35 protein-coding genes (1 of these 35 running past the window's edge) are annotated in these 57,671 nt (G+C 45.0%); 4 read left to right on the forward strand and 31 right to left on the reverse strand.

Going from position 1 to position 57,671, the window contains the following annotated elements; genetic code table 11:
• Window positions 1-18 precede the first annotated feature (18 nt).
• From fbp to B050_RS0120230, 6 genes are all read right to left on the reverse strand, one after another.
• On the reverse strand, window positions 19-1,032 hold the full coding sequence (fbp, locus tag B050_RS0120190; RefSeq protein ID WP_018475773.1) for a class 1 fructose-bisphosphatase: 1,014 nt from the start codon (window positions 1,030-1,032) through the stop codon (window positions 19-21).
• 5 nt (window positions 1,033-1,037) lie between these two features.
• A complete protein-coding gene (gene ppdK, locus B050_RS0120195; protein WP_018475774.1) occupies window positions 1,038-3,686 on the reverse strand; it encodes a pyruvate, phosphate dikinase in 2,649 nt (882 codons plus the stop codon).
• Window positions 3,679-4,506: a pyruvate, water dikinase regulatory protein gene (locus B050_RS0120200; RefSeq protein ID WP_018475775.1), complete on the reverse strand. Its 828-nt coding sequence runs from the start codon at window positions 4,504-4,506 to the stop codon at window positions 3,679-3,681. Before B050_RS0120200 ends, ppdK begins: the two co-directional genes overlap by 8 nt.
• Window positions 4,507-4,969: 463 nt before the next feature.
• Window positions 4,970-6,754: an alpha-L-fucosidase gene (locus tag B050_RS0120210; RefSeq protein WP_018475777.1), complete on the reverse strand. Its 1,785-nt coding sequence runs from the start codon at window positions 6,752-6,754 to the stop codon at window positions 4,970-4,972.
• Between the two features lie 152 nt (window positions 6,755-6,906).
• Window positions 6,907-7,458, reverse strand: coding sequence for an RNA polymerase sigma-70 factor (locus tag B050_RS22735; protein ID WP_018475778.1), 552 nt, complete (start codon window positions 7,456-7,458; stop codon window positions 6,907-6,909).
• Window positions 7,459-8,612: 1,154 nt separating this feature from the next.
• The gene (locus tag B050_RS0120230) at window positions 8,613-9,173 is read right to left on the reverse strand and encodes a helix-turn-helix domain-containing protein (protein WP_018475781.1); all 561 of its coding nucleotides are present in this window, start codon (window positions 9,171-9,173) and stop codon (window positions 8,613-8,615) included.
• 424 nt (window positions 9,174-9,597) lie between these two features.
• On the opposite strand from B050_RS0120230, the gene B050_RS0120235 reads away from it, so the two are divergent.
• Both B050_RS0120235 and B050_RS0120240 read left to right on the forward strand, forming a co-directional pair.
• Window positions 9,598-9,816 (forward strand): hypothetical protein, encoded by a 219-nt coding sequence (locus B050_RS0120235; protein ID WP_018475782.1) that lies wholly within the window; start codon window positions 9,598-9,600, stop codon window positions 9,814-9,816.
• A 175-nt stretch (window positions 9,817-9,991) separates the two neighbouring features.
• Complete coding sequence (locus B050_RS0120240) at window positions 9,992-10,900, forward strand: SAM-dependent methyltransferase (RefSeq protein WP_018475783.1); 909 nt, start codon at window positions 9,992-9,994, stop codon at window positions 10,898-10,900.
• A 64-nt stretch (window positions 10,901-10,964) separates the two neighbouring features.
• On the opposite strand, the gene B050_RS22740 is transcribed toward B050_RS0120240, so the two are convergent.
• The 13 genes from B050_RS22740 to B050_RS0120310 form a co-directional block, all read right to left on the reverse strand.
• Complete coding sequence (locus B050_RS22740) at window positions 10,965-11,957, reverse strand: GTP pyrophosphokinase (RefSeq protein WP_157492920.1); 993 nt, start codon at window positions 11,955-11,957, stop codon at window positions 10,965-10,967.
• 146 nt (window positions 11,958-12,103) lie between these two features.
• Window positions 12,104-12,382, reverse strand: coding sequence for a hypothetical protein (locus B050_RS0120250; RefSeq protein WP_018475785.1), 279 nt, complete (start codon window positions 12,380-12,382; stop codon window positions 12,104-12,106).
• Between the two features lie 948 nt (window positions 12,383-13,330).
• The gene (locus B050_RS0120255) at window positions 13,331-15,097 is read right to left on the reverse strand and encodes an ATP-dependent nuclease (protein WP_018475786.1); all 1,767 of its coding nucleotides are present in this window, start codon (window positions 15,095-15,097) and stop codon (window positions 13,331-13,333) included.
• Entirely contained in the window at window positions 15,098-16,177 is a 1,080-nt protein-coding gene (locus B050_RS0120260; protein WP_018475787.1) for an HpaII family restriction endonuclease, read from the reverse strand.
• On the reverse strand, window positions 16,161-17,441 hold the full coding sequence (locus tag B050_RS0120265; RefSeq protein ID WP_018475788.1) for a DNA cytosine methyltransferase: 1,281 nt from the start codon (window positions 17,439-17,441) through the stop codon (window positions 16,161-16,163). Before B050_RS0120265 ends, B050_RS0120260 begins: the two co-directional genes overlap by 17 nt.
• Window positions 17,442-18,425: 984 nt before the next feature.
• Entirely contained in the window at window positions 18,426-18,590 is a 165-nt protein-coding gene (locus B050_RS23520; RefSeq protein WP_018475790.1) for a hypothetical protein, read from the reverse strand.
• Window positions 18,587-19,366: a hypothetical protein gene (locus tag B050_RS0120280; protein WP_026236047.1), complete on the reverse strand. Its 780-nt coding sequence runs from the start codon at window positions 19,364-19,366 to the stop codon at window positions 18,587-18,589. Before B050_RS0120280 ends, B050_RS23520 begins: the two co-directional genes overlap by 4 nt.
• A gap of 282 nt (window positions 19,367-19,648) precedes the next feature.
• The gene (locus B050_RS0120285) at window positions 19,649-21,559 is read right to left on the reverse strand and encodes an FAD-dependent oxidoreductase (RefSeq protein ID WP_083923312.1); all 1,911 of its coding nucleotides are present in this window, start codon (window positions 21,557-21,559) and stop codon (window positions 19,649-19,651) included.
• 6 nt (window positions 21,560-21,565) lie between these two features.
• Window positions 21,566-22,624: a hypothetical protein gene (locus B050_RS0120290; RefSeq protein WP_018475793.1), complete on the reverse strand. Its 1,059-nt coding sequence runs from the start codon at window positions 22,622-22,624 to the stop codon at window positions 21,566-21,568.
• Between the two features lie 70 nt (window positions 22,625-22,694).
• The gene (locus tag B050_RS0120295; protein ID WP_026236049.1) at window positions 22,695-24,383 is read right to left on the reverse strand and encodes a RagB/SusD family nutrient uptake outer membrane protein; all 1,689 of its coding nucleotides are present in this window, start codon (window positions 24,381-24,383) and stop codon (window positions 22,695-22,697) included.
• Window positions 24,384-24,392: 9 nt separating this feature from the next.
• Window positions 24,393-27,761, reverse strand: coding sequence for a SusC/RagA family TonB-linked outer membrane protein (locus B050_RS0120300; RefSeq protein ID WP_157492922.1), 3,369 nt, complete (start codon window positions 27,759-27,761; stop codon window positions 24,393-24,395).
• 162 nt (window positions 27,762-27,923) lie between these two features.
• Window positions 27,924-28,958 carry a FecR family protein gene (locus tag B050_RS23005; RefSeq protein ID WP_018475796.1) on the reverse strand — a complete coding sequence of 345 codons (1,035 nt, stop codon included), beginning with the start codon at window positions 28,956-28,958 and terminating at the stop codon, window positions 27,924-27,926.
• Window positions 28,959-29,403: 445 nt separating this feature from the next.
• The gene (locus B050_RS0120310; protein ID WP_229802476.1) at window positions 29,404-30,006 is read right to left on the reverse strand and encodes an RNA polymerase sigma factor; all 603 of its coding nucleotides are present in this window, start codon (window positions 30,004-30,006) and stop codon (window positions 29,404-29,406) included.
• Between the two features lie 580 nt (window positions 30,007-30,586).
• Between B050_RS0120310 and B050_RS0120315 the strand changes: the two genes are divergently transcribed.
• Window positions 30,587-33,829 carry a S41 family peptidase gene (locus tag B050_RS0120315; protein ID WP_018475798.1) on the forward strand — a complete coding sequence of 1,081 codons (3,243 nt, stop codon included), beginning with the start codon at window positions 30,587-30,589 and terminating at the stop codon, window positions 33,827-33,829.
• 366 nt (window positions 33,830-34,195) lie between these two features.
• Here the strand turns inward: B050_RS0120315 and B050_RS0120330 are convergent, their stop codons facing one another.
• The 5 genes from B050_RS0120330 to B050_RS0120350 form a co-directional block, all read right to left on the reverse strand.
• Complete coding sequence (locus tag B050_RS0120330) at window positions 34,196-35,602, reverse strand: DUF1593 domain-containing protein (protein WP_018475801.1); 1,407 nt, start codon at window positions 35,600-35,602, stop codon at window positions 34,196-34,198.
• Between the two features lie 95 nt (window positions 35,603-35,697).
• Complete coding sequence (locus B050_RS0120335; protein WP_018475802.1) at window positions 35,698-37,647, reverse strand: sialate O-acetylesterase; 1,950 nt, start codon at window positions 37,645-37,647, stop codon at window positions 35,698-35,700.
• Between the two features lie 214 nt (window positions 37,648-37,861).
• Window positions 37,862-38,710: an alpha/beta hydrolase gene (locus B050_RS0120340; protein WP_018475803.1), complete on the reverse strand. Its 849-nt coding sequence runs from the start codon at window positions 38,708-38,710 to the stop codon at window positions 37,862-37,864.
• Between the two features lie 190 nt (window positions 38,711-38,900).
• Window positions 38,901-40,004 carry a glycoside hydrolase family 43 protein gene (locus B050_RS0120345; protein ID WP_018475804.1) on the reverse strand — a complete coding sequence of 368 codons (1,104 nt, stop codon included), beginning with the start codon at window positions 40,002-40,004 and terminating at the stop codon, window positions 38,901-38,903.
• Between the two features lie 105 nt (window positions 40,005-40,109).
• Complete coding sequence (locus B050_RS0120350; protein ID WP_018475805.1) at window positions 40,110-41,240, reverse strand: endo-1,4-beta-xylanase; 1,131 nt, start codon at window positions 41,238-41,240, stop codon at window positions 40,110-40,112.
• Between the two features lie 510 nt (window positions 41,241-41,750).
• Here B050_RS0120350 and B050_RS0120355 point away from each other — a divergent pair.
• Window positions 41,751-43,646: a 7TM diverse intracellular signaling domain-containing protein gene (locus tag B050_RS0120355; RefSeq protein WP_018475806.1), complete on the forward strand. Its 1,896-nt coding sequence runs from the start codon at window positions 41,751-41,753 to the stop codon at window positions 43,644-43,646.
• A 294-nt stretch (window positions 43,647-43,940) separates the two neighbouring features.
• Here B050_RS0120355 and B050_RS0120360 read toward each other — a convergent pair whose 3' ends face one another.
• The 7 genes from B050_RS0120360 to B050_RS0120390 form a co-directional block, all read right to left on the reverse strand.
• The gene (locus B050_RS0120360; RefSeq protein ID WP_018475807.1) at window positions 43,941-45,647 is read right to left on the reverse strand and encodes a glycoside hydrolase family 43 protein; all 1,707 of its coding nucleotides are present in this window, start codon (window positions 45,645-45,647) and stop codon (window positions 43,941-43,943) included.
• Between the two features lie 305 nt (window positions 45,648-45,952).
• A complete protein-coding gene (locus B050_RS0120365; protein WP_018475808.1) occupies window positions 45,953-48,094 on the reverse strand; it encodes an endo-1,4-beta-xylanase in 2,142 nt (713 codons plus the stop codon).
• Between the two features lie 21 nt (window positions 48,095-48,115).
• Window positions 48,116-49,144 carry a DUF5627 domain-containing protein gene (locus tag B050_RS0120370; RefSeq protein ID WP_018475809.1) on the reverse strand — a complete coding sequence of 343 codons (1,029 nt, stop codon included), beginning with the start codon at window positions 49,142-49,144 and terminating at the stop codon, window positions 48,116-48,118.
• A gap of 53 nt (window positions 49,145-49,197) precedes the next feature.
• Window positions 49,198-50,976, reverse strand: a complete 1,779-nt coding sequence (locus B050_RS0120375) for a RagB/SusD family nutrient uptake outer membrane protein (RefSeq protein ID WP_018475810.1) — start codon at window positions 50,974-50,976, stop codon at window positions 49,198-49,200.
• Between the two features lie 14 nt (window positions 50,977-50,990).
• Window positions 50,991-54,008, reverse strand: a complete 3,018-nt coding sequence (locus B050_RS0120380; protein WP_026236050.1) for a SusC/RagA family TonB-linked outer membrane protein — start codon at window positions 54,006-54,008, stop codon at window positions 50,991-50,993.
• A gap of 45 nt (window positions 54,009-54,053) precedes the next feature.
• Window positions 54,054-55,979 carry a RagB/SusD family nutrient uptake outer membrane protein gene (locus B050_RS0120385; RefSeq protein WP_018475812.1) on the reverse strand — a complete coding sequence of 642 codons (1,926 nt, stop codon included), beginning with the start codon at window positions 55,977-55,979 and terminating at the stop codon, window positions 54,054-54,056.
• On the reverse strand, window positions 55,966-57,671 hold the 3' portion of the coding sequence (locus tag B050_RS0120390) for a SusC/RagA family TonB-linked outer membrane protein (RefSeq protein ID WP_229802475.1). Its footprint extends 1,639 nt past the window's final position; the window shows 1,706 of its 3,345 coding nt (coding positions 1,640-3,345); its start codon lies off the right edge, out of view; its stop codon occupies window positions 55,966-55,968. The genes B050_RS0120385 and B050_RS0120390 overlap by 14 nt, the downstream gene beginning before the upstream one ends.

Here is a 57,671-nt window from a genome sequence, read left to right on the forward strand (position 1 = left end):
TTTTTAATCCCAAAAAGATCAGGTAGAGAACCCTAGAAGATCCTTTATCATATTGGAGGAGCCCGTAAAGAAGGGGACGCGCTGATGGTGCCATTCCGGCTGGATTCGTAGGATGGGTTGCGAGCCATCAATGGAGCTCCCGGATGCTTGCTCAGCAATCATCGCAAGAGCATTACACTCATACAAAAGACGGAGTTTTCCATCTTGATACTGCTCGCTGGAGGGATACAGATAGATCCCTCCTTTGAGCAAATTCCTATGAAAATCACACACCAATGAACCCACATATCGGGTATTCAAATTATCCTTTTTGCAGGAGGACAAATAGGTCTTCACCTGATCAGGAAAGGATTCCCGTTGGTTTTCATTAATCGAATAATAATCCCCACTTTCTGGCTGAGTGATCTTGGGATGAGAGAGAAAATACTCCCCAAGGGAAGGTTCATAAGTAAAGCCATTTACCCCGTCCCCAGTGGTATAGACCAGCATGGTGGATGCACCATAAAGAATATAGCCAGCGGCCACCTGGGCAGTGCCTGCCTGGAGAAAATCCTCCATGGTAAAGGCCTCGCCTGGCTTAGAAATCCGCCGGTAAACCGAGAAAATCGTTCCCACAGAAATATTCACATCTATATTAGAGGATCCATCCAAAGGGTCAATAATAACAATATATTTGGCCTCCGGATGTCCCGTATCAATGATCCCCTCACGCTCCTCAGAGAGAATGGCACATACCTGCTCCCCTTTGATCAGGGCGCTGGTAAACCTGACATCGGCGATGACATCCAGCATCCGCTGCTTTTCTCCATGAAAATTCTCCTCCTCCGTCATTCCATCTATGCCGCTGAGGCCCGCTCTATTGATCTCCCGACTGATGATCTTTGAGGCCAAAACGATATCCCTGAGCAACTGGCTCAATTCTCCCTTCGCTGTTGGATGCTCGGTCTGGCGCTGCCCAATAAAGCGGTCAATGGTGGTCCCCACCGGATAGGAAAAGGACTGGATGCTGGCATTTGACTTATGAACGAACATCCGATTTATTCTTTGGTAAACACTGCATTGGCTTGACTTTCCGCTTGGAGGGCTCCGGCTTGCCCTGCTGCAAAGCGGGCTTTGGGAATCCTAAAAGGGGAACAGGAAGCATAGTCCAGGCCAAGGGTATTTATGAATCTCAGCGACTCAGTATCTCCCGCCTGTTCTCCGCAGATCCCGATTTTTAAACTAGCATTTCCCTGCTTTCCTTTTTCTATGGCCATGCGCATCAGCGCTCCCACACCCTCCTGATCTAATTTCTGGAAAGGGTCATAGTCCAAAATCCCTTTTTCTCTGTACCTCCTAATGAATACCCCTGCATCATCCCGACTAAAGCCCATGGTCATCTGTGTCAGATCATTGGTACCAAAGGAGAAATAATCGGCATATTCTGCAATCTTATCTGCCACCACGCAGGCACGGGGCACTTCTATCATGGTGCCGATTTTCACATGCCCCAATTCCTGATCTGGATCCAGCTCCGCCACGAGTCGTTCTACCAGAGTTCTGAGCTTTGCCAGCTCCAGTTCATTGCCCACCAGGGGAATCATGATCTCCGGTGTTGGCACAAATCCCTCTTCTCTTTTAGCTTCCAAAGCGGCATTTATGATGGCTTTGGTTTGCATCTCGTAGATTTCCGGATAAGTCAAACCCAGCCGGCAGCCTCTCAATCCCATCATTGGGTTGACCTCATGAAGATCCTCCACCACTTTTTCTATTTGCTCAAAGGCCATACCTAAGGCTTTAGCCATTTCCTGGATTTCTTCTTTGCCCTTAGGCAAAAACTCATGCAATGGAGGGTCGAGCAGCCTGATATTCACGGGATAGGTTTCCATTATTTTGAATATGGCCTTGAAATCATCCTTCTGATAAGGATACAGCTTCTCTAGCGCGATCTTGCGTCCTTTCTCGGTGTCGGCCATGATCATCTCTCGCATATCAGTGATCCTATTGCCCTCAAAAAACATATGCTCCGTACGGCAAAGACCAATGCCTTTAGCTCCAAAACCCTTGGCTCTACTGGCATCAAACGGAGTATCTGCATTGGCCATAATGGTCAGCTTACTGAACTCATCGGACCAAGCCATCAGCTGGATAAAATCCTCGCTGATGCTGGAGGAAGTGGTTTCCATCTGTCCCAAATACACCTTCCCCGTTCTTCCATCCAGGGAAATAAAATCCCCTTCTTTCAGTTCGAGGTCGCCGATTCTCATTATTCGATTTTCTTCCTCTATCTCCAAGTCTATGCATCCAGAGATGCAGCATTTGCCCATTCCTCTAGCGACCACGGCGGCATGGCTGGTCATCCCGCCTCTGGCGGTCAGGACGCCATTGGAGGAGATCATTCCGCTGATATCTTCGGGGGAGGTTTCCATTCGGACCAGGATCACCTGCTTGCCTTCCTCCCGGGCTTTTTCGGCTGATTTCGCATCAAAAAACAATTGTCCTGTGGCCGCACCAGGGCTCGCAGGAAGGCCAATGGTCAGCTCCTTGGCGGCCGCCAGCTTTTCCTTATCAAACTCCGGATGCAATAATTGATCAATTTGATTGGCATCAAAATTCTTGATCGCATCGACCTTTTTGATTATGCCGGCATTCACAAAGTCCACGGCAATCTTCACCGCTGCCGCAGCCGATCGCTTTCCATTACGGGTTTGCAAAAGGTAAAACTTGCCATTTTCGATCGTAAACTCTATGTCCTGCATATCTGAATAGTGGTTTTCGAGCAATTGGGCAGAGTCCACCAGCTCATCATATACCGCAGGATTCTGCTCTTGAAGGCTTTGGATAGGCTTAGGCGTACGAATCCCTGCCACCACATCTTCCCCCTGAGCATTCATAAGGTATTCGCCATACAGGACATTTTCACCTGTGGAAGGGTTACGAGTGAAGAGCACCCCTGTGCCGGAAGCATCACTTAGGTTCCCAAAGACCATCATCTGCACATTTACTGCGGTGCCGAGCTTATCAGAAATGCTATTGATCCGGCGATATATTTTTGCTCTTTCATTATTCCAAGACCTGAATACCGCCTCGATGGCCGCATACATTTGTTCCTTTGGCGACTGCTCAAATTGTCTTCCTGTCTCCCTTAACACCAGCCTTTTATACTCCTGAATGATGGCGTGTAAATGATCCACAGACAGCTCCTGATCCGACTGGAGCCCATCTCTTTCTTTGGTGTCCACCAATATGGATTCGAAATGATACATGGGGATCTCCAATACCACATTGCTATACATCTGGATAAAACGTCTATAACAGTCCAGCGAAAACCGCATGGACCCTGTACGCTCGCCCAGGTCTTTGACATTTTCGTCATTCAGGCCAAGGTTTAAGATCGTATCCATCATGCCTGGCATGGAGATGACCGAGCCAGACCGTACAGATACGAGCAGGCAGGGAGAGCCGCCAAATGACTTCTCCACCTGTAGCTCCAGCTGGCTGACAGCCTCATCGATCTGGCTTCTTATCGCAGAGTTGATGGCATTATCGTCCTTGAAGTATTGATTGCAAGCCTCAGTGGTGATGGTGAATCCCGCAGGAACAGAGAGCCCAATATTCGTCATCTCCGCCAGGTTTGCGCCCTTCCCGCCCAGGGTTTTCTTCATGGACTTATTGCCTTCGGCAAAATTGTAAACGTACTTATTCATAACTTCTTATGGTTTGGTTAGTGGTTAGTTTCATGATGATTTCGGCAGTTTCCTCCACCGCCTTATTGGATACGTCAATGATGGGACAGCCGAGTTTCTTCATCAGACTATCGGCAAGCTCCAGCTCTTCGAGTATCTGATGCATATCAGCATAGGCCGAGTCCCCAGCCACGCCCATATTCGTATTGCGCTCAGTCCTTATTTGACTTAGCCGATCGGGGTGAATGGTGAGGCCTATTATTTTTTTGGGAGAAATCTTGAATATATGCGCAGGAATGCTGTGGACAGAAACCAGCGGAATATTGACCACCAGGTAGTTGTGGTAGGCCAGGTAAATACTCAGGGGCGTCTTGGAGGTCCTGGACACTCCGATCAATACTATATCAGCCTTCTGGAGGGAAGCCAGACTCCTGCCATCATCATTATTGATGGCAAATTCGATGGCATTTATCTTCTCAAAATACTTCTCGTCCAGCTGCCAGGAATAACTCGGCTGGTACACCGGAGGCATTTTTAGCACATTCCCCAGGGCCTTCACCATGGGAGCCAATACATCGAGAAACTGCACTCTGTATTTCAGGCCATTCATAATAAAAGCATCCCTGACCTCTATCAGAGAGGTGTTGAACACCACGATGGAGGGCTGATTGTCTTTGGCTTCAAGCACCGTCTCCAGGGCTTTGGCAGCACTCATCACATTGGGGATCTTCACTACCTCATACTCTCGCTCAGTAAACCGTGAAGCCGCTAATTTTACAAGTGACTCCAAGCCCAAAAAGCTCATAGAATCGGAAGCGATATATATGGTGTACTTCGACATTCATAAGAAATTTATAACCCTTTTCCTTTATTAAATATCGTATTAAAAAAATAGAATATCTACTTATAATTTTCCATTTTCACATAAATTATTTGCTTTTCACCAGACCTATCCTTGCCATATTGCAAACAAACAACCAGTCCCCGTCAATATTTCACCAATATCCAAAAACCAATGAAAATTTTGTTTGTTTAAAAACACCATAAATCTATCGCTCTCATTATCAATACCTGAGGATTCTGGCTCCTATAGTAGTTGATATCTTTATTTGGTTTAGCGAAGATCTCGCTAAAACAGCTTTTCAGGATCTTTGTACAAAATGATTCCCCTAGGCCTTGCACTTTTGAGGAGCTTTGATTGGTATTATTTACCAATCATGCCTTCCGTCTTTATGACTAAATGTTCAGGCTAAAATTAGTACCTCACCCCTATCGCATTAGTTGGAAAATCAAATCAAAATAAATCATTCTAATTTATCAAAGGGAGTCAATCTCATTTCCTTAAGGCTAGCAGATTCTCTGTCCCCATCGATTAGGGATACGGTGAGCGTATGCTTTCCTGCCTGGTCAAATTTCAATAAGCCCATTTCAAAATAAGCATATACCTCGGAGGAGTTTTGCTGATTTTGGACCAAATCACCTTCTTCATTCTCAATACGCCATACCAATCTGCCAGTTCCGGCATAGTTGAGATCCACCTGGTAATACCCGGGCTTCATCAGGTCCACTTCCCAGCTCACCTTTGCTTGATCCTTCCATTCATGAGCCTGCGTGATATGCTTCCATTCACCAAACTTCTCCATCCATCTTTTTTCCTCGATGGCACAGTTTTCAGCTTTTGCAAAATCCACTAATAACTCAGTAGCATACACAGGATCCACGAAAGAACCCTGCTTCACGGCTAGTTCACCATCCAGAACCAGCTCCACCACCGAGATCATAGCCTCAGGACGGGTAGCCGGCAGCTTAATTCTTGCCCAACTGCCATTTGAGCTAGTTTCTAATCTCAGCAGCTCCCCTTCCACCCATAAGCCAGCCGAATGAATGGTATTCTGCATTCCCGGCAGATAAATCTCTCCGTCCTCCGGCCAATCATAAATGCATAAGTTCAGTTTGCCCTCATTCACCGTAACATCTCCCCAAGGTAGGGCACGGCCCCAAGGAGAAGGATCTGCGGCATAGATTACTTGTGGATATCTGCTGATCCATTCCCCACCAGCCCGCAGGGAAAGCTGTGCTTCCTCGGGGATGGTACCATCCGGCTTAGGACCCACATTCAGCATATATGTCCCTCCTCTAGCCACCGTGGAGATGGTGGACTTCAGTATTCTTTTGGCACTTTTCCAGTTTTCATCGTACCAGGCATAGCCCCAGGAATCGTTGGTAACATCCACCGTCTCCCACAGACCACCCACATTCTGCACCGGGATATTCATGTCCCCAAGTGAGAGGTAATCCCCAAGATTATGCCCTGCACGCCCAGAAATCATAGCATTGGGTTGATTTTCACGCACGACAGCCACCAGTTCTTCCACATACTTCTTCTCCATACTTCCCGGGGTATCAAACCACACCATGGCAATCTCCCCATATTGACTGGTGATTTCCTTGACTTGTGGAAGGCACTTTTCTCTGAAATAATAATCAAATCCTACTTCTTTACCTTCACTATTGACTTTGGGGCCGCCATTTCCTCCAGGGAAAGTCCAATCCTGATTATGGGAATAATAAAAGCCAAAGCCCAAGCCCAAGTCATTACAGGCCTGCGCAAGTTCTTTCATGGGATCCCGGCCAAAAGGGCTAGCCTTTACGATATTAAAATCATTGACCTTGGAATCGTACATTGCAAAGCCATCATGATGCTTGCTCGTCACCACAATATACTTCATGCCTGCGTCCTTGGCCAGCTGGGCGATGGCCATAGCGTCAAAATTTACGGGATCAAAATTCCCAGCCTCCGCCATATACTCCTTAGCGGGTATATTGGCTCGACGAGGGTTCATGATCCACTCACTAATGCCATAATAGGTCCGCCCCTTCCACTCATTTCCAATTTCGGAATAAAGCCCCCAATGGATGAACATGGAATAATTACTATCATCAAATAGCTCGGCTCTCTGTCCTATATCACTCCGTTTGATCATCTTTTGGTCCCCCCACATTTCTTCCATCCCTTCGGATTTTTGGGCCATTAGAAGCGTAGAACTGAGCAGGAATAATAATAGAATGATGCTGATGTGAAGTTTCATAGGGTTATTGATTAATTGATTAATAGAAATAGTGATTTTCTCAAAATCTGTGTTGTAGGCTTCGCAATAGATGGATCTCAAGCGATTATCTTCCTGCGATCCATCTATTCATAGGACACTCAAGTCTGTACAAAGGGTGACAATAAGCCGATTTATAAGAGGAAATTAAGGTTTAAGGATTCTTGCAGAGAAATACGGAGCTTTCCTTTGGCGCGAAGTAGCTGTGTCTTTACGGTATTCTCAGAGACTTCCAGCTCCTGAGCGATATCACGAATGGACTTTTCGCTTAGGTATTTGAGTCTAAAGATCTCCGCCATCTTTGGCGGCAGAGCCTGGATGGTGGCTTCTATCTGACTGAGAATCTCCGAATCACCAAAATCCACATTGGAGTCATTGAGGCAGGCTTCCAGGTATAAAAGGTTATGCTTATCTCTGATCTTAAGGTTTCGAATATAATTCAAACACCTGTTTTTCACTGCCTTATAGAGATAGGATTTGAGAGAACTGTCTATGGTCAGAAACTCTGCTTTTTCCCATACATGTAAAAAAATGTTTTGGACGATGTCCTCACAGACTTTTTCGTCAAAGACAATGCCCTCCGCAAATCGGATTAAGCCAGAATAGTAGTCATGAAATACCGCTTCAAAAACAGCCTTATTTCGGTTTTGAATCTCTCTTAACAGTATTTTATCTTCGATATTCATACAGGAGAATGACAATAATTCTTACTAATTATATTTCTTAATACAGCAGAGTTGGAGCAAGCGACTTAGGAAAAACGTAGGCCTAAGGAATTCAAAATTTGAAATTCACTATGGTAAACTAACCAGAAATATCTCTAGTCCAAACTTTTGAAGCTAGATTTTGGCCTTTCAGGAAATACATCTAAAAAATTCTTCATTAGCAACCAATATATGTACTAAATTACTGCAATAATTAACATTTTAAAATAAATTAATCCCAATCCATTTATGAGAATTCCACTGACTTCCCTACTACTTTCCATGCATTCCACCTCCACAAAGAGGCTGGAAATATAAATAAAATGGAGATTCACGGTGCCAATGTTTAGGCCAAAAAACCCTACCTATCCCTGCCTGATATTCTTACCGCCACAAGTGGTTAATCGATAAATGATAAGAAAGGGGTTAAGGGAGAATAAGGGATTGAGAAAAAATGCTGAGGTGGACTAAGAAAATCAATCAAAAGCGACTCCAGCGTTTTCAGCAAGGCGCTAATTGCAATTCTATAGGGGCATAAAAAAAACTCAGCCCAATCAAATTACCTTAACCTGAAATTAGCGAGAGAAAAAGCTAAATCCACTGGGTAATTTAAAATGGGCCAAGTCCTGATAGATTCGTATTGGAAATAAATAGCGAGTCTCAAAAAGGCAGTAATCAACAGCCAAATCCACTAAATACAGGCTGGTAAAACGTATTTGCTGCCTTTAGAATCACAGCTACAAAAAACCGTGAAGTATAAATCCCCTTAAATGGCTAGTTCCATTCAGTAGGGGTTCTAATCACGATCATTTTTTTCTTTTCTCTTGGCTTCCTTTGCAGCCCGTTTTTCTTTAAGGTTCTTTGCCGGCAGCTTCTTATCTGACTTGGCTTTTCCATCCTTTTCCTTAGACATTTTTTCTGACTTTAGTAGGTAAATTTATTATAAAGAAATCTACCTAAATCCCCCCGCCCATCACTTACATCAATATTATTAAACTTACACAATTCACAGGTCAAGGGCTTGGCATTTTTTCCCGCGACCAGGGAGAAATGTCCTTACGCTATAGCAATAGGATGGTTTATGAGCGGATTCTGTTTATATGGATCCTAGGTGCTGAAAATTCGAATTTTGGTGATTAGATATTTTCAAGATTTTCATCCCTTTTGCGTTTCAGTTTTTTATAAAATGAAGGCGTCAATCCTGTCACCTTCTTAAACTGATTGGACAAATGGGCGGCGCTGCTATAGTGGAGTTTATAGGATATTTCCGACAGCGTCAGCTCATCATAAAGCAGAAGTTCCTTAATACGTTCCACCTTATGGAGGATAATATACTGCTGGATAGTAATCCCTTTTACCTCCGAAAAAGTGTTGGCCAAATAGGTATAATCATAGCCCAGCTTTTCGCTTATATACTCCGAGTAATTGGTCTTAGGCAGCTCCTCCTGATAGTGAATCATCTCAATGATGAGATTTTTAATTTTTTCGATGAGAATACTCTTTTTATCTTCCAGCAGCTCCAGCCCTGACTTCTGCAGGTTCTGTCCCAAAAGTAATCGATCTTCATTGCTTATTTCCTGCAAGATATCCACATACCCCAATTCAACCCCATAATGCTGAATCCCCATTTTATTCAGTTCTTCCGTCACCACCATCTTACACCTTAGGCTGACCATATATTTTATATATAGCTTCATATTTTTAGTAAATGCATTCTTTATTAAACCCTAAATCAATCGACAAATACACCATCCAATTCCACTACTTTTTAGTGGAGGGACTTTCTCAAAACGCCAATCATTGAATCTCGCCAGCTCCTTACCCGCAAAGCTCTTCCTCGGTTTAGGCTCTCATTTGGCTGAAATCCACTCCTAAAACCATTGAATATAGAAGCTAAACCCGCTGAGCGGAGGAGTATCCATCGGATGGATCGCTTTTATTTTTAGCGGAATAAATCTCATCTGGCAGTATTCTGACACTCTTATACAAGGTAGGCTAAAAATCAATGCCAGCTACAGAAAGCCGAAAAACTATATGGGATATATGTAACTATTTATCAAGTATTTGCAATATTGTTCTATCTATTTTTTTTAACCTTTATACCTATTCACAAAAAATGAAATGATCAAAGACTTTAAGCAAAACAGTTATAATCCTGGCGATTTGGTGTATGCAAGTGCCAATCCCACCTTAAAACTAATAATCAGGAGGTATATAGATACCATATATTATTGCAAAACACCTGATTTTCCAGACCGAAAGGAGTTGGTGTATTTCGAAAGGGAATTTGTCCCTAATCCTGAACTTATCGAGAAGAATAACAAGAACCGAACAGTATAAATTCCGCTAACCATTTTTCGGAGCTAAAGGTAAGATACCGGTTAAAAAACTTACTCCTAATGAGGGCCTGCTTAGAATCGCTAATTTAACGTTTGAATCAAATACAAATGGATTTTAAGCAAGCCCTTTTATTTCTTACACATAATAAATAATACCAAAAACCCATTTTTCTGTTATGGCAAATGCAAAAGACCTCAATTTCACCTATTCTACCATAGATGAAATTTTTCGATTGAGTTTAGGTGAAACTGGCGATTACAGTGGCGCCAAATATGATGGAGATTTTTCCATGAGTCTAGAAGAAGCCCAGGCTGCCAAACATAAATTCATCGCCGACAGCCTAAACATCCGAAAGGGATCTAAAGTCCTCGACATGTGCTGCGGCTGGGGTCCATTCTCAAGGTATATCACCGATGAGCGTGGAGCCATAAGTACGGGACTGACCCTCTCCTCCGCTCAGGCTGCCGCCTGCCAGCGAAATGGTCTCAACGTCTTGGTAAAAGATTGCAAAACCGTCCTCCCTGAAGATTATGGTAAATTCGACGCAATCGTCTGCATCGGAGGACTGGAGCACTTCTGCTCTGTGGAGGAATGGAAAAATGGCAATCAAGAAACAATCTATCAGAATTTTTTCCAGTCTATTGCTGACCTATTGGAGCCAGGAGGCAGGGCTTATATCCAAACGATGGTTTTTAGCAAAAATATGATTGACTATGAACTTCTGGATCTCAAAGCACCCAAAGGATCCGCAGAAAATGTCATGGCCTTAATGGTGGCGCAGTTTCCCGGATCTTGGCTTCCCTATGGAGATGAGATGGTCATTCGGAATGCCAGCCCTTATTTTAAGCTCATCTCAAAAAGTAGCGGAAGGCTGGATTATATCGAGACGATCAGCCAGTGGCGCCAGCGATTCAGGAAGTTCCATCCTAAAAAATACTGGCTATACCTCCGATTATTTTTATCGAATATCAATGACAAAGATTTTAAATATCAGATCGAGGTATTTAAGACCAGCCCCAATAAAATCTGTTTTGAAAAAGAGATTATGGATCATTTTCGGCTAGTTTTTGAAAAGACACCTTAAAATAAACCTTTTACCAAGGCTCTAAAAAGGCCCTTTCCTCCTAACGGGAAGGGCTAAAAGTGCCTTATGGCCGAAGGCCTGTTTCCAGCAGTTGGATAATCTCCAGCTGATCGGCACTGAGTATCTTCTCAAAGTCCCCCACCTGTGATAGGTGTAGGCAAAACTTGATGGCCATATATGGGCTAAAACTTAGCATGGTAAGCTTTTCTAATTGCTGTACTTTGATCAGGTTTTTATCCAAAGCCTCAAACAGCTCTCCTTCGGTAAAATCATCTTTCATCTCTAAGATCTCCTGGACGAAACTATCGACTTCTTCCTCCACAAAATTATACTCAGGAAAATGCTTCAGGGCCACGAACAAAAACCTAAAGACATCCAAGGCTTGGGCGGTTTCTATCTTCCCTCCCTTCTTCAGCCTCTTGTTGATCTTTAGTTCTTCCTGAATGATCCCCTTCTGAATACTCAAAAATTCATCATCGGCAATTTCAAATAAGGCTGAGAGCCGATTGATTCTGCGTTTTAGATGCTGAGGAATGCTTTTCTTATATTTGATTTTATGATCCAAAATACTCCAGGCATCCTGAATCACCGTACGCACCTGTAGCTCTATCGTAACACCCTTAAAAATATCTGCCCCTGGCACCTCTTTAAGACCATTTTTTAGCAATAGCTGCAGATGGAGACTTTTATAACCAAACTTATCATCGGTCTTTTCTAATTGCCCCGTCTTATCAGATATATCCGTTTCTTTGAAGAACTTCTTAAGGTTTCGGCGGATTTCATACACCTCGTCCGAATAAAAACAGACCGCCCTTATTCCTATGATATCGGTGATATATTCCTGAATTCCATTGTCTATTTCCTGAGGCTCAATCATCGGAAGGTACTTCCTCCTAAACTTGGCAAGGCACTCCTCATAACTTTTCACCCTGCCCCGGACCATCTCCACTTTGGGAATGCCAGAGATAAGCTCACAAAAAAATTGGCGGGCAGCTTCATGATGAACCAATCGATCCTTATACCAATTTTCAAACTCCTCTACCTTTTTATTTGCCAAACTCATCGCTTAGCTCCATTTTCTAAATACTTCACTCAATTACAATTAATTATTACTTAAACAATAGTACCAAATCTACGCAATAACTAAGTACAGTACTTGGATTCTGCCTGCTATTATCTAAAAAACAGCCTTATTCAATCCCCTTATAGGTCCATATGAGTGAAGACTTTTTGCTTGCCAATGGAGAAGTATTTTCGGTCAAATTGATTTTTCACTATATAGACCTTATTGTCAAATACATGCTCGTACCTACTTTCACTTACCACCACAAAGTCCAAACTCCTGCGCTGATCCTCCTTGATGATCGTATCGTAAATTATTATGTCAATCTCCTGATCATTCACATAATACTTCTTTTCGGTAAACCGCTGATCCAAATTCTCATTATAGATATATCTTATTATTTCTTGAAACCTCTTCATCTCCAACCCTTTTAAAATTATAATTTACTCCTATCCAAAAACTGCTTTGGTTCCTATAGCCGCATATGAGCCATTTCACTCAAATTTCCCCTTCACCTCAGCACCTCTTTATCTGCACCCCAGCCTGCGATCAGCCCTCCTTCCACCTATCTTCTCCCAATACAATAGCATTCCTAAGGCAATATGAATCGTGGAGGTTTATCCTCTAAGTATCCTGTAAGTGCTGTCATGGCCCTAATGGCGAAGCGAGGCGATATCAAACACAAGTGGCCTGAGCTATTCTCAATAAAAAGGTCAGAGGCAAATCTACCCTTACCTATTGCATATAAGCCCAATACCTTATAAGGTAAGGAATATATATCTATCAATCTTACATAAATGCGATGATAACTTATAGAAACCCTTGAATATACTCAGGGACGGGAAGATCCTGAAATCACAAAAAAAAAATCTCAAACACAGACCTTGGGATGCACTATCATGCTATTTATGGGGAAGCCTACATTTATGGGAGAAGCCTACAATGTCAATTGAATCGGTTGAAAGAAAAATAACATCGTTAAATTTATTTTCGTTAATTATTGAGTCGAATTTTGAAGTCAATTTCGCGTAGTTTTCCATTTTTCCTTGTCCATTTCTTTGGCAAGAAGTTAAAAGGATTAAAGTCAAAATTATTAAACTGATTTTCATTAATTGTACTGTGTTTTCAAATGACGCCCAACGGTCTCGGGTATGAAACGAAGGGCATTTCGGAGCTGCATACCTGTCCACCGAGACAAAGCTTGCTAAGAACCGAAAACCTGGGGAAACCACTGTCCGCCTTATGTTTTTATACCCATTATTAGGCTTTCGCGTTTTTTTTATTTTTCGTCAAAGCGTTGACAAAGACATATTCTTTTGCAATTTTGGATTGAGCGCTGTTATGTGCGGATTGCAAATGTGTATGGGTTATAACGAAGCATGTTGTCGAATTGAGTTTAATGCTTCTTCTATAAACGAAAGATTATTATCGCCTTTATTAATCCAGTTAATAATGAACTCAATCTGTAATGTTTCTAAATGCTTTCTGTCACCATATAAAGCTTCACACAAGTTTATGAAGTAATCTTTGGCATCACCATTCTTTATATTTTCATCGAGATTAGTTTCTTTTTTTTGAAAAGATTTTAGTTTTTCATTTGCCTTATCATCATCCCAAATAATTTCTTCAGGTATATTTTCAGGCAGATAAAAAACTCTCTCTTCGTAATATTTAAAATACTTTTTGAGAAGTTCTATTTTTTGGGGTTCATTGTCATTATTACCTCCATCAACATAGAAGTCTATTGAGCAATTTGTTTGAGTTTTTAATAGTGTTTTTAATTTAATTGAAGTGTCAATTTCATTATTTGGTAGTAAGGATAAATCAACATGATGTTCAATTTTTTTTTGGTCACCGTCAAATATTATGTACGGTAACCTTTCAAAATCTAAAAGTGTTGCGATTCGTTGTTTTAAGCTATCGGCACCCCCTGGAAGGTATTTTAGTTCGAAAGAATTCTTTATATCCTCACCCATTTTTGCCAACACTCTTTCAATGATGTTATATGCCAAACTGTCCTCCATTAATATTTGAGTCTTATCATGAGAAATATCTATTTCCAACTCATAGAGCGCTTCCTTTGGTTCTCTTTTGTTTTCTACATGAAACATTCCAATATTATTAGTAGAAAATACCTTTATTGAGTTAGAAGGCATTTTTTCAAGAAAAAATGGAGAGTGAGTCGAAATAATTATTTGAAGATGTTTCTTCTTACATTGCTCAATTAAATAGCTCATTAAGCGTATTTGAGATCCTGGGTGTAATGATGTCTCAGGTTCATCCAATAATACCAGGCTGTTTTTTGGACAAGAGTGAATCTTATGAATTAATACAATAATTGCCGTCTCACCGCTGCCTGCAAATGCCTCGGAATATTGTAAAACAGGAGATGAAAAACGGACAGAAAACCCCCAGTTTTTTAAAAATTTATGGTCTAAAATTTCTATTTCATTGTATTTCTTTCCAAGTACATATGAAATTGAGTCAATCTCACTTATTGTCAATTTTACAACGGGTTTATTTTTTATAGTCCGAAAATGTTTGATTTCTTTACCTGTGTCAAAGGCCTCTTTGATACGACTGGAGTATCTTCTTACATAATCTTGTTTTGAATTTATTGAAGAACTTGAGTGGAAAGGCATGAAGTACATGAAGCTATCAAAAGCGCTTAATTCAGATCGAAAGTCAATATATTCAACGTTTCTTTCAATCGGTGAAAATCTCGTAGAAGTGTCCATATTATACTTCTTGACGGGCCTTGAAGGCTCCCAATAATCAAGTTTGTTTTTTCGTTGCGCTCTTTGTTTTAAAACTTCAATAATCTCTCCATCTTCTTTATATCCGTATATGAAGCAATTTCTATTATTTTTCAATTCATTAATAGGGTCAATAGCTGTTGAAAACCAAAAATCGGAAAGACTATGATTTAATGGGCATCCATAGAGAGCCTGTAGAGTAGAGCTTTTACCTCCTCCATTTTTCCCAACAAAAAAAGAAATAGGATAATCAAAATTGATTAATGTGTTAGGCTCAAGGTTTCTAAATAAAGGGAATCTAATATATTCAATGTGTTTTTTAAACACATTACTATCTTTCATTGATTTTAATTTCTCTACTTCTTTAAGTGAAACCATTTATTTTAAGAATCTTATTTGCAGATTGAGTTTGAAGAACAACTCTTCATTTTCTGAGTAAACTTTGCCAAAGTCATGTCTTGTGCTACTTGCAGTTTCGAGTTTGGTATTTCCTATCAAATAGTCTTCAAACTCGTTTCTGTTGTAAATGTGGTAGCAAAGTATTTCACCATCGTCCTTTACAATTAGATAACCACCAGTAGCATCTAATTCTCCTGTCCAAACTTTGGAAGGCATCATCCCAAGAGCAATATCCGTTAAAAACTTTTTGATTTTATAGGTATAAAATGGGTGATTCGACTCACTATCAAAATTGAGTGGATTCAATGCTGTTACCGAATCAAGTAAATCAACAGTCTTGGAATTGGAAGAGCTATAAAACTGATAAACGATTTGTGAGATTATCGAAGGCAGAAGTGAGTCTATTAAAGTCAGGTTATTTCCAAAAACTGAACTTTCAGTTCTCATAAACTCTATACCATCTGAGTTTTCTCTGATTCGCTCAAGCCGATCTTTGATTTTACTTCTAGAATCAATTGAGTTGATTTCTGAGATTTGGCTTTCAGAAAGGTTTGGGCTTTTAATTCTATAGATAAAGTTGGTGGTTTTTCCTGCGTTTAACAGAGTCGAAGCACCACCTAATTGTGATTTTATACTAAATCCCAATTCAGGAGTTGTACCCGTTCGTTGGTCATGAATTACAACTCTAATGTCACTTTTAACACTTGACCTTGCTTTGAGAGAAACACAACTGAATGAGTTGATATAGTTCTCAATCTCAGGAATACTGAATGTTGAAGAAGTTGTTTCTTTTAGTTTTGATAGTAGGAAAGCAGCTTTTTCACGAAAATCATTTATGGAAATTCTGAATTCTTCCTCATTTCCTGTTATGACAACCAAATCAGAATCATAGCTATATTGATAAGTGCCTTTCGATTCGTCTCTGAGAACTTTGATAATTGGGAAAATGAGGTTCTCGATTTTATTTAAATTGCTGTCTCCTGCAAATAAATTTCTGTCCGCTATGATTTTGAGGATAGTGTAAATCTCACTCCATTCACCTTTATTTCCTGTTAACATATTCCAATATTCTATTTACAATTTTCTCTGCTGTTGCCTGAATAACTGGAACAGCAACTGAATTACCAAATTGCTTATAAGCAGAAGCATCTGCAACTGGAATTATGTAATTGTCAGGAAACCCTTGAAGCCTTGCCCATTCTCTTGGAGTCATCTTCCTTATTCCTTTTCTGTTCACTTCACCTTTGATATGGGTTATAGGAGTAAAGTCCTCAAGTCGGTCGTCATAAACCAGATTGCGTTCTCTGCCCATTCCGCCACAAACTACAGCGTTTGCTGTTCCATCATCAGGAATGATTTCATAGCCAAAACCATTGCCCTTGCTTGCATGTCTCTCTTTGTGTTTAACTAGAGTGTTTAGATAGGTGTCCGATAGGTAGTATTTTACAGAAACCGTATTCTTTTCTTTAACATCTTCAAAAGACACTCGTTGCTTTGGTGGTTTTGGATATTCAAATTCTTCTATCCCCAAGTCACTTCTAAATCCAACTATGAAAATTCTTTCACGATTTTGTGGAACGCCAAAATCTCTTGCGTTTAAAACCTTTGGTTCAGGGACAAAATATCCTAAGTCTTCTCGAAGGACGTTTAAGATCGTCTTTAAGGTTTTTCCTTTGTCATGGTTTCTTAACCCTTTGACATTTTCAAGAAATATTGCTTTTGGTCTTTTCCGCTTAATGATTTCTGCCACATCAAAGAACAGTGTTCCTCTAGTGTCTTCAAAACCACCTCGTCTTCCTGCAATTGAGAATGCCTGACATGGAAAACCTGCACACAAAACATCAAAATTGTCAGGAATAAATTTTTTAGTTTCCTCTTTGGTTATGTCCCCAAATGGTACTTCACCAAAGTTAGCCTGATAAGTTTTCTTTGCTTGCTCGTCCCATTCGCTGGTATAAACGCATTTTCCACCAAGGTTTTGCATCGCAAGCCTAAAACCTCCAATTCCTGCGAATAAGTCAATGAATTTGAACTTTGGTTTGGCTGGAGCAGGGAAGGGGATTTCTTTTTGGAAGTCAAAAATCATGTATTGTAAAGCTTCTTCAGCTGCTTTACTAGTAATTGTGTCTTCGGGGTATTTGTATTCTAAGGCTCGTTTAATATGGGTTAATGCTTCTTTTTTATAAAAGGCTGAAACTCCATTTTCGTGATTGTGCAAGTAGTGAGTTAACGCAGCATTACCGTGTTCCGAAGCCTCAATCATTCTGATTTTGAATGCTTTTCCATTCACTTCCTCCACTGTAATCTTTTCCTTTAATTTCATATATCTACTTATCCTAATTTAATCTTGCAATATACCAAAATTAAGACTTTTTTCCTTGGGTCTGTCAGTCGAATTACTCACAATTTTATTCAGTCAGCGCGTTGGCAAAAAAGCAATGTGTGCGATAGCACTCTTTTCTTGTGTGTCGGCACTTTTACATGAAGCCCAACACTTCTGGTTACAGCACTCCCACTACCCTATTGCGTCTATATTACGATTGTCCTCTGGGTGCTGGGGTTCTGCTGTGACTAAATTAAGAATTTCGTCGATCCCGTCAAGCGGACTTTGTATGTTTTTGTTGTGAGGTAAGCAACTTGCGACCACTTGATGAGAGTCGAGCATTTTTGATTAGTTCTATGATCATTTTGTTCCTAGTTTAGGCAACAAAATCAGTTCAGTTATTTAAGCAGTTAGGAACAGTTTTAGGGTTGATCAAACCTGCTATATGCTCTAGCAATCTTAATTTTTCAGCTGGCTTTTTATTTTACCATTTTATTAAAATAAAAAAAATTAGTTCTCGTATCATGAGAATAATCCCAGAACCTATCAGCATATAAATCATAATTCTAAATTGGAAATCTATACACCAAAAATCCTCTTTTTGTTGACTCCTCTTTTGATTCCTAAATAAAAGAGTCCCGACAACAATCAATAGTAAGCTAATAGCAAAAACCATTTCCTATTTTATTAGAAAAATAATAAAGTTCCTAATATAAAAGCAAAAAGCCTGGCAATATGCGGGCTTTTGCATTGATTACATCTTAATACCTTCCTCCGTAGTCCTGTAAATTAAGATTCAGATCACCCAGAACTTCCTAATTATTGTTTTTATAGCGCTAAGCGGTGGGAATTATTCTCCGGCTAATATTAAAACTCATCCCAGATGGATAATAATCATCCTTCTGCCCCATCAGGCTTTTCTCATGAATTCTGGCAACGGCATCCGCTCACTTCACTCATTCCACTTTACTCTTTATGCTATTTTTACCTACCTAGCATAAAATAGGGGTCGGTGTTTTCCGCTGAAATATCCCAGATACTTTCACCATTAAACCAAGCTTCCTTTTGGCGTACTCCGTTTTCCCAATACCGAAAATTCGCTTTTTGGCGATAGTCAGCATGGACTCGATCAGGGAATAGCAGTTTCATTTAAAGGAGAATACCAGTTTCACCTGAGTGGTGGCAATGGGGATATCTACGTTTCCGTATTCTATACTCTCGGTTTCATACTTCATGCTGACCGTTTGCTTAAAATAGTCCACCGCTAAGCCAATCGCCTTTCTCCGCAGGGTGACACCAAAACTAGGATATATTGACGGTTCGGAGGCCGAATCCAGAGGATTATCACCACCCACCATCGTAATATAATCGGTATCCCCTTCATAATAGTCCACGAGCATCGCATGCATGCCTATTCCTACCTGAGCTCTAAGGTCAATAACCAAGGCTTCCACGGCTTTTATGGAAATTACCGGCCCCAACTTAGAGGAAATGCTGAAATAATGAAAAGCCTCTTTGCTGATGGGGATTTGCTGCCTATGTGCGGCATAGGCGGTCCAGTCGAGTTCAGCGTAATTTGCCGAAATTATGGTCCAGTCCAAACCATATTTAATGATTCCCGAGCTCTTTTTGTTAAAATAGTAATTGCGTCCCAGCTCAAACACGTATCCGGTGCTTGCACCGAATTGTCCATTTTCGAGGTTTTGGATAGGTGATTGGGAAAAATTCATTTCATTTTCTGGAAATTGACTGATTCCTACTCGGATATAGCCTTTCCTGAAGACATTTTCCTTCTTAGGAGCGTTTGCAATAGGGATTTCCTGAGCCTGAACGGGGAAAGCTGCTACTATCCCTAAAAGAATGCCAAATGCAGTGATCAAGGGCCCTTTTATGGAGATTGACCAAGGAGTGAAGTTTGTTTTCATGATCATAAATAATTAATGGTTGTACATTGTTTTTGAACTACCATTAATGATTATGCCTCAGGCAACGTAACCTATATCATCACTATTTTTTTTGCAATGCCTATTTTCTCACTTAGTTAAATATCCCAGCATCTATCTCCTCATTCGTTCAAAGCCTCCATTTTGGGCACTTCCGCCACCACTTGTCCCTATTAGTTCTTGCTAAAAAATCAAAATGGCAAGGTGGGGGAAGTGAGCTTCCTTTTCCTTGCCATTTTTAGATGTTAATATCTGTACAAGTTATTAGCTATAACAGCGAACTTCAAAGACTCTCGCTAAGGGGTCACCATGGGTTTTTAGAATGGTTACTTTTATTTTGTCCACGATCTCGGAAGGAAATTCATTGGTAACTTTTCTATAATAATTCCCTCCATATAGCTTGGTAAACAGCTTGGTCCCTGCCAGGTAGCCTTCCACCTTATAGTCTGAGACCGTTTCTGGCTGCGGTCCTCTTACTTGTCCTTCCATGACCACCTTCTGACCCGATATCCGGAGGTATCGCTGCAAGCCGGTATCAAAGGTAAGTTCCATCTTGCTGAGCTGCACGGGACTGGTCCATGCGAGCTCCAGCCAGGGCTGGCCCTTCGACATTTCAGCCTGCCACTGATGAGAATTACCATCTTGTACGTCCCTATTTACCCCATCGATTAGATTGGCACCTGGTCCAGCACTGGTCTCATGGGAGACCATGACCTTGGCCTGCCTAGCATAATCTTTATTATCAGTATTATTCACCTGCAGCAGGGCCTGATCCTGTCTCAGCAATAGCTGCTGTAAGTCCTGAATATGGGTTCCTTTAGTCATAGCTTGAGCACTGAGCTTATGCTGCAAGGCAAAGGCCATGGCAGTACCTATCGCCTGCCCCAAGGCTGCACAGGTGGCCATCACCCGGGTGGAAGATAGGGCCACATGAGACACACTTATATTCCTGCCAGCCATCCAGAGGTTGTGAATATTTTTACTGTACAGGGTTCTCAAAGGGATATTATAAGGTGCCTTAATATGTACCGCCCGATTAGGCTTGATGGAGGTATCATCCATGCCCTCAGCGGGGTGATCATCCAGCGGCCAACCTCCATAGGCTACCCTATCGTCAAATTTCTTGGAGCTCTGAATATCATTTTGAGTCATGACATAATCTCCCAGCAGTCGGCGGCTTTCGCGCTTTCCAGGCACCATTCCCACCCAGGTCAATGCCCAGTTGGCTGATTCAGGATAATTACCAGAGTTCTTTATATAATCCCATACGCCAAATAGCACCGCTAATAATTCATGCCTTAGCTCCCGGCCATCATTAATGATATCATATTCACCAGCTAGCTCGAGCCACCAATAGCCATATTCCAGGGAATGGATATATCGGTACTCGAAATCCTTAAAGGTGTATTTTCGCGCCCAGGAAGGAGGGGTATAAGGCATAGGCTCATCAAATTGGTCTGCCATAAACAATAGGCTATTGCCCATCCCCACCTTATCTGCCACCTCTTGTCCGAGGGATTCATTATAGGTGGATTTGGCCTCTCTTCCACGCATATACTCTGCGCCTACCAAAGCGCCGAGGGTACCATCTCCGGTGCAGTCGGCAAACTGTCTCCCACGGATAGTGAGTATTTCCTCCGTTTGGGAGCTGAAGGTGGTCACTTGGCTAATGATCTTATCCTCCGCTTCCGCGTCAAATAGCATGGTGTCCAGAAGTAAGGTGATATTGGGCTCCGAAATCACCTTATTATAAAGTGTGAAATCCCAAAGTGGATAGGCCGTTTGGGGATTGGTCACCGCATCATCCAACATTAGTTCTTCTAATATACCAGTCTCGCGCCAGCCTGATTCCAGCACACTGGCACCGGATACGTGCATCCTTATCTCACTACTGGCATTTCCTCCCAATCGAGAACGGTCATGGATAAGCACCACCTTTGCGCCATTTCTGGCTCCTGCGATGGCTGCACAGATTCCTGCCATCCCCGCTCCTACCACCACCAGGTCCACCTCGAGTGTGGCCCTTTTATAAATATCCATCTTCTCAGGAGCAGCTTGACGCTGCTGCCAGTGGTCTCCTGTGATATAACTTCCTTCAGGGCTAAATAAAAATGCACCAGAACTCATCCCCAATGTCTTAAGGAAATCCCTACGTTTATTGTCTTTTTTCTTCATTACTTATCAAAGATTTATCTCCAATTCTTCCATTATTTTATAATCATCAAACTGCCACTCCTGCTGCCTACGACTCAAATAAGTCTTCAGCCGCTCTTTGAGCGCAGCGCTCATCCCCTTTTTATGCTGACTGAGTATCGCATATATTTCTTTCCGGTCCTGACTCCCATTCCCCTCCAAAAGGGCGCTAATTTCTTCAAGGGAGGCGGTGCTGAGCGGCACCGTTAGCATCTTTGCATAAAAGGCATTTCTCAGCGGAGTCTTCAGGGAATCAAATTCCTCCACGACTTTTGCCACCGCAGCTTCCTGACTCCAAAACTCCACTCCTAGCGCTTGCATGGCTTGGATGGCCAGGTAATCATTCTCGCCAAAAATGAGGGAGAATAGCTGCCAATCTACCGATGCTGTGTGAGTTTCCTGTTCAGCCAAAATATGCCGTATATAAAACTCATTTCCTGATTTTAACATCGCCAATCGGAGCGATTCGTCCATAATCCCGGCGGTATAATGTAGCATGGCTTGCTTCACCCCGCCATTTACGACATTCCACAGGGCATAGCAGGTGTACACCGCCCCGCTGACCACCTCCGTCTCGAAGGTCTTGCTGGTGGCTCCCGTCATCCCATCCACCTCCTTGGAATAGACCATGCGACTCGTATCTATCAAATCGGTCATGGCATAATCCTGCAAGATGGACTCCGTATTTCCTATGATCCCCTTTAGCTTTTGATGATCCGCCGCATCCAGGGGGACATGGTCAAACTTCGTCAGGGGAGCATCTTCATATTCCACATAATCCATAAAATTCCCCAACAGATCCCAGCGTACCTCCAGGTCCATTGGGTTACATAAGTTCTCCAGGCAAATGGGCATATGAAATTCCGCCCAATAATACTGGGGAATGCCCTGGTCAGAGACCATCAAATTGACGGATGTCGTATATCCTTCATAAAAAGTATGGTCAAATACCGCCGTAGAAGTCCCTTCTGACTTATGCTTCACGCTAAAAGCCGTCATCCATAAGGTCAGTATTAGTGCATAGATGGGGGTAGATCGCTTTATCATGTCTGTGTAGAGATGCTGGCCAGCGGCCAATTTTACCTGACGCTGACCAGAAAACCCTCTTTACCATTCATTAATAGCCCTGATTTTGGGTCAAATTGCTATTGATCAGTATTTCCTTGGTGGGGATCGGCCATAGGTACTGCTTAGAGGCATCAAACTGTCTATTAGATAATTGCTTGATGAGGCCCTGGTCTGCCATAGCGGAGAAATCGGGAATACCATTTTCATCGATTTCAGGCACAGAGGGGAAGAACCACAGCCCCTTGTCCACCACCTTAGTCTTCAGCTCTGCCAGATCCAGCAGGCCATAATCGGGTTGATTTAAGGCATCCTCAGCCACTCGCCATCGGATGAGATCCATATATCGCAGGCCCTCAAAAGCAAACTCCATCCTCCGCTCCATTCTCAGGATGCTCCTCAGCTCCTCCTGCGACTGGCTGCTGATCTCTGGATAGCTGCTGGCCTCGTCCACAGCACTGCCATAGGCCCTGGCTCTCACCTGATTCATCGCGTCCAGCACCGTTTGGTCAATTTGATTCAGCTCTATAGACGCCTCAGCATACATCAATAGCACATCGGCATATCGAATGATAATTGCACTATTCTCCGCACTAAAATCATCCACCCAAGTCTGATCAATACCTTTCTTCCATACTAAGCCGTTGAAGGAGGCGTAGAGCTGATTTCCCTTGGTATCATTATTCGCCTGATAGGCTCCAGTATTGAAGTTATAGACCCTGGTGGAGTCCGGATGTGGCTGGTACATGATGCCCAAAAATTCAGTTTGGAAAGGTACTATGGTATAGCCGCAGCGAGGGTCGCGATTTTGGAAGGGCTCATGGGGATCAAATACCGCTGACTCATCCACCGGCAATCCATCGGTGCATAGATAGGAAGCCAGAAGGTCCCAGGATGGATCATAGGCCGCATATCCTCCATTATTTCTAGGCAGATACCCGCGTACGCTTAGGTCGTAGTTCAAGGCCGTTGACCTTGGGATCGAAAATATCAACTCAGAGGCAGAGCGATTCTCAGGCAAAAACAAATCGCCATAATTAGGGAATAATTGATATTCTCCCAGATTAATACATGCCAGAGCGGCCTCACGGGCTATTTCCCAGTCCTCATTATATAAGGCCGCACGCGCCTTGAAGGCCAATGCCGCACCTTTGGTACCTCTTTTTATCTCATCATTCGAATAGGTAACAGGAAGATGTGCTATCGCAAAATCAAAATCCTCATAAACGGCTTCCATCACGATATCCTTATTGGTCCGTCCCAGGGAATATGCCTCCTCCAGCTCCAAGACATCCTGGTAAAAGACCACATCCCCAAAGTGGGATACCAGTTTAGAATACTGGTAGGCTCTGGCAAATCTGGCTTCTGCAATATATTGGTTCATCTTCTCCTCAGGGAGATTTATAGACGAGATTTCCAGATTGTGGATAATGGTATTTGCGCGGGAGATGCCCTTATACGCATTGGACCATAAGCCCTCCACTGTGCCCCATTCCCCATTGATGGTGGCCGAGGTGATGGCGGTCAAGGTTTCCCTATAAGTCCAGTCATCAGTCCAGTCCACCTGATCATTTCCCCAAAATACTGGCTTGTACAGGTCATTGATGGACATATTGATTTCCACTTCATTACTATACCAGTTTTCTGTGGATCCCTCCGATAATGGTGCCAAGTCAAGGTCATTACAAGCGGATATCGCTATAATACATCCTATTAAAATGATATAAATACTATTTTTCATAGCCATAAATTAAAATTGTACATTAAGTCCAAAAAGAAGCTGCGTGGTGATGGGGTAGCCGGTCGCGGCCACCTCCGGATCCCAGCCGCTCGGGTACTTGCTGACAGTCCAGAAATCTGAAGCACTGACATAAGTGCTCAGTCCTGCTAAGCCTATTTTGGTGACTAGCGGATCTGGAAGGGCATAGCGCAGCGTGATATTTTTGATGCGGAAATATGCGCCATCAAACAGCCAATAATCCGACATCGACAGGTTGGCATTCTCATTTACCCGAGTAAGTCTAGGATAGTCCACCGCTTCATTTTGCTCTGCACTATTATATTGGCTCCAATAATTCCCATCTAGGATGGCAGGGATATTCCCCCAGTTATTGGTCAGTGATCTCACCATGATAGGATCGATAAGGGAATTTTGTTTCCCCACTCCCTGGAAGGCCATATTTAGAGAAAATTGTTTATAGCTCGCCGAAAGGGTTCCACCATAGGTAAATCGTGGCAAGGAACCACCAAGCAGCTGCCGGTCGTATTCCGGAGAAATCAAGCCGTCCGGCACGCCATTTGGCCCACTGATGTCCACATATTTTATATCTCCGGGTTTTACATTGGAATTTATTGTGGCACTATTGTCCACCTCTTCCTGAGTCTGAAATAAACCGTCGGACACATAGCCATACCATTCGTTGAACTCACTGCCTTCCTTAGTGATCTGACTTCCTAGAAACTGGGTTCCTTTCAGGTCCCCCATGGTGGATTTTACATCGGACACATTGAAGGACAGGCCATATTGGAATTCTCCTACCTGATCTCGCCAGGCGGCTTGAAACTCCCAGCCCTTACTATTCATGGAGCCGGCATTCTGGTCAGGATTTTCATATCCCAGATAATCCGGAATCTCCAAGGCCAGGAGCATGTCCTTAGTTTTCTTATAGAAATAATCGGCAGTAATCTGAAGTTTATCTTCCAGGAAGTTGATGTCCACTCCTAGGTCATAGGATTCGGTGGTTTCCCAGGTGATATCGCGGATGGCATAGGCCGATTGCGCAGCGGTGGTCTCTGACACCACGTCATTGCCCCGCAAGAAAAGGGCATTGCCAAAACCTATACTCGCCTGATAGGGATAATTCCCGATCCGCTCATTGCCCAGTTTCCCATAGGATGCCCTTAATTTCAGCAGAGAAAGGGTAGAATTATTTTGCAGGAAAGGCTCATTGGAGATTACCCAGCCTGTCGATATTGAAGGGAAAGATCCCCATCGGTAATCGCTATAAAACCTGGAGGAACCATCCCTTCTCAGATTGGCCTGAAAGAAATACTTCCGACGGTAATTATACATCACCCGCCCAAAAAACGAGCGGTAAGCACTTTCTGAAGCTCCTCCCGTATTATTTCTGTATTCTAGCGGACCTTGGTCCAGGTAGGGAAAAGAGGTCAATTGGTACTGATCCCGGGAGGCCGTCAGGTATTCGTCTGTGCTATAATAATTCTCAAACCCACCCAAAAAATCAAAAGCATGCCCTTCAAATTCCCTATTATAATTGGCAATCAGCTGGCTGGTATATCTTTCACCCTCATTTCTGGATTCCTGCAAGTAGGTGGTTTCGGTGCCTTCCACATAGCCTTCAAACAGCTGTGGATCATCGGCGGAGTAATAAGGAACTTGTTTGCGGAAAAACTTCCCCTTATCATACCTTAAATTTGGTGAGAACACCCCCGAAAGCGTAAGGCCATCCAGGGGCTTATAATCCAGGGACATCCGGCCACCCAGTGCGGTAAACTTGTCATCATCAAATCCCCCATACTTCATCTGTCCATAGATATTGGTACCGGACTTTCCACTGGCAATCCTGCCGTCCTCCCAGGTAGCCGCATAGACTGGCGCAGATATCAGCATGACATACATAGGATCCACCGTCGGCTGAGTAGAGTTAGACATTTTATAATTTAGATCCACTTTGGCAGTCAGCTTTTCACTGATTTGGATATTATTATTTATCCTCGCCGTGACCCTATCATACTCACGTCCTTCATATAAAGCACCGATCTTGTCATATCCAAAGGATGCATTGGTTTGGATAAATTTTGAGCCTCCTCTGATCGTTAATGAGTGGCTTTGTCTAGGCGCATTGTCCTTCATGATCAATCCCACCCAGTTGGTATTTGGGTACATATTCGGATTTTCGCGATGGAGCTGATCATAGTTATCGATCACCTCCTTGGGATATACCGAGTACTCATTGTCATTACCATTGTCATTCCATCTCAGCTCATTGGTCATTTCCATATAGCGCTTCACACCGACGTACTCGGGGAGAGCCGTGGGTTTTTCCAGACCATAGTTGAAGTCATAGCTCATGCTGAAAGAGCCTTGTTCGGCCCTTTTGGTGGTGATCAAGATCACACCTGCTGCGGCACGTGAACCATATATGGAGGCTGATGCGGCATCCTTGAGCACCGAAATATTTTCGATATCATTCGGGTTTACGTCATTTATATTATCAATGGGCACTCCATCCACGATGATCAGCGGGCTATTATCACCGATGGTGGTGATGCCTCGGATCTTGATATCAGCGGTGCTTCCCGGAGCATTATTGCTTCGCGTGACGGTCACCCCAGAGACTGCCCCCTGCAGGGCCTGAGAAACTTGCACGGTCTTCCTCGCCGCGATATCCTTGCCATCTATTGCCCCTACAGAACCTGTCAAATCCACCTTCTTTTGGGTTCCATACCCTACTACCACCACTTCATCCAGCTGCTTTTCGTCCTCCTCCAGGACTATCTCCAAAACACCCTGATTACCGACCAGCACCTCCTGCGAGATGAAGCCTACGAAGGAAATTACAAGGGTACTCCCCTCAGGAGCATCCAGAGAAAATCGCCCATCCAGGTCTGCGGCGGTTCCCACCGTCGTACCTTTCACCAATACCGTCGCACCGGGAATAGGCTCTCCCTGCGGATTTTTCACCTGACCAGTTACCTTCACCTCCTCGCTTACCTGGGCTGGTACCGTCTTTGTCTTCACTTTCTTGATATCAATATCATGATTGACCTGACGAAAGGAAACCGAAACTTGCCTCGCCGCCTGATTTAGCAGGCCTTCTACTGTATCCGACCTTTTGGAAAAATGAAGTTTCTGACTGCCGTCAATATCATTGCTGTCATACGCAAACTGAAATGGGCTGTTTTCTTCCACCTGATTCAGAAAATCCTGGAAAGAAATGTCACTGCCCGCAAGGGTTATTTTGACTTCATCGATGCGCTTAAACTGGGCGTTTACCTCGGAGGCAATTACCAGATTGATGAGCACCATTTGGATCACAAACCCATAAATAAAGTACCTGGACAACATATATATTGTCTTTTGTAGTTTTAATTTCATAATTTTATGGTGTTAGATTTTAGTAATTTAATGAGGGTGATCTTTACCAAGTGCTTCCCATTCCCCAATGCGGCACTTTGATAAAAATCACTTTGTGACCTGCCAAATTTATTTGGTAGGTCTTTTTTCTAGGAAGTATTATGGTTATTCATTTTCATGGGTTTAGAATTTTAGTATTACTTTTTTTCCTTTGGTTTCAAACTCAAATTTTTCAATATATGCTATGCGATCCAGCACCCTTTCGAGACTGGCATTCTCAAAGGATATCGTGATATTCCAATCCCGATTCGGTCTTCCGACCACCTCTATCTCCACTCCATACCATTGCTCTATTTTCTCCAGCACCTGACCAAAGTCCTCATTCACAAATATCAACTGCCCTTCTTTCCAGCCATAGGTATTCTTAGCGTCAAATTCGCTGATCAGACTGCTTTGATCCTCTGCCGTAAATGCCAATTGCTCCCCGGGAATTAATTTATCCCTGGACTTGGTCTGTAGGTTTTCGACCTCCACTTTGCCAGTCACCAAAGCCACGCTGACGGGCTCTTGCTCATAATTCCGGATATTGAAGGAGGTGCCCAAGGCTGTGGTCACCAGCGATGAAGAGACCACTCGAAAAGGCTTCCGGGCATCATGAGCCACTTCAAAAAACCCTTCACCCTTCAGCTCTACCCTACGCTCTTCACCATGAAACTGCTCAGGAAAGTATAATTCGCTTGCTCCATTCAGCCATACCATCGTCCCGTCCGGCAATCGGAAATTCAGACGCTCACCGGGATGGGTGCTCTTGCTTAAAGAAGCATAATAGATCTCCTCCGAAGGGCCCTTCTCAAAGGAAACCAACGCGTATAATAATGCAATAAATAAGGTAAGCACGATAATCGCTGCCACTCTGTAAATCTGGGAAAACCATGCTCCTGCCATCTCAGAACCCTTATTTTTGTCCGGATTAGTATTGGGTTTGCCCTGATGATCCTCCTTAAGAATAGTGCTCAGCACCTCTTCCATCATTTCTGGCCGGGGGGACTTTTTCGCCACTTTTATGCCCAAAACTATTTCCCGCGCCAGTTTAAGGTCCTCTAATTTGGACGGGTTGGCTTTCAACCAGCTGCTCCAGTAAACCTCCAGATCCTGATCTGGATTCTTTACCCACCTTACAAACTCCGGGTTAGTTAAAAATTCTGATATTCGATTCATTTATTTACTATTCGCTCTTCTATAGGACTAAGACCAAAATCTTTTAAATGACACCTATATTTTTTAAGAATTTTCATATTTTTTCCCCTTCCCCAATCCCCCCTTCCCCTGCTCAAAAATGGAAAAGGCAAAATATAGAAAGAGCACCGGTGTACATTTGAGATTATAAAGGCCCTGATGCTGATATAGGGCTTTAAACTGGTAAAGATTTCGAAGTCTATTTTCAGCAAATCAGCATCTATGCATCTGGCCTCTTCATCTTCGCAGATAGGGAGGCTTTATGTTTATTTTTAGTGGGGCCGCTGAGCTAGGGCTCAAAAAAAACTCGGCATACCAAGCAGTATATACGATACGAAAAGTACTTATAAGGAAGACCCACCAGTTCCTAGTAATAGCAATAACAGGGAAATTGGGGAGGACGATTTGTAGATTATAGAGAGCAAGCTTATTGGATCACTTCTTTGAGGAAAGCCAAGGCTTTATAAAGTAAGTTTCGTGCAGATTTAATATTGGAAAGCCCCATGATCTGCTTGATTTCTTCATAGGATAATTCCTCATAATAAAAATAATAGATTACCTCACGCTTGCGGGCGCTCAGCTGACTGATAGCCTTATTTAGCTTTTCCACCTGCTCGGTGTTCAGCTGACGGTCTATCATTAGCTGCTCATGAGAGTAAGAGACGGTAAAGGAATAATCATCCTTTAGTTCTACCAACTTGGAATACCAGGCTTTATTCTCCTTGATAATCCTTCGCTTTAGGGATTTGAATAAATAAAATTTGATATTATTGGTATCACTTAACCTTGCTCGGGATTTCCTCAAATCGATAAACAGCTCCTGAACAGCATCTTTAACCAGGTTTTCGTTTGGGCTAAACATAGAGCCAAACTGAAATAAAACCTCGAAGTACTGCTTATAGATATATATAAATGCAGATTCATTGCCTTCCTTAAATGACCTCCACAGGCTCAAGTCTTCCACCTTCCCAAGGTCGGTGCTTGGCTCGGGACACCAGTCTTTTTCTAACTGATTCTTATGCTTGTTCATTATGCCCATGGTCAGACTTTGTTTTTCATTAGGATTCAGGAGCGAGCTCTATTCAAATTGCCTCCTATGCCCTGAGAGATTTCCTGAATCTTTAGGGCCAATTCTTTAGTGATTGGTCTAAAGGTTACTTTGGCCGGCGAGGTGGAAGTTATAACAGCAAACCAGAACTTCCTCAGCCAGGAATACCTACAACCGAGATCACAATTAAACAATTATTTAATAATAATTCAAAACTATACGAAACTTTTTATCTACAAATTATGAGTTTATCAGTCATTAATAGTTATAAAACCTTTCTTTTAACAAATAATAATAACTTAAAAAACCCATTATTCTTTTCTTATCTTCCCTATTACCCTCTCATTTGTTTGATTTGCCGAGAAAGGATGGGCTCAGTTAGGGAAATTCTCATGCTGAAAAAATAAGCAACATTTTCAATAACGGAAAACCGACATTTACTCAGGAATCAATCATAAAAATGAAAATGGGTAATAAAAAGAACTCAAATTCCGCTGATTAATATTAAAATTGTTTTTTTGAAGGTAAATTCAGGCTCCCAAACAGTAAAACTTTAGATCCGATGAAAAAACACTTTTCTGTACTAGTACTTTTCTTACTTTCGCTCTCTTCCATTGCTCAGGAGTCTGCCAAATGGATTCGCTATCCGGCCGTTTCTCCTGATGGCAGCACCATCATCTTTGGATATATGGGCAATCTCTATCGCGTGGCATCTGAGGGAGGCGCAGCCATCCCGATCACCACGGGTGACCACTATGATATGCGTCCGGTATGGAGCCATGATGGCCAGACCATCGCATTTGCGAGTGACCGATACGGCAATTTTGATGTATATACCATGCCCGCGCAGGGCGGCATGCCCAGCAGGCTTAGCTTCCATTCAGCGGATGATTTCCCTTATGACTTCAGTCAGGACGATGCTGAGGTATTATTTGGTAGCGGCAGAGAGGCTCCAGCCGAAAGTGTCCGTTTTCCAGGCAAAGGCTATTGGCAGATATTATACACCGTCCCTGTTGGCGGTGGTCGCCCCATTCTGCTGACCGCCGCTGGAGCGGAAGAGGCACATTATAATTCCACGGGAACCCAAGTGGTATTTCAAGATCGAAAAGGCTATGAGGACCCATGGAGGAAACACCATACCTCCTCGGTCACCCGTGATATCTGGATATACACGATAGAAAATGAAGAGTATAAGCAGCTTTCCACCTTCAAGGGTGAGAACCGTGAGCCTGTATTTGCAGCCGATGATAAGGAGGTCTATTATCTAAACGAAAAAGATGGCACCCAAAACCTCTATAAAGCTTCATTGGAAGGCAATACAGAGGTCCAGCTCACCAGCTTCACCGATTTCCCGGTGCGCCACCTCAGCCTAGCTGATGACAATACCGCGGTTTTTACCTGGAAAGGCGAAGTATATAAATTAGGGAAAGATGGCCAGGCCAGGAAGGTATCCATCCAAGTCATGGATGACGCCGCTTTCCAGGCTATCAAGCATCTGGACATCAGCAACCTAAGTGAATTTGCAGTGAGTCCTAATGGGAAAGAAATCGCCTTTGTAAATCGTGGTGAGGTCTTCGTCACCGGAATGGAAGACTCCCGCACCAAGAATATCACCAATAGTCCTGAACAAGAGCGAATGATAGAATGGTCCCCGGAGGGAGATGCCCTGATCTATTCAGGCGAGCGAGATGGCAGCTGGAATATCTATAAAGCGAGCATCCAGCGTAAGGAGGAAAAATACTTTTATACCTCCACCATCATCAATACCGAAGAACTGGTGGCCAGCCCTGCGGAGGAATTTCAAGCGCTATACTCTCCTGACGGCAAAAAAATCGCCTATGTAGAGGAAAGGAATACCCTCAAAGTCCTAACCTTAGACAGCAAAAAGACGGTAACCATATTGCCCAAAGGGCATAATCACAGCTATAGTGATGGGGACTGGGGATTCCGCTGGAGTCCCGACAGCAATTGGCTGCTGGTGGATGATGAAAAGGGCTATATGTTCTCCCAAAATGTAGCCTTGATCAAGGCCGATGGATCAGGAGAAATCAATTACCCCATCAATAGTGGCTTTGGTGAAAACGGTGCTAAATGGGCACTAGAAGGCAAAATGATGACCTACCTCAGTAGTCGGGATGGGAGAAAATCCCTAGCCAATCAAGGTAGCCGGGAATATGATATTTTCGCAGTGTTCTTTGATCAGGAGGCATATGACCGCTATCAGATGAGCGAGGAGGATTTCAAATTGCTGGAAGACCTGGAAAAACAAGAGAAAGAAAAGGAGGAGAAAGAAGAGGAAGACAGTAAGAAGAAGGACAAGAAAAAAGAGGATGAAAAAGAGGAAAAGGCTCCTCTGGATCTGAATCTAAAACACCTCGATAATCGCAAGGTTAAACTTACTATCAATAGCTCCAGCATCAGTGACTATGTCCTCACCAAAGACGCCAGCAAGGTGTATTATCTTGCGGCATTCGAGAAAGGCTATGACCTCTGGGAAACCGAGCCGCGCACGCGATCCACGAAGATTCTCGCCAAACTCGGAGGCTCCCCAAGCGGCATAGCCATCAGTGATGATGATAAAACCTTATACCTGAGCAACCACGGCAAACTCGTCAAGGTAAATACCAGCGATGGCAAGGTAAGTTCCATTGGGATGGATGGAGAGATGGCGCTAGATGGCCCCGCCGAGCGTGACTATATCTTCCACCATATTTGGCGCCAGGTGCAGAAAAAATTCTATGACCCCACCCTTCATGGCATTGATTGGGAGATGTACCGCGATGAATATGCTGCATTCCTTCCCCATATCAATAATAACTACGATTTCAGGGAGCTACTCAGCGAGATACTAGGTGAGCTGAATGCCTCACATACAGGTGGACGCTACTATCATAGCTCTCCAAATAGTGATCAAACGGCCTCTCTGGGGCTGCTATATGATGAAACCTATAAGGGCGATGGCATCAGAATCAGTGAGGTCATCCCTGCGGGACCACTGGACAATGCCGACAAAAAAATTAAGAAAGGGGATATCATTACCGCTATCAATGGGGTGGAGATTCCTGCTGAGGACAATTGGAATAAGTACCTCAATAATATCGCTGGAAAAAATATCGTCTTGAGCATGCGCTCTGGAAGCCGAGATTTTGAGCAGACGCTAAAACCTGTAAGCCTGGGTGCCCAAAACCAATGGATGTACCAGCGCTGGGTCAATACGATGGACCATATGGTGGACTCCCTCAGTAATGGCAAACTGGGCTATGTCCATGTGAAAGGCATGAATGATGGCAGCTTCCGGGATGTCTATGAGACCGTATTAGGCAAGAATATGAATAAAGAAGCCCTCGTGGTGGATACCCGATTCAATGGGGGCGGCTGGCTGCATGATGATCTAAACACCTTCTTAAGTGGAAAAACCTATATGGAATTTTCGCCCCAGGGAGAGAAAGTCAAAGGCGGAGAGCCCATGTCCAGATGGACTAAGCCCAGCATCGTGCTGATGAGTGAAGGCAATTATAGTGATGCATTTATCTTCCCCTTCATCTACCAGCAAAATGGGATCGGCAAACTCGTCGGTATGCCCGTGGCCGGCACCGGCACCGCAGTATGGTGGGAAAGACAAATCGACCCTTCTATCATCTTTGGTATCCCTATGATCGGCACCATGGGAACAGATGGGGTCGTTACAGAAAATGTGGAGCTGGAACCCGACATCATTGCCCCACTGCCATATGAGGACTTCCTCAAGGGGACAGACTCCCAGCTGGAGACCGCCATCCGTGAAATGCTAAAGGAAGTAAACTAAAGATCCAGAGACCTATTCAAGGTGCATTTGCATCTCCAAAAGGCAGCATAATAACCAAAACAGCCACCGCCCGCCAGATAATTTGGCGGGCGGTTTATTTTATCCACTTTCAGTAACACCCGCATGCGATCTCCGCATTCCACGGGCTATCCCTTCGGTAATATGGTTTCTAGGATCCTAGGCATTCTTAAGGAAGTAATTGGAAGTAGAGAGGCCAAAATGGCCTCCTATAGCTAAAGAGCCTTTTTATTCGCATTACTTTTCCTCTCGCTAGCCTGCTCAAACTGACTATTACCATTAGGATACATCAGTTGCTAGATTTTCCTGTTTTAGTTTTTTTAAGATTGCAGCTCGCTGCAAAGGTATTTATTCTGATGAGATGATCAGCCTTCTATAGCTGCTGAGACTAGGGCTGCCAGCGTCGCTGATCTCACATATGATATGAATGGACTTTCCCTGAGATGCTTTGGGCAGGTGGATATTGGCTTTTGGAGAAGTGGAGTTTTCTATCTCTACCTGCCCCGCATAAGTACCGGCTTCTGGAAGCTGCCACCATTTATAGTGCAGCTGATCCCCATCAGGATCCGAGGAAGCGGAGCCATCCAAAATCAGACTTTCACCGCTTTTTGCAGATTCCTCAATGAGATCTATGCCCTTATGTCCATTTACGATGGCGATTGGATTCCTATTTCCAGTTCCATTTGCAGCCCAATCCATACGCGCCACAAAATTATTGAAGGTAGCTTCATAAAAATACGCTTCGTACTTATTGCAGATTTCGTGTGGCCTTCCACTGGCATTGGTATAGGCTTCGCTTACCCTATCAGGGCCAGTTCCAAATTCAAAATACCCACCCCAGCTTACCTGACCGGGGATCATCGGGTCATTGAGGCCATTGGGCATGAGGTACAGGAAAGCAGGAGTATCTCCTTCCACCCCATATTTATACTTAGGATACACCTTTCCCAGATGTCCCTTAGGCTGAATATGTTTTTCGTATTCCTCCCAATATTTTTTACCGGTGCCATTTTGATATTTCCAGGCACATTCATCCCATAAGTACATAAGGTCCTCCGAAAACTCCTTCCGCAACCACTGCTGGGCGCTGGTTTCAAAGGGTGTTCCCTCCTTATAATCTCTGTCCTGATCCGTAATCGCATAGGTGGGAATCTTATGCAGAAAGTCCCTTAGCTCAGCATCACTACGCTCCTGCCGGACTTCCCAGATGGCCTGGGCCAAGGTATTGCCGCCTCCCCACACGGTAATCCATAAGGGGCGTGGATCTTCCTCATCTGCCTGAGCGATGATCAGGTCACTCCCAGGACTGCTATTTCCCTCCCCGACAAATTTCATTCCTCGGGTTTTGCTACCAAACATGGTCCGTGACCTCAGATAAGCCGGGCTCGGCCAATACCCAATAGGTTGTACCGTTTCATCCTCCAGGAAGCCCGATTGACCGGAGCGTTTTAGCAAGTTCGGAAGATCCTTTTCATAGGCATCGATCGCATCATGGATCAGGTCGAAGAAATCCTCTCGTGTCTCCTCCAGGCTCCAGCCTGTGGTATAGACCAGCCCCTCTATCTCATATAAGTCGGCATGCACCATAAGCCGTACCAGGGATTCGCTATCGTCAGTTTCCCAGGTGGAGACATCTGTCAATATCACCAGTCGGGGCTTAAGGGTGGCCGTATCCTGATGGCTGCCAGGCTGGGCAATGGCAAATACATTGAGTCCTGCAATGAGGACTAAGGTTAAGATCAACTTGAATTTCATCGATGTGGGTTATTATGGATAAATGGATATTAGTTTTACTATTATTATTTATCTGATAGAAATAAATATACACAATAGATTGATTTTCAGCTAGGTCATTCCTGAGTGATTTGGATTTCAAAGGGTCCCAATGGCAGTCCATTGGCTCCATAGACATTGGCTTTTTCGGGATTGTTAGCCCAGGCATAGCGGACCATCTTTGGTGAGGAGATGGGAGAAGTGAGAATAATTTGCTGGCCTTCTATACGGCCTTCGGCCCAATAATAGACCCCATTTTCGCCCGCCAGGGCAAAACCACCAACAGCCTCAGCCTTTCTCGTCTGTAAACCTGAGCAGTCCTCAAAACCCAGGATAATCTGCCCCTGGTGAAGTATGGCAGAGGCGATGCCTGGACTTCCCAGATCACCTTTTTCGCCATATGCTACCCTCATGGCCTGCATAGCCAGGCGCGTCCCCACCGTCTCCTTGTCCAGTGGATGAATATCATTGGCCTCGCCAGCATCGATGGTCACTGCCATGCCCGTCGCCGGTACCTGAAGCACCTCCCGCTGGGCCTCCCTGAGCTCCGCCCAGCCCGACTGACTCGGCTGATCCACCGCCTGCATGAAATTCGGCAATTGAGCATAGATAAATGGTAAGTCCGGCTGGCCCCAGGCTGCTCGCCAGCCCGAAATAAGGGCTTCCATCTGTCGGGCATAGCTCGAAGGCTGGCCGGCATTCGACTCTCCCTGGTACCAGATCAGCCCTTTGATCGGCAGCTGCTGCAGGGGGCTGATCATGGCCTGATAGAGGCCCAGAGGTTTCCAGCGAATAAAAGTCTGCCCTGGAATGGGAGGCATCTCAGCCGTCTGAAGATAGCTCCATCCTGTGCTCAAATCATAAACCTCATCCCCCACGATCAGCTCATAAGGTTTCCCTTTTACGAAACCTGGAATCCCCTGCTCACTCACTATCCGCAGCACAATGCTGTTCTTCCCCTTCTTCAGCACCGCCGCCGGCACCTCATAGCGTCGCGGTGGATATTGATAAGAGGTGCTGCCCACCAAGTGCCCGTTGACATAGGCCTCATCACTGTCGATGAGCCTTCCCAAAAGCAATTTGGCATCCTCATCCCCTACTGAAGTCAGGTTTAGATCCTTCCTTACCCAATAGACGCCATTTGGAGCTTTGCCTTGGCTGGGCCGAAAGAGGTCCACCGAATCCATTTCCTGCCAGCCTTCAGTGGAAGTTTGAGGAGTGTAAAAGGCAGCTTCTGGCGAGGCAAGACCACTGTCCTTATGATTCAATTCCTCATGCCAGGCTTGTCTCTTTTGTCCCTCCTCTCGCTGGATGGCCTCTATCAGCGTAGAATCTTTAAATCTCATTGCTTCCTGATAATCCTTCGGAAAGGCCTTCAGTTCCTCGGATCGTAGCCATGACTGGATCGGCGAGCCCCCTACGCTGGCATTGACCAAGCCGATGGGGATACCATACTGCTGGTATAGCTGCTTCGCAAAGAAATAAGCCACAGCCGAAAAATCCTTCAAATAATCCGGGCCTGCCTCCACCCACTTTCCGCCCTGGGTATCTTCCTGCTCCTCACCAAAATCATAGGCATCAGGAACGTCAAAATACCGAATCTGCGGAACAGGATCTCGCTCAAATTCCTCTGGAAACATCGGCGCCACCCTCGCCATGGTCAGCTCCATATTCGACTGGCCGGAGCATACCCACAGGTCTCCAATCCAGATGTCCGACATATGGATCGTCTGGCCTTCACCATGAATAACCATCGATAAAGGCCCTCCGGCTGCCTGAGCTGGAATACTGATCTGCCACTTGCCTTCTTCCCCACTAATCGCAGTCCACTGCCGGCCTGCAAAATCAATATTCACTTCCTCCCCAGCTGCCGCCCAACCCCAAATAGGGATGGGCTGATCTCGCTGAAGCAGCATCCCATCACTATATAGATGTGGCAAAGTGACCTGGCCCAGCAGGCTGTAAACCCCAGTGATATAAATCAGTATTAAGGCACTAAAACCGAATCTAGGAATACGCATTTTCATTGAATTATCTTTTGGCTTATGATTATTAGGGTATGATCTGTATTGCTAATTTCACTTTCCTGGCTCCGTAAAATCCTTCTTCACCTCAGTTCTCAATCCATCATCAGGCAGGAAAATACTTTATCCATCGCAAAATTGCTTTGTTCTAAATAAATATCATTGACCTAAACAATACTAAGTCTGCCCTCCTCAACAGAGAGCGGACTTAGCGGCTTTAGATAGGTTTGAATATTTTCTTGGCGAACCAATAAAGGTCATTTTTCCAAAGCTCATAATTATGGCCTCCTTCGGATAGGTGATATTCATGAGCTAGGTCAAGTTCTTCAAAGTATTCATGCCTGCTCTCGGCTATCGGCAGGAGGCGATCCTCCAGACCACTGCTGATCCATAGCAAATCCTGCATCTGCTGCTGTCTGGCCGCAAGGTGGACGAGCTCCTCCGGCGATTTGGTATTGGGAGCGGGAGAAAAAGCCCCCAGCCAGGCAAATACATCAGGATGAGCCATCCCTATATTCAGCACCTGGCCAGCCCCCATGGAAGCACCGGCCAAGGCTCTGCTGCCCGAATCAGTGCAAACAGAATAGGCGGCTTCTACCGCCGGAAGGAGGCTGCCTAAAAGATCCTCCTCAAACTGCTCAAAAGAAGCCAGCTTCTCTGTGGAAAATAAATTGCCCAATGGCCGATCATCCTTCATAGCTCTACCATTGGGAAAAATCACAATCATTGGCTCCGCCTCCCCTTGATGAATCAGATTATCTAGGATCATATGGGCTTGACCATCTATAAACCAGGAATATTCATCTCCACCGATGCCATGCAAAAGATATAGTACCGGATAAGTATGAGCTGGAGAGTATCCGGGAGGTGTATAAATCAGCGCTTTCCGCTCAGAGTTGAGAAGGGAGGAATAATACTTTAGGCTGTCAACTTTCCCTTTATTTATTCCGCTTGAGACATCAAATCCACCTGGAGCAAGCCCCAATGCCTGCTGCCCCTTTTCCTTAATGGAGCTTATGACTAATCCCAAAGCGGTCAAAAATCCTGTCAGTAGTGCTATCTTCATGTACTTAATGGTTAGGTTTATTGTTAATCGCAATTTCCAAAGCGCAGGAACCGATGAATACCTTCATTGATTTGACTTTGCTGGGTAGTATCGGATCAAATGGCCTGGAAAAGGCTTTGTGTTGCAAATCCTTTTCTAGGCCAGATCCAAATAGTGGTTAGTGGTTTGTCTTATTTTCTGCTTCCTGCACCTACTCTTGGGCTTTTAGCGGATCTATTTGTGCAATGCGGCCATCCTCTAAATGGGTAAGCTTGGCCAATTTTATATTTCTAAGGTAATTTTTACCAGACAACTCGGTGTCATGATAGAATATATACCATTGATTTTCATACTCTACTATAGAGTGGTGATTGGTCCAGCCCTGGACAGGCAAGAGGATGACACCTTGGTAAGTAAAGGGCCCATAAGGGCTATCTCCTATGGCATAGACGATCTTATGAGTATCGCCTGTGGAGTAGGAGAAGTAGTACCTGCCCTTATACTTATGAAGCCAAGCGGCCTCAAAGAAGCGACGGTCATGATCCCCAGCGGTGATGGGATTACCTTCTGCGTCGAGAATCAGGACATCTTTTGACTCTTCGGCCAGCTCCACCATATTCTCACTGAGCCGGGCCACCTGCGGGGCAATGGCAGGTTCATCGTCAGCCGGCTCATCATCATCGGGAGCATCTCCGGTGGATAGGTATTCCCCGGTTCGCCACTTCTGTAGCTGACCTCCCCATATACCGCCCCAATACATATAATAGGTGCCATCTTCATCTTCAAAAACGGCTGGATCCATCGAATAAGTCCCCTCTATCGGCCTTGGATAAGCCTCAAATGGTCCTGCCGGATTGTCCGCCACAGCCACTCCTATTTTGAAAATATCATCATGGTCTTTGGCGGGGAAATAGAGGTAATATTTACCCGCCTTTTCTGCCGCATCCGGCGCCCAAAGCTGTCTTTTGGCCCAAGGCACCTGACTTAGATCAAGGACTTTTCCATGATTGGTAAGAGATCCATCGGGCGCTGATAAGGAGAAGACGTGATAATCTTTCATATCATACTGTGCTCCAGAATCATCCTCATCCACCACTGATTCCCGATCGTGGGACGGATAGATATAGATCTTCCCATCAAATACATGGGCTGAAGGATCCGCCGTATATATTTCACTGACCAATGGAGCACTTAGGTACTGAATACTATCACTGTGCTCCTCGGTGAGTTCCTGGCTTTCCGTTGATTTCTGATTTTCACAGCCTATTAGGCAGAGACTGGAAAATAAAACCGTAAAAACTAAAGGCTGTTTCATCTTATTATTAGGGTATATTATGGTGTTTATGTTCAAAATTAATTACAGGCGAATGCTGCTTTTCTTCTGCGAGATACCTGCCGGACTATAGGGAAATTGCAGGCATTATAGGCCTCGGCTTAAGGTTTCCAGCATCTGCTCTATCTCTTTTTTGAGAGAATAATCCTCCTCAAATAATAAGGGATAGGCTGTTCGTCCGCGAATAGGCCAGTTATTTAGCCAGCTATCCTGATCTCTGATCCCCCACAGTGTCACTCTGGTGACCACTTCCTGATGCTTGCCAAATAATTCGAATAAGTCTGCGTATCGCTGAGCCAGCTTTATTCTTAGGTCTTCAGGAAGGCCATTTTTATAAGGGTTGAATTGGTCTTCGTATTGAAAATTATCATCAATATCCGCCCCACGTCTATTGGTTGGATTAGGAAGGACATCGATATCCAGCTCGGTAATCATCACCTTAAGGCCTTGGTCTGCGATTTTCTGAATGGAGGCTTCTATCTCTGCAAGGGAAGGAGATTCCAGCCCATAATGACCTTGCATCCCAATGCCATCGATTCGGATTCCTTGCTCTTGCAGCTCGGAAGCCATCCTAAGTGCCGCATCTATTTTCGCTGGCTTCCAGAGATTATAGTCATTATAGTAAAGCTCAGCAGCAGGATCTGCCTGATGAGCCGTTTCAAAAGCAGTAGCGATAAACTCCTTGCCAAGGCTATTGAACCAAGGGGAACTTCGGTACTCGCCCTGATCGGTAAAGGCCTCATTGACCACATCCCAGCCGTGGATTTTTCCGCTATAGCGGCCCACCACCGTGAGGATATGCTCTTTCATACGCTGGTTGAGAGTTGCTGCCTCTATGGGCTCGTTTGCTTCATCCCGGAAGACCCATCCAGGAGTCTGATTATGCCATACCAAGGTGTGGCCCAGTACAAAAGCATTCAGATCTGCTCCCAGAGCCACATACTCATCTGCTAATGAAAAATTATATTGCTCTGGACGAGGGTGAACCGACTGCCATTTCAGCAAATTTTCGGGGCTGATGCTACTAAAATGCCGGGAAAGAGTGGCTCTCACTTTGGGGTCTTTTCCCATGACATCGCGACCATTCAGGGCCGCACCTACCAAAAATTCCTTGCGGAATACCTCCGACACCGATATAGTGCTATTCTCAGCACTTGGATGCCCTAGCCCCATTACGGTAAGAAGGCTTAGAAAATTAATTATTAATGTGATCATCATGGTTAAATTGGATTATATGAAATTTGGGTTAATGAATGATTTGCCAAATCAATGGGGATATTTAGGAAATCCTTCCAAACAAATGTAATAGAGCTTAAATCAAATAAAAAATACTCACTCACACCACAAGTACTTGAATTACAGATAGTTAATATAAATGTATTCGGTTAAATCGCAGGATTTACTGTTTCATCACGAAAGTCAAATTCCTGCTAAGCCGTATTTTAGCTATGATTTGGGTCTGAAGGAGCATGTCCTGATTCATCTAAACGAAAAATCAATTGCACTTAAAGCAAACAATTGTAAATCAACTAATTACCATTAAAAAAATACTTTAAACAGGGTTTTTAAGTTCCTATAAACTGCGGTTAGCCCCAGCTAAAATAGAATAACTGGCAGGCTAGAGCATTTTTATTATGTATATTCACTAGGCAAAAAAACCAGTTTCTAACTGGAGCGTCCGTATTCCCAATTAACCAATAAATCCTAACTGTGCACACCAAAGAGTTGATGTTGATAGCGAGAAAGCTACTTCTAGTTCCATGCTTGATCTTATTTTGCCTGCAGGTCAATGCGGGGGATGCGAGGACCTTCCAGATCACCGATCAGGAGGATTATGATGACATCATCCTTTCTATGGACTTCATGGTGGATCCCCGCAATGACCTGAACATTACTGAGGTAAGTTCGAGTGAGTTTGCAGGGCAATTTAAGCCTATTACCTATATCAATATTCTTTACGACAGTCTGGACCATGATATATGGCTGCGCTTTAAGGTGTCCAATCAATCACAGAATCCTGCGCGCTCCTGGTATTTTGAATCCTGGGGATTTGATATTAATCAATTCACCTTTTTCTTCCCTGCTGCTGATGGCCGCTATATCGCCAATACCTCAGGCTATGATTACCCTTTTTTCCAAAGGAATATCACTCACAAAAATTTCAATTATTTCCTCGATCTACGCCCAGGAGAGACCAAGACATATTACTTTAAGGTAAGGCGAGATTATCCCTTGGCTTTTAATTTTCATCTGCGAACCAATGAGAAATTTATTTCCCATTCTTTGAATGAGTATTATTTATTGGGCATTTATTATGGCGTCTTATTATTGATACTGGTATTCAATATCTACCTCGTATATAAGCTACGGGACACCCTATACCTTTATTTTGCGGGGCTAATTCTTGCCTGTATCTGGTTTTCACTGGGCCGCGACGGCTTGGCATTTCAGTATTTATGGCCCAATAGCCCGAGCTTCAACCCACTCACCGAAGGCCGGATCACCCAGCTGATGGTGGTGGTGGCCACCCTTCTCTTCTCCAATCGCTTTGTCCAGAAGTACAACACTAACCCAAAGATGCTAAAGCTAACCTTGCTGGCAATTGGGTTAAAGGTAATTTTGTTTTTCTTACAGGACCGATGGATCCATATTGATGGTTTGGTATATATCGCCTTGACCATATTCATCATGCTCATTCCTTTTTCGATGGGCTTATGGCTGCTCATAAAAGCCCGAATATATTCTTGGTCTTATTTGTTTGCCTATGCCTGTTTGATTTTGGTGATCATCAATAGCTATGCTATCATCATCGCCTTATTTGAGGATCAGGTTATCAATTGGTATTTTGTCCATCCGGTGATATTCCTGGAAGTGGTCCTTTTTTCGCTTTCTATATTCAATCAAATAAAGTTTCTGCAGGAGCAATATAAGATGGTCAGCGAGGAAAAAACCCAGGCATTGATTGAGAAAAACCGCCTTTCTGATGAGTTAAACAATAAACTTCAGGAGAAGGTCCGCGAGAGAACGGAGAAAATAGAGAATATGGCCTCCGATCTGGCGAGCAAAAATATAGAACTTCAGACCACCAATTTGAAATTGCAGGAACTCAACGTGCAAGTGAATCAGATCAATGACTTCCTACGGAAAAATAATGAGCAGCTAAAAACCAATATGGAGGAAGTTACCAAAAACCTCGCCTTAATGAAAGGTCTGGATTTTGAAAGCTTCAAGAACGTATTCCCCGACAAAGACAGCTGCCTTCAGTTCCTCTCCGAACTAAAGTGGAGGCATAAATTCCAATGCAAAAAATGCGGCTATAATAAATACGCCGCCGGGCCCAATCACGGCCGAAGGTGCAAAAACTGCAACTATTACGAGTCTCCAACGGTGGAGACCCTATTTCATAAATTGAAATTTCCGATCGAAAAAGCCTTTTATATCCTCTACCTCTCCAACCGCAAAGATGTGGACCTTACGCTAAACGAGCTATCCGATATCTTAGAACTCCGAAGGGAGACCTGCTGGGCTTTCAAGAATAAGATCAGTCAGGCCATGGAAAAGGTCGATCATAATAAGGATCTTAGCGGCTGGGAGAATCTGGCCTTGGTGCATCTAGAAGGCTAAAGATGGACGAGTGGATTGTGCAGCGGATGCTCCTGGCACCATGAATCTTCCTTGGAAATATATCGGAACTGCCGCCACACACTTTATGCAGACCGCAGTACTCCCTTTCCGATTATACTTGCACTTATTTCAGCATCATGAAGCCAATTGCCCTTAGCCTCCCCTGATTCTGAACCTAGCTTTGGCCCAGCTGCTCGCTACGATACCAATATAAAACAGGATCTTCCTGAGTCGATAAGCGCTTTTACTTCTCTTCATAAAAGTGCAGATAGGAAGATCCTGCCGCTAATGGCATTATTTATCTGGCAATGCCTCATTGGATGTGGTGGCATATAAGCCGATCATATTTCCGGTAAATCCCCCAGCGACATTGGTAGAAAGGATATCTCCGGACACTCGGTCACCTAGTCGCAGAAAGTCCCCTCCGGGAAGAGCTATGCTAAATTCATAGGTATCTCCATCGCCCTGCACCTTGAGGCGAACGGAGCCTGAATGGTTAATTTTTCGGCTGGCAAGGAGGACGGACTCCCCTTTTTCGGTCCTTTGCAAAACGATATAATCCTCACCCTCGAAATGTGTAATGCCGAAGACATAATTGAAACTTTCACTCTGCAGGCAGGTTAAACCAGCCAGATCTTCTTTGGAAGAAGGTTGATAGTCCATCGACGTTTCAAAGGTAAAGGCTTTATGCTGTTGACGATAAAATAAGGTGGAAGTGGGTTTGGCTTCCTGGATGGCAACATCAAAGGGCTGTATCTGTAATCCACGCTGGGTAAGATGGACAAAAGCCTCTCGGGGTCCGCGAAGACCTATCCAGCGAAAATCAAGTGAAGAAGAGCTGAAATCCTCCTTATAAGTAAAATTCCCGTTGGGAAAGAATCCATTCTTTCCAGTATTATTCTTAATGCCATAGGGCATTTTAAGCTTTGGTTCCAAGGGCACCAGACCATTGACAAATACCGGGAAGTCTCCGGACCAATCCACGGGGAGGATAAAAGTTTCCCTGCCCGTAGTGACCCGGTTTTGGTCATTTGGGCGTACTCCCAAAAACACCCCGTAATACTGATCATCGGGTCCCTGGATCAAGTCAGCATGACCCGCCCAATCCACACTATTTGGTCTGTCTTTGGGGAAATGCCTTTGGGTGAGAATTGGGTTATTTGCCGCAGGCACAAATGGACCTGTGGGCTGATCGGCCACAAAAATCACCTCACTATGCCAGCCACCGGTGCCGCCCTCAGCGCACATCAGATAGTACTTACCCTTATGCTTGTATAAATGTGGGGCCTCGATCCATATCGGCTGCTTCGAAATATCCACCCCGCCATTTACAATTATTTTATCTGTTCCTGCTATAATTTGATTCTTTTGCAGGTCATATTCCCAGATTTTTATTACCCTGTGCCCCTCGTATAGCGCCAGATCCGGAGCATCATTATGCACGATATAAGCCTTTCCATCCTCATCAAAAAACAAGGAAGGGTCTATGCCGTCAAACCCCAGTTTGATGGGAGCAGACCAGCCTTTTGCGGGATCCTTGGTACTCACCACGATATTACCTAAGCCGCCAGCCAGTACGGTGGTGATCATATAGAAAGTATCATTTTGCGGATTATATACGATTCCTGGAGCATATACCCCTCCACTTATCCCGGAACTACTCAAATCCATCTGTGAGGGTTTATCCAATACATGCCCAAGCTGGGTCCAATTTACCAGGTCCGTGGAATGAAAAATAGGCACCCCGGGAAACATCGCAAAGGAAGAGCATACCATATAATAATCCTCGCCCTTCCGGGTGATGGCAGGATCCGGGTAACAGCCCTGAAGGATAGGGCTATAAAATTCGTCGGGATCAAGAGGATAATCCTTATAGATCTGATCATTCCCCGTATAAGTCACCTGAGTGAATAGTGGCGAAGATTGATTTTGGCCGGAGGCCGTAAAAACCCCAAAAAGAAGGGTGAATAAGGCTATAAATTGTTTTTGAAGCTTTTTCATAGTTGGTTATAGCGCCATCGTGATTTAAACGAACAGCAATTTCAGGGTCTAAAAGTTTAAATATGATTCTCAGGGTTTCATTTTCAAGGGCCCAACTGCCGAGTCTCTTTGGGCGCAGAATACCTGCAAAATATCCACCGAAATTTCTTTTGCCGCAGGCTCGCTATAGCTTTTGCAAATGCAATTATTTCTGATCAGACCAGCGGATTGGTTAGGAATAAATATGTCTTAGCTCCTATATAATAGGAAGAAAAAGACCGGCAGCGGACCACAAGTGCCTACCGCCGGTCAAACCCCATTTTGATTTACAATCCTTGCAGGCCTTCCACGAAGCCAGCATAAGCAGGCTTTCTGTTGAGCTGTTGGGTCCAGAGTCCCTGTCGCTCACCGGGCAGCCAATTGGCATCCTCCTTACTATCGGTAACCCCCCATATGGTGATGCCGTACTGCTGATTTTTGGGCACATATTGATGGTACATGTCCACCACGTATTTATACATCTCCGATTGCTCTTCGAGGATCTCGGGGCTAGGGTTAGCGGTATTTACCCTTACGTCTAGTTCTGAGACTTTGATCAATTTACCCGTGGCCGCAAGCATCTCAAACATCTTAGCGATATTTTGCTTATTTGAGTGGATTCCAATATGCATTTGAGTGCCGATGCCATCCACTTGGGCGCCCTGGGCCTCCAGGTAGGCCACATAGTCGATTAGTCCTTGGCACTTGTCGAGATTGTACTCCAGATTATAGTCGTTGATAAAATGGACATCCTCGGGGCTGCCATACTGGCGAGCAAGCTGGAAGGCCTTCACCGCATAGGCTTTGCCCATATAGTCCTGCCAAAAGAAATTGTCCGTCGGAAGATCAGATTTCCCAAGGCCTGTTTTCAGCTCATAAGGATTGCCGTCATCCATAGGTTCATTGACCACATCCCAGGTTTTCACATGACCTGCGCTGGCGGTGACCATTCCTTTGATCCATCGCTCGAGTTCCCCCTCTATAATTGCCTGCTTTTCCTCGGCTTCTTTGGGGACCAATATAGTTTCTCCTCCGGGCACCGAGGCGCTTTTGAGGACCACATTATCTATATAGACCGTGCCTGCAAACTCTCCATAGCTGATGATAAATCGGCCTCGGTCAGCTGCGCTCACGGTAATGGAGTATTCATATTGTTTCCACGAAGTGGTAATAAAAACCTGCCCAAAACCATCCGAAGAATAATCCGGACTCTGGAGTTCAGGTCTGATAATACCTTCGGCATCTCCCCTGGCCCAGAAGCTCAGGGTGTAGGTTTCTCCATTTTCTAAAGGCTCAGCAAATGAATATAAAGACTGCACGCCCCAGAAGCCACTGGTCAACGAAGGGTTGGACACAAAAAAGGCTTTGCCTGCCCCTCCATAGCCCATCCCATCCTCGGTGAGTCCGCGGGTGGAGTTATTGCCCCATCCTCCCCAAGCCTCACCGGCTTCGAAGTCCCCATTAGAAACAATATTTTGCACCCCGGCCTCTCCCTCAGGATCATACACATACATGGTATTTATATCGATCCAATAGCTCGTATTGGCAGTATATCCAAGGTCAAAATTTAGGCGAAAGGTCTCTGCTTCAAAACCGCTGATACGAAATCGGATTTCCTTCCAGGAGATTCCTGTTTGGAAGGTGGCAGAGGAATTTCCGCTGCCAGTCCAGTCCCTTTCTGAAGCATCCTCGCCCAGCAGCCCCTCGAAACTTATTCTTCCTTCTCCCTGTCCATCAGACTTGATGAAGGCGATCAGTTCGTAGGTTTTGCTAGGGTCAATGGCTATATCAGGAGAGCTCAGCTGTAAGGAGCTTGGCTCCTCAGAAGAGGAAGCCTGCAAGAGGAAAGCACGTGCATCATCTCCCAGGCCTGCATTCTCCACTATAGAAACTGCTCCAGTGGTCTTCCAGCCTGAGAGATCTCCTTTTTTGGCGGAAGCAAGGTCCAGCTCATTGGCAATGGCCGGAGAACTCACCTCCAGCGGCTGCAAAAGCCGATTTAGGTATATTGCATTCTGGTTGCTATGCCAGCATAAGGTATGACCATATATGCTCGTTCCCGCTTCCGCGGCTGCCTCGAATAGGCTGTTTATACCCTCCATTTTGAGGGATCCATCGGACTGGACCACGGCGCCATGCTTCATCCCATAGCCGACGGTGATTTCATCAAAGTTGCTATTGATCAATCTATACATCACGCCTTTGCTGGCATATTCCTGCAAATTCACGGCAGCCCCCAGCGTAAAATCCTGAGCGGAGGAATGGTCAAGGTAGGTTTTTAGGGGTTGGTAGCTATTCAGCTCCTCCTGGAGGGCTACGGATTCGGGTTTTTGGACCTGGAAATCCTGACTGGCCATATCCTCTACGCAGGCGGAAAAGCAGCCCCCAATGGCTATAGCAAGGCCTATATTTAGGTATCTTTTGTTCATGTTTTCTGGCTTAAAGTCTCTTTATTGTTTTGCAACAGGTGAAAAAGTTTCTATGCCTACTCCTCGATCCCGAAGCACCAAGGTATCCACTGAGCTCAGTTTCATATCAGCAAATTCAATTTCATAATCCAAATACAAGGCGTCTCTATCCTGATCTCCCCAGCTTGATTTCTCTCCATCCTTAATAAATTTCCCTGTGCCCTCGGCAGTATAATCTGCCGATGGTGAGGAAACTAAGCAGCTGCCGTCCTCCTCAAAAGTCAATAATAGGTCTGCCACCACCTCGTTACCATCTTTGCCCTTTGCCCGTAAGGGCAAGACCACCTGTGACAGCGACTGTGTTAGGAGCGAATTGATTTCATCGTCTTCCACAAATTCCTCATGGCGGATGATGGTGGTCTCCACGACCGAGCCATCTTCATTCGTGATAATATCCCGACCCCTGCGGAGGTAATTACCATGCCAAGGGTTTATATATTTCAGGGCATATAAGGTAAAGTCCTTGGGCGCAGGAGCCCAATCGGCACTGATGGCCCGGCGGGGATTGTCCACTATTGGGATCCCTGAGAGCACCGAGTCCGCATTGTTGATCTGGGTGATTTTTACGGGTAATACAAAGGTCTTCCTGATCGCCCGAGGGTCATTAAAGAAAGCCCCGGTCAATTGGATTTCTACTCCGCCGGCGACCTCTCCTTTAGGGATGGTGATGGTCTCAGTACTGAGCTGATAATACTCTATCGGCAAGACCTCCACCTGATCTCCTCCCTCTTCAAAAAGGAGACCGGCAGCTAGAGACTCATCCACTTCTACCTGTACTGTGATATTATTCGGGGAGGCATACACCCCTCCCGTGCTAACCATGAGTTTGAACTTGCCCTCATTATCCAGAGAAGTATCAAAGAGGTCTTCGCCAAGAGTGATGGTCCTTACGGGAAACTGGTAGGCGAAATATACCGTTTGGTAATCGAAATTGGGAAAATCCCAATCTTGATTCTGGCAGGAGCTGAAAATCAGAACAAGCGCTAAGAGGGTATAAACTATATTTTTCATATTACTTTGAGTTTAAAGGCAAAACTTCCCATTCTATTGAGTGTCATTAATTATTACCAGCCGGAATTCTGCTGAAGGGCAGCAAATTTCAGGATCTCGCTATAGGGAACCGGGCCATAGATCATATAATCGGCATATACTCTATTTTCGACATTGATCACGGCATAGTCGCTATCATTCATGATGCGGATTCCCTTGGCGGTTTCGGTAAGGCTCAGGTCCCACCTTCTCAGGTCCCAGAAGCGGAACCCTTCGAAGCTCAGCTCCAGTCTTCTTTCATTTCTGATTAAGTTTCTCATCGCCTCCTGGTCTCCTTTGATGGATTCCAGATAAGGGTCCCCATTGCTCAGGCCTATGCCAGCTCTTTGGCGGATTGCCTTGATGACATCATAGGCCGAGAAAGAATAATTCCCCATCGCTGTGGGACCCCAAGCTTCGTTTGCGGCTTCTGCATAGATGAGAAAAATCTCTGTGTACCGGATTCGAGGCTGGATATGTCTTTGCTGACTATTGGAGACGGGATCCAGGTTTACATCTTGGCGGAGGAGTTTGCGGAGGTAATAGCCCGTTCTGGTGGAAGACTCCACCTTATTTAGGCCATCATTAGTCTCTGAGTCCTGGGCGGTATCTATCACCTTATTGGAAGCGCCGGCGGTACTGCCATTGACCACGATAAAGGCCTGAAGCCGAGGGTCGCGGCCCTGGTAAGGAGCCTCGGCAAGGTATCCGGAAGCGGGGTCTCCGATCGGGTAGCCGCTGGCCATTGGAAAGGCCTCCACCAGGTTTTGTGTGGGGTTTACGAGGCCCTCACCAAAGAGTGTAGGCGGAAAATTCTGGGCTTCCAGGGAGTTGTTGGCATCTCCAATGGTCGTTCTCCAGAGGATTTCCCTGGGATTTGCTCCACCACCGATATTATCGATTTCGGAGGTATTGGCATACCAGGTATGGCCTTGGGGATCCATGCCGGACAGCCCGCCGATATCTGTCAGGATATCACCGGAATACTCCGCAGCTTCTGCCCATTTTGACTGATCCGATGAGAGGTTGAAGGCGGGGCTTGCCGCTAGCAGCGCCGCCTGAGCCTTGACGGCCAGGGCTATTCTTCCAGACAGCAACTGGATCGCATCATCGCCAAAAGCCCGATTATAATCACTCGCTTTGGCTCCGAGTTCACGGTATTGTGCGGGAACCAGAGCTTCATCATTGATATTCTGATAGTCCATTGGAAGCAGGGCTAAGGCCTGATCCACGTCTGTGTATAGTTGGTCCATACACTGCTCAAAGGTACTCCGAGGCTGGTTGAAGTCAGAGCTTACATTTTGAGATTGCAGGTTGATGGGGATGCCCAGGAGCTCCCCCCCGGCGACGCCTCCATGCGCTTGCAGCAAATAGTACATAAACAAGGCTCGGAGGCCATAAGCTTCGCCTTTGATACGATCGGAAAACATTTGATTTACAGAAGGAATTTCCGAGAAATTCACCTCATCGATCTCTTCCAGCACCACATTGATGTACTGGATGGCAGACTGTGCGCTGGTCCATCGGTCCACGGGATTGGAGTTCGAGGCCCACTGACCAGTGGCCATATTCAGGTATCCATTGGTAAGGTCATTGCTGACGGCATCATCCGTGGCCATTTCGCTAAAGGACCAGCCATTGGTGGGGATGCGTAGGTAGGCATTGATCAGCAGTCCCTGGGCGAGATTTGGTCTATAATAGATGTCATCCTTGCCCAGGATATTCTCCGGTGCCGGGTCAATAAAGTCATCACATGAAACGATCGGCAGCAGCAGTGAGACGTATAAGCAAATCTTGAAATATAACTTTTTCATGGTCTTGGGTCTATTTAAAATTTCGCTTTTAAACCGAGGTTATAAAATCTTGTTTGGGGAGCACTACCAACGTTCAGCTCCAGAATATCGCGATTTGGGGCGATGGTGAGCAGGTTGGCGGCATTGACATAGAGATCGAGCCCCTTGAGGAAGCGCTGTCCAAACAGCTGCTCAGGGAAGGTATAGGAAACCTGTACCCGATCCAGATCAAAGCGGTTGGTGCTATAAACCCAAAAGTCTGAGGACCTGAAATTATTCGTTCCACTCTGGGTGGTCAGGCGGGGGAAGCTGGCCTCCGCCTTAGTCTCTTCGGTCCATCTACCACGGACAATTTCTGAGTATTTATCGTCACCATTGACCCAGAAATAATTGGAATTTCGCATTGCGAAGGCGCCACTTCTGAGTGTTCCCAAGGCGAAGAAGGTAAGGTTTTTGACTTTTGCTGATAGGTTAAAGCCCATCGTCAAAGGGGCGCCGGACCATCCGCCACGGCCAAGGTACACCTGGTCCTGGTCATTGACCAGGCCATCATTATTTTGGTCCTTATATTTGATATCTCCGGGCTTCACCTCGCCAAAAGCCTGGCTGGGGGAATTTTCGATATCATCTAGCCCCTCAAAAAACCCAATCGCTTCCAAGCCCCAAATAGCATCCAGCGGTTTGCCTTCCCGCACCTGATAGCCATTTTCATAATTCTCTGATCGCTTGGAGGCCTGAGTGGAATAGTAGAGGCCGGATATCCCCACATTCCAGTCCACCTGACCAATTTTCTTATGCAGATTCAGCTTAAAATCCAGGCCTTTTCGCAGGTCGTCATTATAGTTGACATAAGGTATCCAGGAAGACACCGGCCATCCGGTGGTAAAATAACTAGGGTAAAGAATATTGTTTTGAACAAAAAGCCCTGTCATCTTGGTCCAGAAATACGATCCGCTGATGGTAATTAGGTTATTGAAGAATACCCCATCTACTCCCAGGCTGATTTCCTCCCTCTTTGGGAACGTCAGGTCGGGATTCTCTCCCCTTCGCACGTCAGTGGCGGTATTGTTAAGCCCATCCTTCCAGCTGTACCAAGAGCCATCATCAGTATAGATAGCTTCATACAGATAGTAATCATCGATATCCAGATCGGTATGCAAGATCCCACCCGAAACAGAAAGCTTCAGATCATCTATCACCGAGGACGATTTCAGGAAATCCTCTTCGCTAAGCCTCCAGGCGAGTGATAAGGTGGGAGAAAAGGCATCGCGATTTCCTTCCGCCAACCTTGCCGAATGAGAGAGGGCTCCGCTAAAGTCGGCATAGTATTTTTGCTTATAGCTATAGCTTCCATAGACCCCCAGGGTGGCATTGCTTATCTTATGATAGATGCCTGATTCGGCCGTCTGGAAGCCATTGGCCACGAGCATAGCCGAGATCGTATGCACCCGATCGATCTGCTTGGTATAATTTAATTGGGCCGAAAAGGCCAAGGTTTGCCTAAACCAATTATCGTAAATATTCTGAGTGCGGGAGCTGGCATCCTGCCCATATTTTGTCAGACTGGCTATTTCATCTTCCCCATTATAATTGGTCCAAAAGGGCTGATATACGGCATATTCATTACTATAAGAGAGGTTATACCTAGTGGAATAATCCAAGCCAAATTGTCCGCTAAAGCTAAGCCCTTCCAGGAGGTTCTGAAGGTCTCCATTTAGTCCGGCATTGAACTGGAATTGTCTGCTGGTAAATTTATTGGATCCCCCTGCATAGATATCAGCGATAGGATTGGTCTGGTCCAGCTGAGTACCACCCAGCAGGTATTTCCCATCGATGATATGATCGCTGCTTTCCACATACGCAAGGGAAGCCTGATCGCTGTCATTGATCATATCGATGGGGATAAGGGGGGTAAATCGGTAAGGCCTTAGTCTGCTAGCCCCTCCCCAATAGTCTGTATTTACGCCTTTGCCATTATAGAAGATCGCCGAGGCATCTACCTTTGCCGAGATATACTCATTGAGGTCCAAGTCCACATTTCCGCGGATATTAAATCGCTCGGTGGCATTGTCCTGTGCCTGCCCAAAGTCCAATAAAGATCCCTGAGTCCAGAAACCCACATTGGTATAATACCGGGCACTTTCATTTCCGCCAGAGATCTCCATCGTGGCATCATACCGGCTATAGGCTTCCTGCAGGTAGTCCTCCGAATAATAATCCACATTGGGGTAGCGGTAGGGGTTTTCGCCGGTTGAATACTGATAAATATCCTCCTGAGAATATAAAGGTGAAAGGCCATCATTGGTCCTCGCCTCATTATATAAGCTCATATACTCTGAGGAGCCCAGGTACTGCGGAAAACTCTTTGGGACGTGGATGCCTGCATTGGCACGAACCTGAATCTCCTGACGGCCGGTGACCCCTCTTTTGGTAGTGATCAGCAGTACGCCTTTGGCCGCTCTGCTGCCATATAAGGCCAGGGCAGACACTCCTTTGAGGAAGGTAATTTGGGCGATTTCGGTGGGCATGACACTGCCAATATCTCTGGGAACACCATCCACGAGGGTAAGGTAACTGTCATTTCCCCATAGATTTCCATTATATCCTCCCACATACGCCTCCATCCCATCCAGCGGATAAGTAAGGTAGTTTTGGTCCAGGACTTCTGGCATATTGACATAATCTATGCCTCCGGAGAGCTCCCGCTTATCCTTGGTCTGAAAAGGCAGCTGCACCGTCTCCCCTTCTAAGTAGGGAAAAAGAACGATCTGCTGAAGATCCCGGCTTACTTGGAGCAGTTTGGTTTCGTAACCCGGGGCTTCCACTCCTAGGTAAGCATGAAGGCTCACCTCCAGCTCCACGATGCCCAAGGTGTCAGAAACTGCCGAATATTGGTCCTGATCACTGGTGGCTACCGCCCCGTAAATGGGCTCGCCCGTATTGGAAATGACCTTGGGACTAAGTGAAATTTTCGGATTACTCTGCGCTCTGGCCAATAAGGGCATGAAGAGAATCCATGCACAGCATATCCATTTTATATTTTTAGCGTTCATCTGTAAGATCTTTTTGTGGTTGACTAAACAAAATACCTGTGGATATTACCATCCTGGATTTTGGTTAAACTCAGGGTATAAGGTGACATCAGACACCTTGAGCGGCAGCCAATAATGTCGATCACTGAAGTTCCTTTCCAATAGCACCTGCTCGTGCATATTGATTATTTGGTTTTGGGAAGGATCAGCGGCGTCGAATTCCCCTGCCCGATCAAACTCAAAAGAAGTCTTCAGCGTATGGGGCTCCTCGGTCAGCAGCAGCCACCTCCTGAGGTCATTGAACCGATGGCTCTCAAAGGCCAGCTCCACGGCTCTTTCTCTTCTCAGCTCTTCCAAAAACACAGACGTAGAAGCGGTGAAGTCGCTATGAACAGCCGCCATATTCACCCGGTCCCGAAGGACGTTCACTGCGTCCACTGGGGTTTTAGAGTAGGTATTGGAGGTGGCGCTGGGGGAATTAAAGCCCATCAGCGTGGCCTCGGCATACATCAGGTAAATATCAGCCAGCCTCATATAGGGGACATTGATATGCAGAGAGCTGCCCCAATTATAGGCTCTATCGTATTTATTGGAGGTAAGAGGTTTAAATTTTGTACTTAGATAGCCCGTGCGACTTCCGGAAGCCACATCTCTATAGCTCCCGCCTTCATAGAGGTTGGCAAACCTGTTGACCTCTTCATTGGGATCAGGAATCGCTCCCTGGATTACCTTCACCCCATCATAGACGATATCATGGTAGAAGCGCGGGTCTCTATCTTTCCACGGATGATTAGGGTCAAATCCCGAAACAGGATCCGCCTTGCTGACGTCTGCGGGGAGAGGAAGTCCATTAGCCATGCCATAGTTAGCATGAATATAATTGGCCGTAGGGGCAAATAATGTAGCATCCCCATCACTGATCACCCGAGGCATAAATTGCTTGGAGATCTGGTAATTGGTGGAGTTGGCGGAATAATAAGGTCCGCGAAAGATCGCCTCCGTGCCTCCTGGCAGGGCCCAGTTTTGCCCCGTGGTATAGAAATTAGTAGAATATTTGTCAAATGGCAGCAATTCATATTGAGTATCACCGCTCTCTACGAGACTCAGCAATTCCCCGAAAGCATTGGCCGCCAGGGTACAGTAAGCAGCATCATAAGTACTGCTACCGGTGGACACTTGGTTCATCAAAGGACTTCCTGCCCAGAGGTAATTTTTACCTAAATAGCCCAAAGCCATGATTTTATTTATTCTCAGCTGGTTTTTGCCAAGGGTCCTGCGTCCGGCTGTGGTATTGTCCCAGTCCACAGGAAGCAGTTGTGCTGCCCTGGCGAGGTCCTGCCCTATTCTGTCGGCACATTCATGATAGCTAAGCCTTGGCAGCTGGAGTTTCTCATCGCTCGGAAGGACATAATCCACATAGGGCAGCCCTCCGAAATATTGGATCAGCGAGAAATGAAACCAGGCTCTGAAAAATAGCAGCTGGCCTTCTATGAGTCTTCTCTCCTCCTCGGTGGCATCCACCATTTTGGAGAGATTTTCCAGGCCTAGGTTAGCCTTGCGTATGCCATACCAAGCCAGTGGCCATAGCCCCTTATTTTTGTGATCTTGGTCAGTATAAGCCCCCCCAGCATCCAGCCAGCTATCTCCTCCACCCATCTCGTTTTGCCAGGCCCAAAAATTACCTCGGTCGATATCATACGAAAGGTGAAATGTACCTGCGGTGGATTCGATTTCATCCTCCCCCCAGTTCCAGGAGCTCGTCCAATACGAAAGCGTAAAATTGGGAATACACTGATAAAGTTCTTCAGTGTAGCCCTGAAAATTGGTGAAATTATGAAAGGCTGTTTCCTCAGAAATAATGGACTCGGGAGTTCTTTCCAAATAATCCTCACAAGAGGTGAAGGCCCATAAAAACAGGGTACACATGCTCCCTCTCAAAATATTTTTTATATAGTTGCTTTTCATTGGGGTCTCGATTTTAGAATGTAACATTTAGGCCAAGGTTAAATCGCCTTACGGTGGGATAAGTCCCTACATAGCCAGCAGAGGAGAAATTAGACTCTCGGTCGTCAGGCATATCGGTCCATAGCAATAGGTTATTGCCATTGAGGTACATTCGCAAATTGCTTAAGCCTAAGCTCCTCACCCAGTCAGCCTGAAAGTTATAGGCGATTTCAGCATTCTTTAGCCTCAAATAAGAGCCATCATAGAGGTACCGCGTACCTGAATTATACCCAGCGGTTTGGGAAATCCATCTTGGCATGGGGGAGTCGGGATTGGAGATATCCTTATCCCAATACGTTCCTTCCTCATATACTCTATTTAGCCTGCTGGATAAACTGGTTAGTGGCACATCTCGATTCACATTGTTCACCCCATAAAACTGCACATAGAGGCTAAGCCCTTTCCATTCCACTCCTAAATTGGTGCTGAAAGTATTCTGAGGCACCCCCGAGAAACCATAGGGAGCAGAGTCAAAGGAATCTATCACCCCATCCCCATTAAAATCCACGATATAATAATTGCCAGGCAATTTTGATAGATCATTGGAATTATGGGGGGTACTGGCATAGACCTCATCCCAGGTATTATAATATCCTGCGCTAATATGGCTTCGGTATTGGCCTAGCTGGTAGCCTTCGCTTTTCTGGTAGTCCACCTGGAGCTCAGGATCATCCCGGTCCAGCACCACATCCTGAGCATGGGTCATCGAAAAATCCCCCCATACTTTAATGCCATTCTCAAAACTGTGATTTAGGCCAAGGGTAAACTCAAAGCCCTCCGTCTCCACCCTACCCAAGTTGGCAGCGGGGGCCACCGCTCCATAATAGCTGGGAACAGACCGACCACTAGACATCAGGATATCTACCCTATTGTCCCGGAAGAGGTCCACACTACCCGTCAATCGCTCATTGAACAAGCCAAATTCCATCCCGGCATTGTACTTATACACGGTCTCCCAGTGCACATTTGGGTTTCCGATGGTGCTCTGCTGGTACCAGGTATAGGGGCTGTCCTCCCCTTGCTCCCCGATCACGCCCAGCTGTGAATTGCCGCCGTAACTCCACTGATCCATAAAGAGGAACCTGCCGCCGATATTATCATCTCCCACTTCCCCATAAGAGGCCCGAAGTTTCAGCCGATCCACAAAATGGATGTTTTTCATAAATGCCTCCTCGGAGACATTCCAGCCGATTCCTCCGGAACTAAAAAAGGCAAAGCGGTATTCGGGTGAGAATTTTTCTGAGCCGTTATAAGCGCCATTATATTCCACCATATATTTATTTTTATAATCATAAGTTGCGCGGAAAACCCAATCCTCCCGATAGCTAGGAATGACACTTCCGATGGCATCTTGCTGACGGTTCATCAGGCCCATCACGGAGTAATTATGGCGCTCGTCAATACTTCCGGCATAATTGAGCTGCAACTGATAAAAAACCCGACGCTGCGCTCCATCGACAGTTCCTCCTTCGGTCACCCAGGTCACCTCCTCGCGGAAGTCAAATCGGGTATTGGCATCCAGGGGATTGGTGTATAAGTGCTGGCCTGTCTGAGGGTCGATCCATTTGGTGAAGGTGTCATTATAGAGGTCATTGATCCCCCGGTCGTATTCCTGAAAGGAATTATCCACTGCTAGTGTCCCGCGGAAGGACAAGCCCTTGGTGATCATGTCCAGGTCCT

This window comes from Echinicola pacifica DSM 19836, from assembly GCF_000373245.1.
GTDB classification, from domain to species: Bacteria; Bacteroidota; Bacteroidia; order Cytophagales; family Cyclobacteriaceae; genus Echinicola; species Echinicola pacifica.

Coding starts and splice junctions, on each gene's coding strand:
- B050_RS0120280 (WP_026236047.1), bottom strand. CDS start 19,366: ATGAAAACAAACTTCACTCCTTGGTCAATCTCCATAAAAGGGCCCTTG.
- fbp (WP_018475773.1), bottom strand. CDS start 1,032: ATGTTCGTTCATAAGTCAAATGCCAGCATCCAGTCCTTTTCCTATCCG.
- B050_RS0120365 (WP_018475808.1), bottom strand. CDS start 48,094: ATGAACAAAAGATACCTAAATATAGGCCTTGCTATAGCCATTGGGGGC.
- B050_RS0120380 (WP_026236050.1), bottom strand. CDS start 54,008: ATGAACGCTAAAAATATAAAATGGATATGCTGTGCATGGATTCTCTTC.
- B050_RS0120310 (WP_229802476.1), bottom strand. CDS start 30,006: ATGAACAAGCATAAGAATCAGTTAGAAAAAGACTGGTGTCCCGAGCCA.
- B050_RS22735 (WP_018475778.1), bottom strand. CDS start 7,458: ATGAATATCGAAGATAAAATACTGTTAAGAGAGATTCAAAACCGAAAT.
- B050_RS0120230 (WP_018475781.1), bottom strand. CDS start 9,173: ATGAAGCTATATATAAAATATATGGTCAGCCTAAGGTGTAAGATGGTG.
- B050_RS0120330 (WP_018475801.1), bottom strand. CDS start 35,602: ATGAAATTCAAGTTGATCTTAACCTTAGTCCTCATTGCAGGACTCAAT.
- B050_RS0120210 (WP_018475777.1), bottom strand. CDS start 6,754: ATGAAACTTCACATCAGCATCATTCTATTATTATTCCTGCTCAGTTCT.
- B050_RS0120360 (WP_018475807.1), bottom strand. CDS start 45,647: ATGAAAAAGCTTCAAAAACAATTTATAGCCTTATTCACCCTTCTTTTT.
- B050_RS0120355 (WP_018475806.1), top strand. CDS start 41,751: ATGTTGATAGCGAGAAAGCTACTTCTAGTTCCATGCTTGATCTTATTT.
- B050_RS0120255 (WP_018475786.1), bottom strand. CDS start 15,097: ATGGTTTCACTTAAAGAAGTAGAGAAATTAAAATCAATGAAAGATAGT.
- B050_RS0120265 (WP_018475788.1), bottom strand. CDS start 17,441: ATGAAATTAAAGGAAAAGATTACAGTGGAGGAAGTGAATGGAAAAGCA.
- B050_RS0120260 (WP_018475787.1), bottom strand. CDS start 16,177: ATGTTAACAGGAAATAAAGGTGAATGGAGTGAGATTTACACTATCCTC.
- B050_RS0120240 (WP_018475783.1), top strand. CDS start 9,992: ATGGCAAATGCAAAAGACCTCAATTTCACCTATTCTACCATAGATGAA.
- B050_RS0120370 (WP_018475809.1), bottom strand. CDS start 49,144: ATGAAAAATATAGTTTATACCCTCTTAGCGCTTGTTCTGATTTTCAGC.
- ppdK (WP_018475774.1), bottom strand. CDS start 3,686: ATGAATAAGTACGTTTACAATTTTGCCGAAGGCAATAAGTCCATGAAG.
- B050_RS0120285 (WP_083923312.1), bottom strand. CDS start 21,559: ATGAAGAAAAAAGACAATAAACGTAGGGATTTCCTTAAGACATTGGGG.
- B050_RS0120340 (WP_018475803.1), bottom strand. CDS start 38,710: ATGAAGATAGCACTACTGACAGGATTTTTGACCGCTTTGGGATTAGTC.
- B050_RS0120300 (WP_157492922.1), bottom strand. CDS start 27,761: ATGAAATTAAAACTACAAAAGACAATATATATGTTGTCCAGGTACTTT.
- B050_RS23520 (WP_018475790.1), bottom strand. CDS start 18,590: ATGAAACTGCTATTCCCTGATCGAGTCCATGCTGACTATCGCCAAAAA.
- B050_RS0120350 (WP_018475805.1), bottom strand. CDS start 41,240: ATGATGATCACATTAATAATTAATTTTCTAAGCCTTCTTACCGTAATG.
- B050_RS0120295 (WP_026236049.1), bottom strand. CDS start 24,383: ATGAAAAATAGTATTTATATCATTTTAATAGGATGTATTATAGCGATA.
- B050_RS0120335 (WP_018475802.1), bottom strand. CDS start 37,647: ATGAAAATGCGTATTCCTAGATTCGGTTTTAGTGCCTTAATACTGATT.
- B050_RS0120315 (WP_018475798.1), top strand. CDS start 30,587: ATGAAAAAACACTTTTCTGTACTAGTACTTTTCTTACTTTCGCTCTCT.
- B050_RS0120235 (WP_018475782.1), top strand. CDS start 9,598: ATGATCAAAGACTTTAAGCAAAACAGTTATAATCCTGGCGATTTGGTG.
- B050_RS0120200 (WP_018475775.1), bottom strand. CDS start 4,506: ATGTCGAAGTACACCATATATATCGCTTCCGATTCTATGAGCTTTTTG.
- B050_RS23005 (WP_018475796.1), bottom strand. CDS start 28,958: ATGAATCGAATATCAGAATTTTTAACTAACCCGGAGTTTGTAAGGTGG.
- B050_RS0120345 (WP_018475804.1), bottom strand. CDS start 40,004: ATGAAACAGCCTTTAGTTTTTACGGTTTTATTTTCCAGTCTCTGCCTA.
- B050_RS0120250 (WP_018475785.1), bottom strand. CDS start 12,382: ATGAAGAGGTTTCAAGAAATAATAAGATATATCTATAATGAGAATTTG.
- B050_RS0120385 (WP_018475812.1), bottom strand. CDS start 55,979: ATGTTACATTCTAAAATCGAGACCCCAATGAAAAGCAACTATATAAAA.
- B050_RS0120290 (WP_018475793.1), bottom strand. CDS start 22,624: ATGATAAAGCGATCTACCCCCATCTATGCACTAATACTGACCTTATGG.
- B050_RS0120375 (WP_018475810.1), bottom strand. CDS start 50,976: ATGAAAAAGTTATATTTCAAGATTTGCTTATACGTCTCACTGCTGCTG.